Source organism: Streptomyces sp. NPDC058195 (assembly GCF_042883525.1).
Lineage (GTDB): Bacteria > Actinomycetota > Actinomycetes > Streptomycetales > Streptomycetaceae > Streptomyces.
Genome location: NZ_JBHVVM010000027.1, coordinates 1 through 56,298 on the forward strand (window position 1 = coordinate 1; position 56,298 = coordinate 56,298).

The window sequence follows — 56,298 nt, forward strand, 5'->3', positions numbered from 1 at the left end:
TCGTTTGGATCATGCCGGGCTCGCGGGGGCCGGCACGCACATCTGCCGCGTTGTCGTCAGTCACCGACGCTCCGCGTCGGCTCCTTCCTCCGCCTCGCAGCTGCACGCACCAGCCCCCGCTCCCTGATCCAGCCTGATCCAAACGAAAGACCCTAGTTGCCGCCGGTGAAGTAGTTGTGCAGCCCGGGAACCGTGAGGGTGCCGCCGAACTGGCCGGCCTGCGTCACCTTCACCTTGGTGAAGACGGCGAAGGGCACGTTCAGCGGGGGCGGCGCCTGGGGACTGAACGTCACCGGGATGAGACCGAAGAGATTGCCCTTCAGCTCCTCGGTGTACATCGTCACCTCACCGTCGCGGATGGTGGACTTGGAGCCCTTCCGCGCCTCCACATGGGCCGTCGTCCCGGCCGGGCCGACGGTCTTCTGGTGGAGGTTGTCGATGTCGATGGAGCTGGCGGTGAACTTCAGCACCTTCTTCACGGTGCCGTTGTACGTCTTCACCTCGACGATGCCCTTGTAGTCGAGTCCGCTGAGGGTGAGCGCCGAACTCTCCAGGATCCACGGGTCGTCCGGGACGAGCGGGACGCCCGTGTCCAGGTCGGCCGCGGCCAGCGCCTCGGCGTCGAGGGTCGGGCAGGGGAAGGGCTGCTTGGCGCCGTCCGGGACGTCCGCGTCCTTCTTGGCGTCGGTTCCCCTGGCGCTGTCGTCGAGCTCCTCGACCGTCCTGCCCGCCTTGCCCGCGGCCTCGCGGATGGCGGCGGCGGTCTTGTCGGCCGTCTCCTTCTCGGCGTCCGCGGCCCTCCCGGCCGGCGTGCCGGCGGGCACGTCCGCGTCCGTGTCCTTGGACGCCTCGGGCTGCGGGGCCTCGGTGCTCGCCTCGGGAGACGGGCTCCCGGCCTCCGGGTCGGGGATGCCGAAGAAGTCCCGCAGCGCGTCGCCGACGCCCAGCGGGTCGAGCGGGTTCTTCGGCTTCTCCGGGGCGGGCGTGCTGCCCGGCCCGGCGGTGTCGGCCCCGGCGGACTCCGCCCCGGGCTTCACCGCGTCCCCGGCGGACTTCGCCTCGGGCTTCACGGCGTCCCCGGCGGACGGGGTCTCGGACGGCTTCGGGGCCGTCGTCGTGTCGTCCTTCTTCCCGTCGCCGGACTCGGTGGCGGACGGGGACGGCGAGGTGGTCTTCGAGGCGGACGGCGAGGGTGACTCGACCGGCTCGTCGGAGCGGGTGACACAGGGGCCGGGCGCGAACGGGATGTCCGGGTTGTCGTCGGCCAGCGCGAGCTTGGGGGTGAGTCCCATGCCCACGAAGACGGCCGTCGGCATCGCGGCGAGCGCGAAGGCCTTGCCCGCCGGGATGTGCAGCTTCGTCAGCAACGACTTCCGGGGAGCCGCGTGGCGCGGCCCGCTCCTGGCACCGAGGCGTTCCCCGGTTGAGTTCAGCTGCGTCTCGTCACCCCGCACGGTGCCTCCCGCCATCGGCCTCGACTGTCGTGTCGTACTGCTCCGGCTGCTGCGGCACCGCCGCCGCGCTGTGGAACTCGGGTCCGGGCTCCTGCGTCCCGGCGCCGGTCACCCCGGCCTTCTCCGCCGCCGCGTCCTGGGGAGCGGGCTCGCCCGGCGCCCAGGAGATGGAGAGCGCGCCGCCCAGCATGGAGAACAGGAAACCGACCAGGAAGCCGCCGATGTTGGCGACCGGAATCGAGATCAGCGCCAGCAGGATCGCGGCGACGCCCGCGAACACCCTCACGATGTGGTGGAACCACATGGTGAGCCCCAGCGTTATCAACAGGACCCCGATGATCAGGGATCCGGCACCGGCGGTCGTGGACATGGCCAGCGTGACGTTGCCGAGGTGCATGTTGGCGTACGGGAAATACGCGATGGGAAGGCCACCCACCATGGTGAACAGGCCCGCCCAGAACGGCCGATTACCCCGCCAGGTGCGGAATACGCGCTGGAAGGCGCGGAGGTAATGCTCGTTCTGCCCTGTGGACTCGGGGCTCATGAAGAACAGCTCCCTGGAACCGGTACTGCTGTGAGAAGTGAAAGGGTGGGTGGCCGAAGGCCCCTCGGGGACGCTCCGGCCACCCGGCGGGTGCTTAGTAGCACTCCTTGACGCCACTGTGCAGGCGCAGGCTCAGGTTGCTGAGCTTGAACGTACCGGCCGTGGTCGCCCACGCCGTCTGCCTCACGTTCTTCAGCGTCGCCCTCTCGGCGCGCTGCGCGAAACCGTTCGGGTTGACCTTCTTCTCGGTGCCGGACTGGATGCCGGGCTTGCCGACCTCACCGGCGGCGACACCGATGTCGATGTTCTTGAAGGTCGCGTCGGCGTCGAGCTCGGCGACATCGAGGTACAGGTTGGTCGCCCTGACCGGCTTGGCCGGGTCCGTACCCGCGTTCAGCTGCAGCGTGACGTTGCCGAGGCCGAACGGCAGGTTCGGCGTGACCACCGACTGGCACATGTTGGTGATCGTGGCCTTGCTGAAGCCGGACACGGCCACGGCGTGCGCGGCGTCCTCGCCCTTGAGGTCCTTGCCGGTAGCGACGCTGCCGTACTGGACGAAGTCCTCACCGACGAGCTTGTCCGCACGCACCTTGAAGCTCTGGCCGGACACGCTGAAGGACGCCGCGAGGGCACCCTGCGCGAGACCGACACCCACCGCCGCGGTCGCGACGACGCTCGGCACCATGACCAGAGCGAAACGCTTCCATCTGGTGCCGCCACGAACCTGGGAACTCATTATTTTCCTCCTTCTCGGACGTACATCTCCGGTCCGGGCCTCGGCCCGTCCTGGGATGGGAGAAGTGCTACGTCCTCGGCAAGGAGAGCGCCCGCGCACGGAGGCAGGAACCGCGTCCGAATCACCGGCGATCACCCCCGAGCGACAACCACCGGCCGCGCGTGCGCGCGGCCTGTTTCGGACAGGCCCTGCCGGACGACAGGAACCCCCCTGCCCGGAGCCGACATCACTGCCGTCGGCCCACTCGGTGGGGAACCAACGGGGCCGCCCGCGCCGACTGGCAGCCGGGCTGGCGTCATTGGACCGAGCGTGGCCGATCGTGGTGCATTCCCGCCCGTGGCACAAGGGGGTTCGTTACTCGCTAGTAACGGCCCGATAACCCTTGCTCGACCGCCTGATACCGCCCAGCCACACAGGGTGGCACCGGGGCGAAGGACAAAAGGGGGCAAGGGTGCGGCGACGCGGACAGATCTCCGTAGGCGATTTACTGCGAGTAACAGGCCGCGACTTTATCAAGATTTGGTAAAGCGGAGGCGTCTCTTATCGTCCGGGCGCGAAAACGGCCGCGGTTCCCGTGCGGGTTCCGCGGCCGCTTGTCACATCAGAACAAGACCCGGGCCAAAGCCGTCCGCGCGGCCATGACCCGCGGGTCGTCGGGGCCGATCACCTCGAACAGTTCCAGCAGCCGCAGCCGCGCCGCGTCCCGGTCGTCGCCGAAGGTGCGCCGCACCGTCTCGACGAGGCGGCCGAAGGCGTCCTCGACATGCCCCCCGACCAGATCCAGGTCGGCCGCGGCGAGCTGGGCCCGCACGTCGGCCGGGTCCGCGGCGGCCGACTCGCGGACCTGCTGCGCGTCCATCTCCTTGACCCGGGAGAGGAGTTCGGCCTGGGCGAGGCCGAGCTTGGCCTCCATATTGGCCGGATCGTCGGACAGGACGCTCCGGTACGCCTGGACGGCACCGGCGAAGTCGTCCGCGTCCAGCGCCTGCACGGCCGAGGCCAGCAGGTCGTCGTACGGACCGGCGGGGGCCTCGGCGGGCTCCGGGGCGTCGGCGGCGGCGTCCTGGTCGACCGCGATGCCGGTGAGGCCGAAGCGCTCCTCGCCGACCTGGATCAGCTGATCCAGCGTCTGGCGGATCTGGGCCTCGGGGGCCGCGCCCTGGAAGAGCGGGAGGGCCTGCCCGGCGACGACGGCGAAGACCGCCGGGATGCCCTGGACGCCGAACTGCTGCATCAGCATCTGGTTGGCGTCGACATCGATCTTGGCCAGCAGGAAGCGGCCGTTGTACTCGTGGGCCAGGCGCTCCAGGAGCGGGCCCAGCTGCTTGCACGGCTCGCACCACTCGGCCCAGAAGTCGATGACGACCGGGACCTCGGCGGAGCGCTGGAGGACATCGCGCTCGAAGCCCGCCTCATCGACATCGATCACCAGGGCGGAGGGCGGCACGGCACCGCCACCCCCCTGCCGGGCGGTCTCGGCGCGGGCCTGCTCCGCCTTCACCTTGGCCTCGCCGGCCGCCTTCACCGCGGCGAGGTCGACGACGCCGCTCATGGACATGTTCCTAGGCTGCATACGTACATCCTCCCCCCTCGGTGCACCGATCCGGAAAGCGATACCGGAACCAGGCCTGTCCGTTGCCCTCGCCGGCGTGCGGGGCGTGCGGACAGACACGGCCCGGGGGCCCCTGAAAGGCCCGAGCGGCACCGGATCCCCATCCGGCGCCTGTGGCTGTCAATCGGTTGCGGCGTTCACGACGGCACGGCCGTCGTCCTTACGCTACGACCCGTAGCGTAACTGCCGCATCCCGTTCACGCACAGGCGCGACCGGTGATCTGTCTCACGGCACCGGGGGCCGGTCCGTTCTCCCTACTGACCGGTATGGTCGCGGCATGCCGAGCCGCGACCATCCCAAACCCCCACGAACAGGACGCCCGCGCAGCGCCGCCGCCGATGAGGCGATCCTGGAGGCGACCCGCGCGTCCCTGGTCGATCTCGGCTGGTCGAAACTGACCATGGGGGACGTGGCGACGCGGGCCGGGGTCGCCAAGACGACCCTGTACCGGCGCTGGGCGGGCAAGAACGAGCTGGTCGTGGACGCGGTCGCGGTCCTCTTCGACGAGCTGGAACTGCCGGATCTGGGCAGCCTGTCGGCCGATGTGCAGGCGGTGGTGCTCCAGTTCGCCGCGCTGCTGGAGCGGCCGGAGACGCGGACCGCGCTGATGGCGGTGGTCGCGGAGTCGACCCGGGACGAGGCACTGCGCACCAGGATCCGTGACTCGATCGTGAACCGGCAGAAGCGGCTGGTGCTCCAGGGACGCCAACGGGCCCAGCGGCGCGGGGAGTTGCCCGTCGAGCCGGATGAGGGGGCCGCCGCGACCGCCGACCTGGTCTTCGACGTGATCGCGGGCGCGGTGGTGCACCGGGCGCTGGTGAGCGCCGAACCCGTCGACGAGGACTGGGCCCGGCGCTTCACCGTGCTGCTGCTGGCGGGGCTCCCGGCGGCCTCCTCCGCGTAACGCGCGGGCCGCCGGGAAAGGCACCGGTCAGAAGCCGGGCGGCTCGGTGTAGGTGCCCCACTCGTCGCGCAGCACCCCGCAGATCTCCCCGAGGGTGGCCTCGGCGCGCACCGCGTCGAGCATCGGGGCGATCATGTTGGAGCCGTCGCGGGCGGCGGCCAGCATGGCGTCCAGCGCGGCCCGCACCCGGGCGTCGTCACGGGCGCCCTTGCGGCCGGCGAGGACCCGGACCTGCTCGCGCTCGACCTCGTGGCTGACCCGCAGGATCTCCAGGTCGCCGGTGACCGAGCCGTGGTGGACGTTGACGCCGACGACCCGCTTGTCGCCCTTCTCCAGCGCCTGCTGGTAGCGGAAGGCGGACTCGGCGATCTCGCCGGTGAACCAGCCGTCCTCGATACCGCGCAGGATGCCGGAGGTGATGGGCCCGATCGGGTGCTGCCCGTCCGGGTGGGCCCGGGTGCCGCGCTCCTTGATCTGGTCGAAGATCTTCTCGGCGTCGGCCTCGATGCGGTCGGTGAGCTGCTCGACGTACCAGGAACCGCCCAGCGGGTCGGCCACGTTGGCGACGCCGGTCTCCTCCATGAGCACCTGCTGGGTGCGCAGGGCGATCTCGGCGGCCTGCTCGGAGGGGAGCGCGAGGGTCTCGTCGAGGGCGTTGGTGTGCAGCGAGTTGGTGCCGCCGAGGACGGCGGAGAGGGCTTCCACGGCCGTGCGCACGACGTTGTTGTACGGCTGCTGGGCGGTGAGCGAGACCCCGGCCGTCTGGGTGTGGAAGCGGAGCCACTGGGCCTTGTCGGTCTTCGCCCCGTAGGTCTCCTTCATCCAGCGGGCCCAGATCCGGCGGGCGGCGCGGAACTTGGCGATCTCCTCGAAGAAGTCGAGGTGCGCGTCGAAGAAGAAGGAGAGACCGGGCGCGAAGGTGTCGACGTCGAGCCCGCGGGAGAGGCCGAGCTCCACGTAGCCGAAGCCGTCGGCGAGGGTGTACGCGAGCTCCTGCGCGGCCGTCGCCCCGGCCTCGCGGATGTGGTAGCCGGAGACCGAGAGCGGCTTGTACGCGGGGATGCCCCGGGCGCAGTGCTCCATCAGGTCGCCGATGAGGCGCAGGTGCGGCTCGGGCTGGAAGAGCCACTCCTTCTGCGCGATGTACTCCTTGAAGATGTCGGTCTGGAGCGTGCCGTTGAGCACCGCCGGATCGACGCCCTGGCGCTCGGCCGCGACCAGGTACATGCAGAAGACCGGGACGGCCGGTCCGCTGATCGTCATGGACGTGGTGACATCGCCGAGCGGGATGTCCTTGAAGAGGACCTCCATGTCGGCGGCGGAGTCGATGGCCACACCGCAGTGGCCGACCTCGCCGAGCGAGCGGGGGTCGTCGGAGTCGCGGCCCATCAGCGTCGGCATGTCGAAGGCGACGCTGAGGCCGCCGCCGCCCGCCGCCAGGATCATCTTGTACCGCTCGTTGGTCTGCTCGGCGTTGCCGAACCCGGCGAACTGGCGGATGGTCCAGGTCCGGCCGCGGTAGCCGGTGGCGTGGAGCCCTCGCGTGAAGGGGTACTCACCGGGCCAGCCGATCCGCTCGAACCCGTCGTACGTGTCCCCGGGGCGGGGGCCGTAGACGGGCTCGACCGGATCCCCGGAGAGCGTGGTGAAGTCCGCGTCACGCTTGCGGGCCTTGTCGTAACGGGCCTGCCAGCGGAGGCGGCCTTCCTCGATCGCTTCAGCGTCCATACGATCGAATTTACTAGGACGTCCTACTAAATGTCGATGGGAAACCGCCCGGCGCTTCGCACGGGGCGGTTTCGGTGGTGCGGACGGGCGCGGGCCGGGCCCGCGCCGGTCAGGCCCTGGCGGTCGCCTGGGCCGCGTCGGTGATCAGCGGCTCGACCTCGCGGACGACCTTGCGCTCGACGAAGAACGCGGCCGTCGGGATCGTGCCGGAGATCAGCACCCAGAGCAGCTTGCCCATCGGCCACTTCGCCTTGGAACCGAGGTCGAAGGCGAAGATCAGGTAGATGATGTAGAGGACCCCGTGGATCTGGGAGACGACGAGCGTCAGGCCCTCTCCGGTCTCGAAGCCGTACTTGAAGACCATGCAGGTGCAGAGCACCAGCAACATGACGGCGGTGACGTAGGCCATCACCCGGTACCGGGTCAGCACACTGCGTTTCATGGCATCGAGCCTAACCGGACGCCCGGGGCGATCTTGCGGCGGGCCGGTCTCTCGAAACGCCGTTCTACGCCCCGTGATTCCCCGGCTACGCCGCCCCGCCGCGGCGGCTACGCCTCTTCGAAATCGCGCGCCGCCACCCGCAGCGGGCGCAGCAGCGCGAAGATCTCCGCGCACTCCTCGGCGTCGTACGCCCCGAGGCCGAACTCCATGGCGACCAGGTCCGCGGTGGCCGCCTCGACGACCTCGCGGCCCTTGTCGGTGATGGAGGCGAGCGTGCCGCGGCCGTCGTTGGGGTTGGGGCGCTTGCCGACCAGGCCGGAGCGGACCAGCCGGTCCACCGTGTTGGTGACGGAGGTGGGGTGCACCATCAGCCGCTCGCCGATCTTGGACATCGGCAGTTCACCGGCTTTGGAGAAGGTGAGCAGCACCAGCGCCTCGTAGCGGGCGAAGGTCAGTCCGTACGGCTTGACGACCGCGTCGACCTCGGCGAGCAGGATCTGCTGGGCACGCATGATCGAGGTGATCGCGCCCATCGAGGGCACCGGACCCCAGCGCTGCTGCCAGAGTTCGTCGGCGCGGGCGATGGGGTCGAAGGGGAGACTGAGCGGCTTCGGCACGGCACCGACCTTACCCACTGGTCATATGCTGGTCAGCTCTGTCTCGAACTTCGGTCCGAATGCGACGGGATCACCCCGACGGCACCGGAACGGGACCGCCGCACATGCGGACGAGCCCCGGCAAAGGGGGCTCGTCAGGGAGTTCGGACGCGGAATACCGGTCCGTGCGCGCGGGTCAGGGCGTTTCAGCCCCTGCGTCGAAGGCGTCCGGATACCGGTCCGTGCGCGCGGGGGTCAGGCGCTGACCACGCCCTCGCGGCGAGCGCGGGCCGCGATGACGCCGTCGGCCTCGTAGCGCTTGAGCTGCTTGTCGCCGTACAGCCCGCCGAACGGGACCACCGCGAGCAGGAAGAAGAACGCGACGCGCTTCAGCGGCCACTTGGTCTTCGACCAGACGTCGAGCAGCAGGACGGCGTAGATCACGAAGAGCACGCCGTGCAGGATGCCGAGCGGCATCATCAGGAAGTCGATGTCCGAGACCCGGCTGAGGACCGAGCCGAAGATGATCAGGGCCGGGAAGGAGAGCGCCTCGGGAACCGAGATGAGGCGCAGCCGGTGCAGGGCGGTAGCGGTCTTGACGTCCACGGGGGCACCTTCGGTGGGAGAACGGTGACGGCTTGCGAAGAGACGGCTTGTGAATCAAGGCACAAGCTCGCCCCATTGTGGCATCGGTGCGACGGCTTCCCGCCCCCGGGGCGGTGTGTACCGGCTCACGTGCCGCCGGAGCCGTACGTCCCGGTTGCGTACGGATCCTGTCCCGGACGCGTATCAGGGGCGGTGCGGGGCGGGTGCCGCGCCTTCGGGCCCTGTTCTGTCCGGGAGCCTGCCGCTAACGTCGGCCCGTGGCAATGTTCCGACTCCAAGGCAGCAGAACGCTCGCCGTCGACCTGACCGGGGACGCCGTCAAGGCGAAGAACGGCTCGATGGTCGCCTACGACGGCCGGATGACGTTCAAGAAGATGACCGGTGGCGGCGACGGGCTGCGCGGCGTGGTGACCCGCAGACTGACCGGCGAGCAGATGGTCGTGATGCAGGTGACCGGCCAGGGCACCTGCTATTTCGCGGACCGGGCGAGCGAGATCAACCTGGTCTCGCTGCACAACGACAAGCTGTACGTCGAGGCCAGCAACCTGCTGTGCACCGACGCCGGGCTGCGCACCGGCACCACCTTCACCGGCCTGCGCGGCGGGGCGAGCGGCAACGGCCTGTTCACCACCACCGTCGAGGGCACCGGGCAGGTGGCGATCATGTCGGACGGCGCGGCGGTGGCGCTGCGGGTCTCGGCGCAGTACCCGCTCTTCGTGGACCCGGGCGCCTACATCGCCCATCAGGGCAGCCTCCAGCAGCACCTCCAGTCCGGGGTGAACTTCCGGACCCTGATCGGCGAGGGGTCCGGGGAGGCCTTCCAGATCCGCTTCGAGGGCGAGGGCGTCGTCTACGTCCAGCCCAGCGAGCGGAACACCCTCGGAGGCGATGTCTGATGCCGTTCCGCGAGATCAACGCGAAGATGGTCGAGGCGACGGTGGTGCCCGGCCAGAAGCTGTTCAGCCAGCGGGGCGCGATGCTCGCCTACCGCGGCGAGGTGTCGTTCACCCCGAACATCCAGGGCGGCCAGGGCGGCGTGATGTCGATGATCGGCCGCCGGGTGGCGGGCGAGGCGACGCCGCTGATGACGGTCGAGGGCAGCGGCACGGTGCTGTTCGGCCACGGCGGCCACCACATCCAGGTGATCAGCCTGTCCGGCGACACCCTGTACGTGGAGGCCGACCGGCTGCTCGCCTTCGACGGGACGCTCCAGCAGTCCACGATGTTCATGGGGTCGCAGGGCGGCGTGATGGGCATGGTGCGCGGCCAGGTGACCGGCCAGGGCCTGTTCACCACCACGCTCACGGGGCACGGCGCGGTCGCGGTGATGGCCCACGGCGGGGTGATCGAGCTGCCGGTCACGCCCGGCCGCGAGGTGCACGTGGACCCGCAGGCGTACGTGGCGCACCACGGCGACGTACGGAACAAGCTGTCGACCGCGCTCGGCTGGCGCGACATGGTGGGGCGCGGCTCCGGCGAGGCGTTCCAGCTGGAGCTGAGCGGGAGCGGCGCGGTGTACGTCCAGGCCTCGGAGGAGAAGCTGTGAGCACGCCCGTGGTCTTCGACCCGATGACGCTGCCGTGCGACGACAACGTCAACGCGTACACCTTCTGCGTGGAGCTCAAGGGGAGCCAGTGGTTCCTGCAGAAGGGCAAGATGATCGCCTACTACGGGCGGATCGACTTCAACGGCATCGGCCACGGCCGCTTCGAGCGGCTGATCCGTACGAGCTTCCACTCACCGCTGCACGCGAGTGACTGGGTGGTGGCCGAGGGCAGCGGCAAGATGCTGCTGGCGGACCGGGCCTTCGACGTGAACTCCTACGACCTGGACGAGGGGAACCTGACGATCCGGTCCGGCAATCTGCTCGCCTACCAGCCGTCGCTGGCACTCAAGCAGTCGATCGTGCCGGGATTTCTGACCCTGATCGGCACGGGGAAGTTCGTGGCCGCCTCCAACGGTCCGGTGGTCTTCATGGAGCCGCCGCTGCGGGTCGATCCGCAGGCCCTGGTGGGCTGGGCGGACTGCCCCTCGCCGTGCCACCACTACGACCACGGGTACCTGACCGGGGTGCTGGGCGGGCTGCGGTCGCTGACCGGCATCGGGGGCACCTCGGGCGAGGAGCACCAGTTCGAGTTCGTCGGCGCGGGCACGGTGCTGCTCCAGTCGACGGAGATGCTGATGCCCGAGCAGCCGACGGGCGCGGTGCCGGACCAGACCGGGGTGCCGGGGCGCGGGGGTCAACCTGGCGCCAGCCCCCGGATGCCCGGTCAGCTCGGGGACCTCCAGCGCCGCTTCGGTTGGTGAACGGTAGTCTGCGGAGTGTGACGCCGCACGTCCGAGCCCCGCGTCCGCACCCGCTCCCGGACGGGTGCCGACTGTCACACTCCCACTTCGTCCAGCTTTCAACTTCTTAGGTAGAATCCATATATGGAGACCGAGACGGCCACTCGCTGGCTGAACGACGCGGAGCAGTGCGCCTGGCGCACCCATCTGGATGTCAGCAGGCTGCTGATGCACCAGCTGGAGAAGGATCTCCAGCCGTTCGGCCTGACCAACAACGACTACGAGATCCTGGTCAACCTCTCGGAGTCGGACGACCAGCGGATGCGGATGAGCGACCTCGCCGCCGCGACGCTGCAGTCCAAGAGCAGGCTCTCGCACCAGATCACCCGCATGGAGAACGCCGGGCTGGTCCGCCGGGAGAACTGCGAGTCCGACCGGCGCGGTCTGTACGCGGTCCTCACCGAGCAGGGCGCCGAGACCATGCGCCGGGTGGCGCCGCACCACGTGGCCTCGGTGCGCAAGCACTTCATGGACCTGCTGACCCCGGAGGCGCTGGAGAACCTGCACGCGGCGCTGGCCCCGGTCGCCGATCACCTCCGGGGACGGCGCGGCCGGATCTGACGGCCCGGCGCGGGCGGCCTCAGCCGGCTCCGGGCAGCCGGAGCTCGAAGCGGGCGCCGCCCTCCGGCGCGTCGCCGACCGTCAGCCCGCCGCCGTGCCGGACGGCGACGTCCCGGGCGATGGCCAGGCCCAGCCCCGCGCCGCCCTCGTCCCGGCTGCGGGCGTCGTCGAGCCGTACGAAGCGCTCGAAGATCCGCTCCCGCTGGTCCGGGGGAACCCCCGCCCCGTCGTCGCTGACGGACACGCTCACGGCGCCCCGCGGCGCCGCCCGCACCTCGACCGTCACCGCGCCGCGCGCGTGGCGCTCCGCGTTGTCCAGCAGATTGCCGAGCACCCTCGCCAGCTGCCCGCGCGAACCGGTCACTTCGAACCGCCCGCCCCGCGGTCCCTCCTCCGGCACGGACACCGTCACCGCGATCCGGTCCCCGGTACGCCGGGCCACCTCCTCCCGTGCCAGCCGCCCCAGGTCCACCCGCGTACCGCCGGGCCGCTCCCCCGCGTCCAGCCGGGCCAGCAGCAGCAGATCGGCGGCCAGCGTCTGGAGCCGTACGGTGTCGGCGACCGCGCCCGGCAGGTCCAGCAGCTCCGGATGGGCGGCGGCCACCTCCAGCTGGGTGCGCAGGGAGGCGATCGGGCTGCGCAGCTCGTGCGAGGCGTCGGCGACGAAGCGCCGCTGCCGTTCCACCGAGGACTCCAGGGCCTCCAGGGTCTCGTTGGTGGTCCGGGCCAGCCGGGCGACCTCGTCGCGCGAGTCCGGCTCGGGCACCCGCCTGCCCAGGTCCTCGGAGGCGGTGATCGCGGCCATCTCCCGCCGGATGCCCTCGACCGGGCGCAGCGCCCGCCGGGTCACCAGCCAGGTCACCCCGCCGACGACGACCAGCAGCACCGGCAGGCCCACCAGCATCGAGTCGCGCACGGTGCCCACGGCCTGCTGCTCGGCGGCGAGCGGGGCGCCCGCGTGGACGGTCAGGGTCTCCCCGGCGGGGGTGGTGGCCCGGACGGAGGCGAAGCGGTAGTCGGCGCGCTCGCCGTCGACGGTGGCGGTGCCGTTGCCGAAATCCGGTTCGTCGGAGTCGACCTCGCCCCGGCCGGGAGCGGCGGAGACGTCGTCGTCATCGCCGTCGTCGTCGCCCCGGCCCCCAGAGCCGCCCGTGCCGCCGGTCACGGGGGGCGGGAGCGGGGTGACCCGGTCCGTGCCCGTGCCGGTGATCGCCTGGAGGTCCTTGGAGACGGCGACCACCCGCCCCTCGTCGTCGGTCACCTGGACCGGGTGGTCCTCCTCGTCGCGCGTCTCCAGGCCGGCGTAGGGCACGCCGAGGGCCAGCTGCCCGGCCACCTCCCGGGCCACCACCTCGGCCTGGAGCCCCGCCTGGCCGGTGAGGTTGGCGCGCAGGACGAACAGGACGCCGAGCCCGGCGCCGATCAGCGCGAGGGCGACGACCACGGTGGCGCCGAGCGCGGCCCTGGCCCGTACCGACCTCACCGTGCCTCCAGCCGGTATCCGGCGCCGCGCACCGTGCGGATGGTCTCCGCGCCGAGCTTGCGGCGCAGGGTGCTCACGTACACCTCGACGATGTTCGGGTCGCCGTCGTAGGCGAAGTCCCAGACGTGCTCCAGGATGTCCGCCTTGCTCACCACCTCGCCGGGGCGCAGCGCGAGCTGTTCCAGTACCGCGAACTCCTTGGCGGTGAGGGTGATCTCGGCGCCGTCGAGATGGACCCGGCGGGCCGCGGTGTCCATCCGCAGGGCGCCGACGGTGAGCACCGGGGAGCCGGAGCCGCCCCCGCGGCGCCGCAGCAGCGCCCTGATCCTGGCCAGCAGCACGACGTACGAGAACGGCTTGGTCAGGTAGTCGTCGGCACCGGTGTCCAGGCCCTCGGCCTCGTCGTACTCGCCGTCCTTCGCCGTCAGCATCAGGATCGGGGTCTCGTCCCCGGCGGCACGCAGGGCGGCGCAGACCCGGTAGCCGTTCATCCCGGGCAGCATGATGTCGAGGACCACCAGGTCGTAGCCGCCCCCGGTGGCCCGGTGCAGCCCTTCGAGGCCGTCGTGGACCACGTCCACGGCGAAGCCCTCGGCGGTGAGCCCCGCGGCCAGGGCCGTCGCGAGCCGCTTCTCGTCCTCCACGATCAACAGGCGCATACCCCACAGGTTCGCAAACCGGAGCTGAAGACGGCTTCAGGCGGCTTCAGGCTGCGTTCAGCGTGGCCCCGGCAGAGTGGTTCCCGTCGAGAACCAGCGCACCCGATCAGGAGGAACCCCCATGAAGCGCAAGATCGTCATCGCCGCCGTCACGGCCGCCGTACTGGCGGGCGGCGGAGCCGCCACCGCGGTCGCCTTCGCGGACGACAACGGCCACGACCGCGAGGCCAGGAGCAGCGTGGCGGACGACGGCACCGCCCGGGTGGACGTGAAGGACGCGGTGGCGGCGGCCCTGCGGGCGGTCCCCGGCACGGCCACCGAGGCGGAGCTGGACGACGAGGACGGCGGGCTCGTCTGGGAGGTCGACGTGTACGGCTCCGACAAGGCCCGGCACGACGTGACGGTGGACGCGGGCAACGGCAAGGTGCTCGGCCAGCACACCGACGAGGACGACGGCGACGACCGCGGCCAGAAGGCGTCGGGTCCGGCCCGGGTCTCTCTGGACGCGGCCGTCGACGCCGCGCTGAAGTCGAGCCCGGGGACGGTGACCTCGGTGGACCTGGACCACGACCGCGACGGCCGGGCGCAGCACTGGGAGGTCGAGGTCAGGGCCAAGGACGGCAAGGAGCACGAGCTGAAGGTCGACGCGGCCACCGGCAAGGTGTCGGCCAGCCCCGTGGACGACGACCACGACGGCGACGACGACTGAGGCTGAGGCGGAGTCGGCGGCGGAGAACGGTTCTAGGGCGCGTTGCCCGAGAGGACCGTGCCGTCGGCGAAGCTCATGAACAGGACGTCGCCCTGGGCGATCAGCGAGACCGTGGCCGGGTCCAGCGGATCGCCCGGCGGCGCGGGCCAGCCCGTGTACTGCTTGTAGCCCGAGCTCTCCGCGCTCCCCGTGCCGGGCGCCTTCAGTCCGAGCGCCCGCGTGCCGTATCCGGCGACGAGGACGGCCCGGTCCCCGGCCAGGGCGGGGGCGCCCTCGGTCTCCAGGCCCTCGGACTCCTCCCGGGTCGCCCAGACCAGCTGGCCGTCGGAGAGCCGGAGCGCGTACACCTGTTTCCTGTCGCTGATCACGATCGTGCCGTCTCGTGAAACGGCGGGCCGGTAGGCGATGTCCACGCCGGGGGCGTACGAGCGGCGGCGGTCCGGGGCCGTCACGTCGATGACGGTCAGCCCCTTCGGGCCTGAGCAGAGCAGGTCGGCGCCCTTCAGGACGGGGGTGCGGCAGGTGACCTCACCGGCGGCGACGGTGGCCAGCGGGGTGCCGTCCGTGGCCTTCAGTACGGTGATCCCGTCGCCGACCGCGACGAGGCGGCCGTCGGCGAGGGCCAGTTCCGCCGTGTCGGCCCGGTCGTTCCACGGCTTGTCCCAGACGGCCCGGTGGCTGCCGGTGAGCCGGTGGGCCACGAGCCGGGAGGTGCCCGTGCCGGTGGCCCGGGTCGCGTAGTGGAGCACGCCGCCCGACTGCACGGAGGCGGTCACCCGGGTGCCGGAGGGCAGCGGCTCCCGCCATCGCCCGGCGCCGTCGGCGAGGCCGCGCGCCACCAGGGCGCCTTTCTCGAAGGCGTAGACGGTGGTGCCGAGGACGGCGGCCACCGACGCCGGTCCGGTGCCCGCGGCGGACTGCCAGCGCCGCTCGCCGCTCGCCGCGTCCAGCGCGGTGACACCCCGCGGGCCGCCGCAGACCAGCGAGGCCCCCGCCTGGGCGCAGGCCACCGGACCGTTCCCGATCCGGGTCTTCCAGGCCCGCCAGCCCGCCGGTTTCCGGGTGATGTCCGCGGCGGCCGTGCCGAAGTCCCCGGTGTGCCCCGCGTCGGCACCCGGGATCACGACGGGCCCGCCCTTCGTCCCTGCCGCGTCCGAGGCGGAGGCGGAGGGCCCGGCCGCCCGGTCCCCGCCGCTGCCGCCCTCGCCGGCGAAGAACCGCGGCAGCAGCACCGCCCCCAGCACCACGCACACCACCGCGGCCGCGGCGGCCAGCGCGGTCCGCGGGCCCCGGCCGCCCCGCCGCCCCGGCCGGTCCGGGACCGTCACCGGTGCCGGGACCGGCGCGGGAGCGGCTCCCCCGGGGCCCGGGGCCCCGGTCGGCGCCGGTGGTACGGCGGCGGACGGCGCCGCCGCCAGCGCGGCGGCGTGCGCCCCCGCCGCATGGGCGTCGAGCTGGGTCCGTACCGCCTGCGGCCAGGGGAACGGTCCGCCGGACGCGCCCCGCGGCAGCAGCAGCCCGGCCAGTTCCCCGGGGGTCGGCCGGGCCGCGGGATCGCCGCGCAGGCACTCCTCGATCACCGCGCGCAGCCGGGGCGGCACCCCGGAGAGTTCGGCCTCGCCCCGGGCGATCCGGAAGATCACGGCGGCCATGTCGGAGTCGTCGAACGGCCCCCGCCCGGTCGCCGCGAAGGCGAGCACCGCGCCCAGGCAGAACACGTCGGAGGCGGGGACGAGCGCCCGGGAGCCGTTGACGTGCTCGGGCGAGATGTAGCCGGGGCTGCCCACGACCACCCCGGTCCGGGTGAGCTGGGTGGCGTCGAAGGCCTGGGCGATCCCGAAGTCGATGACCTTCGGCCCGTCGGCGCCGAGCAGGACGTTGCCCGGCTTGAGGTCGCGGTGGAGCACGCGGACCGCGTGCATGGCGGCGAGCGCGCGGGCCAGACCAGCGCCCGCCGCGCGGACCACCGGCTCGGGCAGCGGTCCGCCCCGGATCACCGCCTCCGCGAGGGAGGGGCCAGGAACGTACTCGGTCGCCAGCCAGGGCAGCCGCCCGTCCGCGTCACCTCCGACGAGCGCCGCGGTGTGCGGGCTGCGCACCGCGCCCGCCGCGCTGATCTCGCGCCGGAAGCGGATCCGGAAGCCGTCGTCGAGGTCGAGGTCGGCGCGTACGGTCTTCAGCGCGACCAGCCCCGCGTACGGGTCCGGCGCACCGGCCGGGCGGGCCAGGTAGACCTCGCCCATGCCTCCGGCGCCCAGCAGCCCGAGGAGCTGGTAGGGGCCGATCAGCCGGGCTCTGCCGGGCGGGAGCGGCTCGATCACTGCGGGGTCCTCTCACGCCTTCAGCCGGGCAGCGGTACGGAGAGCGTGGTGCCGTCGTCGTACACGATCTGCACCACGCCGCCGACCGGCAGCACCTGCGGGTCGTTCAGTTCCTTGTCCAGCTGAACGCCGTCCGCCATGTCGTACCGGGGCGTGCGGCTCGGGCCCGGGGCGCCCGCGAGGCGGGTCCTCACCAGGTCGCCGAGGGTGCCGTCGGGGCGGACCGGAAGGGAGTACAGCGCCGTGCTGTCCGCCCAGAGGATGGTGTCGGCGACGATCAGGGCGTCGGAGACCGGGTTGCTCATCCCCTCGCCGGTCTTCACCGCGAGCGGGAACCTGCCGAGCGTGCGCCCCTTGTCCCGGCCGATGACGAGCATCTCGTCGGGCACGTCCGGCGTGTACGCGTAGCCCCGGCGCAGGACCATCACCCGTTCGCCGAGCGCGGTGACGGTGGCCTGTGCGACGAGTCCGGAGTCCAGCGGCACCCGCCCCTGTTCCCTGAGCGTGGCCGCGTCGAGCCGCAGCACGCTGGTGTCGGTGCCGAAGCCGGTGGCGTCCTGGTTGCCGGTGTAGACCGGGCAGTAGGCAAACGCGCCCCACAGCCGCAGTTCCCCGCAGGACGCGCTGTCGCCGCCCGCCGAGCCGAGCGGCGTGCCGTCCTTCGCGCGGAAGGCCTTCGGACCCTGCGAGCTGATCGCGTACACCGCCTCGCCATCCGTGGCGACCGGCCAGAAATTGCGCCGCGCGCCCTTGGCCACCACCTCGGGGGCCAGCGGCCGGTGCCACTTCCGGGCGCCGTCGCGCAGGTCGTACGCGGCGAGCTCGGCGCCCTCGGACGACCAGGAGGTGGCGGCGAGGACCAGGCCGCCGGCCACCATCGGGGCGCTGTCCGTGTCGTGCGCGCCGCCGCCCCGGACCTCCCAGCGGACCGTACCGGTCCGGGCGTCCAGCGCCTGGAGGCGTTCGCCCGCGGCGAGCAGCACGGTGTCGTCGTGCACCGTGGGGAGGGTGGCACCGGCCGGCATGAAGAACTGGCCGGTGGGCCCCCAGCCCGCCGAGCGCGAGGTCTCCCCCGTGTCCAGCGTCCACATCCGGTGCCCGTCCGCCGCCGACAGCGCCTCGTACGTGCCGTCCGTCTTCCGGCAGACCAGTACGTCGCGCCCGGCGGAGCAGCCGATCGGCGAGCCGCTGAACTTCCCCTTCCAGGACTTCGTCCACCCCGCGGGGCGGGCGTCGCGGCCGTACGGGACGGTGCCCGAGGCGTCCGGGCCGCCGTCCTCGCCCACGCCCGCGACGATCCTGGCGTGCCGGGCCCGCTCTCCCGCGCGGTGGTCCGCTCCGGTGCCGCCCCGGCCGTCGCGCCAGGCCAGGTAGCCCCCGGAGGCCGCGCCCGCCGCGATCAGCGCGGCCAGCGCGAGGGCCAGGGGGCGCCGGGAGCGGCGCGGAGCGGGGGCACGCGTGGTGCCCGCGGGGAGCCCGGGGCCCTGGGTGGGCGCGCCGTGCGGCCCGGCGGCCCCGGCCGGGGCGGGGCCCTGGGTGGGCAGCTGGTGGAGCGAGGGGCGGCTGTCGGGGGTCACCTCGGTCGGGGTGTAGCCGGGCAGCAGGGGGCCGGGCAGGGCGGCGACCCGGGCCAGTTCGCGCGCGTACTCGGCGATGTGGTCCGTCACCGCCCCCGGCCACCGTCCGGCCGCGCCGGGGCCTAGCAGACCGGCGAGCGCGGCGGCGTCCGGGCGGGCGGCCGGGTCGGCGGCCAGGCAGCGCTCCAGGACGGCGCGGAGCGCGTCCGGCACCCCGTCGAGGTCGGCCTCGACGTACTTGACCCGGTAGAGCACGGCGGCCACCGGCCCGTCTCCGAAGGGGTCGCGTCCGGTGACGGCGAAGCAGAGCACCGAGGCCAGGCAGAACACGTCCGAGGCGGGCACCACGCGCCCGCTGCCCGCCACGTGCTCCGGGGACATGAAGGAGGGGCTGCCGACCATGCGGCTGGTGGTGGTGAGCGGGGTGGCCCCGGATTTCCGGGCGATCCCGAAGTCGATCAGGCGCGGCCCGTCCGCCGCGAGCATCACGTTGCCGGGCTTCATGTCGCGGTGGACGATCCCGGCCGCGTGGACGGCGGCCAGGGCGCGGGCCAGGGCGGCGCCGAGCATCCGTACCCCGGCCTCGTCCATCGCCCCGGCCCGGCGCACGGCGGCGGAGAGGGTGGGCCCGGCCACGTAGCCGGTGGCGAGCCAGGGCACCTCGGCGTCGGCGTCGCCGTCGAGCAGGGGGGCGAGGTGGGGACCGGTGACGGAGCGGGCGACGGCGATCTCGCGGCGGAAGCGGGTGCGGAAGCCGGGGTCCTTGGCCACGTCGCGGCGGACGGTCTTGACCGCGACCGGCTCACCACCGCCGTCCCTCAGGCCGAGGAAGACCTCCCCCATGCCGCCCGCACCGAGCCTGGCCCGTATCGCGTACGGCCCGATCCGTCTCGGCGAGTCCTCCCGCAGCGGACCCAGCATGCGCCACTCCCCCCGTCGTACGCAGGGACCGGCGGGCACCGCGTACAGGGGTGCCGGTCCGGTCCGGCGGTCATCCTGCCACGGACACGTCATGCGGGGCGGCGCCGGAGGAGCGCGGGGCGCGAGGGCCGGGGCACGCGGGACGCACCGGGGCGGGGGCGGCCCGCACGCCGTCCCCGCCCCGGTGCCGTCCGGCCGGGTCAGGACCCGTCGGTGAGCCCCGCGACCAGTTCGTCGGCGGCGGCGTACGGGTCGAGGCCACCGGCCACGATGCGCTCGGCGAGCGCGTCGAGGTGGCGGTCGCCGTGCAGGTCGCCGATGCGCTCGCGCAGCCTCGTGACGGCGATGGTCTCGACCTCGCGTGCGGCACGGGCCCGGCGCCTCTCGGCGAGCACGCCGTGCTCCTCCATCCAGGCCCGGTGCTTCTCCAGCGCCTCGACGACCTCGTCGATGCCCTCGCCCCGGGCGGCGACCGTCCTGACGATGGGCGGCCGCCAGTCGCCGGGGCCGCGGGCCTCGCCCAGGCCCAGCATGTGGTTGAGCTCGCGGGCGGTGGCGTCCGCGCCGTCCCGGTCGGCCTTGTTGACCACGTACACGTCGCCGATCTCCAGGATTCCGGCCTTCGCCGCCTGGATGCCGTCGCCCATGCCGGGCGCCAGCAGGACGACGGAGGTGTCGGCCTGGGAGGCGATCTCCACCTCCGACTGGCCGACCCCGACCGTCTCCACCAGGATCACCTCGCAGCCCGCCGCGTCCAGCACCCGGATGGCCTGCGGTGCCGACCAGGCGAGCCCGCCCAGATGGCCGCGGGTGGCCATGGAGCGGATGTAGACGCCCGGATCGGAGGCGTGCTCCGACATCCGGACCCGGTCGCCGAGCAGCGCCCCGCCGGAGAACGGCGAGGAGGGGTCGACGGCGAGGACGCCGACCCGCTTCCCGGCCCGCCGGTACGCCGAGACGAGCGCCGACGTCGAGGTCGACTTGCCGACCCCCGGCGATCCGGTCAGGCCGACCACGTAGGCGTTGCCGGTCAGCGGCGCCAGCGCCGCCATCACCTCGCGCAGTTGGGGGGACGCCCCCTCCACCAGGGAGATGAGCCGGGCCACAGCCCGCGGCCGGCCCGCACGTGCCTGCTCCACCAGGGTGGGGACGTCCACCATCACCGCTCCGTTCACTCGTTGCGTACCGCTGCTTGTCTACTTGCCCGGGACGCGGACGATCAGCGCGTCGCCCTGGCCGCCGCCGCCGCACAGCGCCGCCGCGCCGACACCGCCGCCGCGCCGCTTCAGCTCCAGCGCCAGGTGCAGGACGACCCGGGCGCCGGACATGCCGATCGGGTGGCCGAGCGCGATGGCGCCGCCGTTGACGTTGACCTTCTCCGGGGTGACGCCCAGGTCCTTCATGGACTGGACGGCCACGGCCGCGAAGGCCTCGTTGATCTCGATCAGGTCCAGGTCGGCGACCTCCAGGCCCTCCTTCTTCAGGGCGTGCAGGATCGCGTGGGACGGCTGCGACTGGAGCGAGTTGTCCGGACCGGCCACGTTGCCGTGGGCGCCGATCTCGGCGATCCAGTCCAGGCCCAGCTCCTGGGCCTTGGCCTTGCTCATGACGACGACCGCGGCCGCGCCGTCGGAGATCTGCGAGGAGGTGCCCGCGGTGATCGTGCCGTCCTTGGCGAAGGCCGGCCGCAGCTTGCCCAGGGACTCCGCGGTGGTCTCCGGGCGGATGCCCTCGTCCTTGGAGAAGAGGACCGGGTCGCCCTTGCGCTGCGGGATCTCGACCGGGGTGATCTCGGCCTCGAAGACCCCGTTCTTCTGGGCGGCGGCGGCGCGCTGGTGGGAGAGCGCGGCGATCTCGTCCTGGTCGGCGCGGGTCAGCCCGAGGCGGGTGTTGTGCTTCTCGGTGGACTCGCCCATCGCGATGTTCTCGAAGGCGTCGGTCAGCCCGTCGTGCGCCATCGAGTCGAGCATCTCGATCGCCCCGTACTTGTGGCCCTCGCGGGACTTCGGGAGCAGGTGCGGGGCGTTGGTCATGGACTCCTGTCCGCCCGCGACGACCACCTCGAACTCGCCCGCGCGGATCAGCTGGTCGGCCAGGGCGATGGCGTCGAGCCCGGACAGGCAGACCTTGTTCACGGTGAGCGCGGGGACGTTCATCGGGATGCCCGCCTTGACCGCGGCCTGGCGGGCCGGGATCTGGCCCGCACCGGCCTGGAGCACCTGCCCCATGATCACGTACTCGACCTGGTCTCCGCCGATACCGGCCCGGTCCAGCGCGGCCTTGATGGCGATGCCGCCGAGATCGGCCCCGGAGAAGCTCTTCAGCGAGCCGAGGAGGCGGCCCATGGGCGTACGCGCGCCCGCGACGATCACAGAGGTGGTGTCGGTCGTTCCAGACATGAGGAGCGCCCCTTGGGTGAGAAGTGAACGAGGGTTTACTTGAATGTACTGAGCGGTCCCCCGCCCGTCATCCGGCAGCGGGTGTGACGGCGCGCACGTTGCGTAACCATGCGGACGGCGCTGCACTGGTTCCATGCTGACGCGCATCGATCACATCGGAATCGCCTGTTTCGACCTGGACCGGACGGTCGAGTTCTACCGCTCGACGTACGGGTTCGAGGTCTTCCACTCCGAGATCAACGAGGAGCAGGGCGTACGGGAAGCCATGCTCAAGATCAACGATACGTCCGACGGGGGCGCCTCCTACCTCCAGCTCCTGGAGCCGACCCGGGAGGACTCCGCCGTGGGCAAATGGCTGGCGAAGAACGGCGAGGGGGTCCACCACATCGCCTTCGGCACCGCCGACGTGGACGGGGATTCCGCGGCGATCCGGGACAAGGGCGTCCGGGTGCTGTACGACGAGCCCCGGACCGGTTCGATGGGCTCCAGGATCACCTTCCTGCACCCCAAGGACTGCCACGGAGTCCTCACCGAACTGGTCACGTCCGCAGCGGAGCACTGACCTCCGGATACCTGGCCCGGTAGAGTGGGCTGTTCCGGGCCGGGGCCGGGCCGGGGCCGCACCACGTCCCCAGCCGTTGATCTGTCACCATTCCCCGGGGGGCCGTTCGCCGGTGAACGGTACTCGTTGGAGAGTTGCGACCAGGGTTGGGGTCTCCCCTGCTCGAACGAAGTTGAGAGCTCGGGGAAGGATGGGACCGCGCAGTGCGGGGCTACGAACGCCAGGAGAGCCACCGAGCTGAAGACGACCATCTCTCGCGGTTCGAGGCCGAGATGGACCGGCTGAAGACCGACCGTGAGAAGGCCGTCCAGCACGCCGAGGACCTCGGTTACCAGGTCGAGGTCTTGCGCGCCAAGCTGCACGAGGCTCGGCGCAATCTCGCCAGCCGTCCTGCGTACGACAGTGCGGACCTCGGCTACCAGGCCGAGCAGATGCTCCGCAACGCGCAGGTCCAGGCGGACCAGCTGCGGACCGACGCCGAGCGGGAGCTGCGCGAGGTCCGGGCACAGACACAGCGCATCCTCCAGGAGCACGCCGAGCACCAGGCGCGGCTCCAGGCCGAGCTGCACAACGAGGCCGTGCAGCGGCGCCAGCAGCTCGACCAGGAGCTCGCGGAGCGCCGCCAGACCGTCGAGTCGCACGTCAACGAGAACGTCGCCTGGGCCGAGCAGCTGCGCGCCCGTACGGAGTCCCAGGCCCGCCGGCTGCTGGAGGAGTCCCGAGCGGAGGCCGAGCAGTCCCTGACAGCGGCCCGCACCGAGGCGGCCCGGCTCGCGGAGGAGACCCGGCAGCGGGCCGGCTCCGAGGCCCAGACGGCCCGCGCCGAAGCCGAGACGATCCTGCTGCGCGCCCGCAAGGAGGCCGAGCGGCTCCTGGACACGGCCTCCGCCCAGGCGCGCGAGGCCACCAGCCACGCGGAACAGCTGCGTACGTCGACGTCGGCCGAGACCGAGCAGACCCGGCAGCGGACCGCCGAGCTGAGCCGGGCGGCCGAGCAGCGCATGCAGGAGGCCGAGACCCAGCTGCGCGAGGCCCGGCTGGCGGCCGAGAAGGTCTCCGCCGAGGCGAAGGAGGCCGCGGTCAAGCGGCTGGCCGCCGCCGAATCGGAGAACGACCAGCGCACCCGTACCGCCAGGTCGGAGATCGCCCGGCTGGTCGGCGAGGCCACCAAGGAGGCCGAGAAGCTGAAGGCGGAGGCCGAGCAGGCGCTCGCCGACGCCCGCGGCGAGGCCGACCGGCTGAAGTCCGAGGCCGCCGAGAAGGCCCGCACCGCCGCCGCCGAGGACGCCGCGGCCCAGCTCACCAAGGCCGCCCGGAGCGCCGAGGAGGTGCTGACCAAGGCGTCCGAGGACGCGCGGTCCACCACCCGCGCGGCGGGCGAGGAGGCCGAGCGCATCCGCCGCGAGGCGGAGGCGGAGGCGGACCGGCTGCGCGGCGAGGCCGCCGAGCAGGCCGACCAGCTCAAGGGCGCCGCCAAGGACGACACCAAGGAGTACCGGGCCAAGACGGTCGAGCTCCAGGAGGAGGCGCGGCGGCTGCGCGGCGAGGCCGAGCAGCTGCGCTCCGAGGCGGTCGCCGAGGGCGAGCGCATCCGCGGCGAGGCACGCCGCGAGGCCCTCCAGCAGATCGAGGAGGGCGCGAAGACCGCCGAGGAGCTGCTGGCCAAGGCGAAGGCCGACGCGGAGGAGCTGCGCGGTACCGCGAGCACCGAGAGCGAGCGGGTCCGCACCGAGGCGGCCGAGCGCGCCGGGACGCTGCGCAGGCAGGCCGAGGAGGCCCTGGAGCGCTCCCGCGCCGAGGCCGATGAGCTGCGCACGGAGGCCGAGGAGCAGGCGTCCTCCACCACCACCGCGGCCGAGGAGGCGGCGGCCCGGCTGCGCGAGGAGACCGAACGCGCGGTCGCGGCCCGGCAGTCGGAGGCCGCCGAGGAGCTGGCCCGGCTGCGCACCGAGGCGGAGACCAAGGTCGCCACGGCCGAGCAGACGCTCACCGACACCCGCGCCGAGGCGGAGCGCCTCCGGCGCGAGACCGGCGAGGAGTCCGAGCGGCTGCGCACCGAGGCCGCCGAGCGCGCCCGTGCGCTGCGCGAGCAGGCCGAGGCGGAGGCCGAACGGCTGCGCGACGAGGCCGCTTCGGACGCCTCGCAGGCGCGGGCGGAGGGCGAGTCCGTCGCCGTACGGCTGCGCACCGAGGCCGCGACGGAGGCCGAGCGGCTCAAGTCCGAGGCCCAGGAGGCGGCGGACCGGCTGCGCGCCGAGGCTGCCGCCGCCGCGGAGCGGGTGGGCACCGAGGCGGCCGAGGCACTGGCCGCCGCGCAGGAGGAGGCGAACCGGCGCCGCCGGGAGTCCTCCGAGACCCTCGACGCGGCGCGTACCGAGGCGAACCAGGAGCGCGAGCGGGCCCGCGAGCAGAGCGAGGAGCTGCTGGCCTCGGCCCGTAAGCGGGTCGAGGAGGCGCAGGCCGAGTCGCAGCGGCTGGTCGAGGAGGCGGACACCCGGGCGACCGAGCTGGTCACCTCGGCGGAGCAGACCGCCCAGCAGGTGCGGGATTCGGTCAGCGGGCTCCAGGAGCAGGCCGAGGCCGAGATCACCGGGCTGCGTTCGGCCGCCGAGCACGCCGCGGAGCGGACGAAGTCCGAGGCGCAGGAGGAGGCGGACCGGGTCCGCGCCGACGCGCACGCCGAACGGGAGCGGGCCGGTCAGGACGCGGCCCGGGTCCGTGAGGAGGCGCGGGAGGAGGCCGAGGCCGCGAAGGCCATGGCCGAGCGGACCGTCGCCGATTCGATCGCCGAGGCGGAGCGGCTGCGGGCGGACACCGCCGAGTACAGCCAGCGGATGCGTACCGAGGCGTCCGACGCCCTGGCCTCGGCCGAGCAGGACGCCGCGCGGAGCCGTGCCGAGGCCCGCGAGGACGCCAACCGGATGCGGTCCGACGCCGCGACCCAGGCCGACCGGCTGGTCGGCGAGGCGACGAGCGAGTCCACCCGGCTCGTCGGCGAGGCGACAGGCGAGTCCACCCGGCTCGTCGAGGAGGCCACGCAGCAGGCGGCCGGACTGGTCGAGGAGGCCACCCAGCAGGCGGCCCGGCTGTCGGGCGAGGCCGCGGACGAGGCCGAGCGGCTGCGGGCGGAGGCGGCGGCCACCGTCGGCTCGGCCCAGGAGCACGCGGCCCGCACCCGCGAGGAGGCGGAGCGGGTCCGTACCGAGGCGGAGGCGGCGGCCGAGCATCTGCGCGCCGAGGCCCGCGAGGAGGCGGACCGGCTGCTCGACGAGGCGCGGGAGGCCGCGGCGAAGCGCCGTGCCGACGCGGCGGAGCAGGCGGACCAGCTCGTCGAGAAGGCCCGCGAGGAGGCGCTGCGCGCCGCCACCGAGGCCGAGAAGCAGGCCGACACCATGGTCGGCGCGGCCCGCAAGGAGGCCGTGCGGATCACGTCGGAGGCGACCGTCGAGGGCAACTCCCTGGTGGAGCGGGCCCGTACGGACGCGGACGAGCTGCTGGTCGGCGCGCGCCGGGACGCGACCGCGATCCGGGAGCGGGCCGAGGAGCTGCGGGCCCGCCTGGAGGGCGAGATCGAGGAGCTGCACGACCGGGCCCGGCGGGAGACCGCCGAGCAGATGAAGACGGCGGGCGAGCGCGTCGACAACCTGATGAAGGCGGCCACGGAGCAGCGCGAGGAGGCCGACGCCAAGGCGAAGGAGCTGCTGGCGAACGCCAATTCGGAGGCGAGCAAGGTCCGGATCGCCGCGGTGAAGCGGGCCGAGTCGCTGCTGAAGGAAGCCGAGCAGAAGAAGTCCACGCTGGTCCGCGAGGCCGAGAAGCTGCACGCCGACGCCGAGGCCGAGGCGAAGCGGACGGTCGAGGAGGGGCAGCGCGAGCTCGATCTGCTGGTGCGTCGCCGCGCGGACATCAACACCGAGATCTCCCGTGTCCAGGACGTGCTGGAGGCCCTGGAGTCCTTCGAGACGCCGGGGGGCGGCGGCAAGGGAGCGGGCAGTTCCTCCGGCGGGGTCAAGGCCGGGGCCAGCTCCGGCACTCGATCAGGTGGAAAGTCCTCGGAGAGCTAGATCCGTTCACATGTTCCGACCGGACCGCCGCGCACCCGGGTGGCAAGGGATGCGCGGGTCGGCCACTCAAAAGAGGTGTCATTCTCCAGATCAAAAAGGCATCCACTCGATGACACGCCGTTTCGGCCCCTAGGATTCCCCCTATAACACCTCACCGGTCTCATCCGACAGGAACCCCATGAGCGACCCTTCCTCCCCCTTCGGCTTCGAACTCGTGCGACGTGGATACGACCGCGGTCAGGTGGATGACCGCATTACCAAGCTCGTCGCCGACCGTGATAGTGCCCTGACCCGCATCACGTCTCTGGAAAAGCGCATCGAGGAGCTTCACCTCGAGACGCAGAACGCCCAGGCCCAGGTGAGCGACGCGGAGCCGTCGTACGCCGGTCTCGGGGCTCGCGTAGAGAAGATCCTCCGGCTGGCCGAGGAGGAGGCGAAGGACCTGCGTGAGGAGGCCCGTCGCGGCGCCGAGCAGCACCGCGAGCTCGCCGAGTCCGCCGCCCAGCAGGTGCGCAACGACGCCGAGACGTTCGCCTCCGAGCGCAAGGCGAAGGCGGAGGACGAGGGCGTACGGATCGTCGAGAAGGCCAAGGGTGAGGCCGGCTCGCTGCGTGCCGAGGCCCAGAAGGACGCCTCGCAGAAGCGCGAGGAGGCGGACGCCCTCTTCGAGGAGACCCGCGCCAAGGCCGCCCAGGCCGCCGCGGACTTCGAGACCAACCTGGCCAAGCGCCGCGACCAGTCGGAGCGCGACCTCGCGTCCCGTCAGGCCAAGGCCGAGAAGCGCCTCGCCGAGATCGAGCACCGCGCCGAGCAGCTCCGCCTGGAGGCCGAGAAGCTCCGTACGGACGCCGAGCGCCGGGCCCGTCAGACGGTGGAGACCGCGCAGCGCCAGTCCGAGGACATCGTGGCGGACGCGAACGCCAAGGCCGACCGCATCCGCAGCGAATCCGAGCGCGAGCTGGCGGCGCTCACCAACCGCCGCGACTCGATCAACGCGCAGCTGACCAACGTCCGCGAGATGCTGGCCACGCTGACCGGTGCCGCGGTCGCCGCCGCCGGTACGCCCGCCGACGACGAGCCGGTCACCCGTGGTGTCCCGGCCCAGCAGGGTCGCTGACCCCTCGGCAGGACGCCTTCCGCGCGCCCGGTTCCGCCCTTGTGGTGGCGCCGGGCGCGCGGCCGTTCTAGCGTGAACGCATGATCGAGCTCGATGGCCTCACCAAGCGCTTCGGCAACAAGGTTGCCGTCGACCGACTGTCCTTCCGGGTGAAACCCGGAATGGTGACGGGTTTTCTGGGCCCCAACGGGGCGGGCAAGTCCACGACCATGCGCATGATGCTCGACCTCGACAACCCGACCAGCGGTTCGGTGCGGATCGACGGCAAGCCCTACCACCGGCTCGACGAGCCCCTGAAGCACATCGGGGCGCTGCTGGACGCCAAGTCGATGCACGGCGGGCGCAGCGCGTACAACAATCTGCTCTGTCTCGCGCAGAGCAACCGCATCCCGGAGAGCCGGGTCGCGGAGGTCCTGGACACCGTGGGGCTGACCGCGGTGGCGAAGAAGAAGTCGAAGGGCTTCTCGCTCGGCATGGGCCAGCGGCTCGGGATCGCGGCGGCGCTGCTCGGCGACCCGCAGGTGCTGCTCTTCGACGAACCGGTCAACGGCCTGGACCCCGAGGGCATCCACTGGATCCGCAATCTGATGAAGGCGCTCGCCGCGGAAGGCCGGACGATCTTCGTCTCCAGCCATCTGATGAGCGAAATGGCCCTCACCGCCGACCACTTGATCGTGATCGGCCAGGGCAAGCTGCTCGCCGACACATCGATGGCCGACTTCATCCACCAGAACTCCCGCAGCTACGTACGGCTGCGCTCGCCGCAGCCGGAGCGGCTGCGCGACGTACTGCACGGGGAGGGCCTGATCGTGGTCGAGACGAGCGGCGGCATGCTGGAGGTCGACGGAGCCACGACCGAGGCGCTGGGCGAGCTCGCCGCGCGGCACCGGATCACGCTGCACGAGCTGAGCGGCCAGCGGGCGTCGCTGGAGGACGCGTTCATGCAGATGACGGCGGGCTCCGTGGAGTACCACGCGCACTCGGACCACGCCACGGCGCCGCCGCCCGCGGGACCGCAGTGGGGCGACCAGTGGAACGCGCGGACCGGCGACAGCCCGGCCGGCGACGGCAAGGAGGCGTGACGACGATGGCATCGGTACCCGCGGTCCTGACCTCCGAGTGGACCAAGATCCGTACGGTCTCCTCGACCGTCTGGACGCTGATCTCGGCGTTCTTCGTCACCATCGCGATGAGCGCGGCGCTCTGCGCCCTGATGAACGCCCAGTTCGGCGACCTCCCGGAGATGGAGCGCGCCACCTTCGACCCGACCCTGATCAGTTTCTCCGGCATGACCCTCGGCCAGCTCGCCATGGTCGTCTTCGGGGTGCTGGTGGTCGGTACGGAGTACAGCTCGGGCATGATCCGTACGTCACTGGCGGCCGTGCCCCGGCGCGGTGCGTTCCTGTTCAGCAAGGTCGCGGTGGCCGGGGCGCTGGCGCTGGTGGTGGGGCTCGCGACCAGCTTCGTCTCGTTCTTCCTCGGGCAGGCGCTGCTCGGCGACCACCGCACGGACATCGGCGCGGAGCACGTGCTGCGCGCGGTGATCGGCGGCGGCCTCTACATGGGCCTGATCGGGATCTTCTCCATGGGCGTGGCGACGATGCTGCGCAGCTCCATGCTGTCCCTGGGCATCCTGATGCCGTTCTTCTTCCTGGTGTCCCAGATCCTCTCGGTGGTGCCGGGGGCGAAGAAGGTCGCCCGCTACTTCCCGGACCAGGCGGGATCCAAGATCATGCAGGTGGTGCCCGACGCCATGGGCAGCGACCCGGCTCCGTACGGGCCGTGGGGCGGGTTCGCCATCCTGCTCGCCTGGGTCGTGGCCGCGCTGATCGGCGGCTACCTGGTGCTGCGGAAGCGGGACGCCTGAGTCCGTCCCGGAACGATGTGCGTCCGTAACAGCTTGGCCGGAACCGTCAGCGGCTCGATATCCTCTTAACTCTTACGGGGGCGTGCGGCCACTCGGCCCTGCCCCGACGACAGAGTTTGAGTCGATGGGGCTGAAGCATGATCGAGGCAGTCGGCCTGACGAAGCGCTATGGCGCCAAGACGGCCGTGCACAACCTTTCCTTCCAGGTGCGGCCGGGTGCCGTCACCGGATTCCTCGGTCCCAACGGGTCGGGCAAGTCCACCACGATGCGCATGATCCTCGGCCTGGACCAGCCGACGTCGGGCAGCGTGACGATCGGCGGGCACCCGTACCGCACCCTGCCGAACGCGCCGCGCCAGGTGGGCGCGCTGCTGGACGCGAAGGCGGTGCACGGCGGGCGCAGCGCCCGCAGCCATCTGCTCTCGCTCGCCCAGCTCGCCGGCATCCCGGCCGCCCGGGTCGATGAGGTGCTCGGTGTCGTCGGGCTCCAGGACGTGGCACGCAGGCGTTCCAAGGGCTTCTCGCTCGGCATGGGGCAGCGGCTCGGGATCGCGGCGGCGCTGCTCGGCGACCCGCAGGTGCTGCTCTTCGACGAACCGGTCAACGGCCTGGACCCCGAGGGCATCCTCTGGGTCCGCAACCTGATGAAGATGCTGGCGTCCGAGGGCCGTACGGTCTTCGTCTCCAGCCATCTGATGAGCGAGATGGCCCTCACCGCCGACCACCTCATCGTGATCGGCCGGGGCCAGCTCCTCGCCGACATGAACGTCACCGAGTTCATCTCCGCGAACTCCGCCGACTTCGCCCGCGTCCGGGTCGCCGACGGCCCCGCCGAGGAGCGCGAGAAGCTCACCGCCTCGCTCATCGAGGCGGGCGGGCAGGTGCTGTCCGAGCCGGACGGCGGGCTGCGGGTCACCGGGCTGCCGCTGCCGCGGATCAGCGACGTGGCGCACGAGAGCGACGTCCGGCTGTGGGAGCTCTCGCCGCACCAGGCCTCGCTGGAGGAGGCGTACATGCGGATGACCCAGGGGGCCGTCGACTACCGCTCGACGACGGACCAGAAGGCCATGCTCCAGCCGCAGCCGCAGCACGGCTACGGGCAGCCGGGGTACGGACAGCCTCCGGCCCCCGAGGCGCCGCAGCAGAACTGGTACGCCCCTCCGCCGCCCGGACAGAACCCGTACGCGGCGCCCCCGGCCGCGGCCACCGCAGACCTGACCAAGCACGACACCAGCGAGGACGCCCGATGACCACGCCGCCGACACCGCAGGCACCGTCCCCGCAGGCACCCTCCCCGCAGTACGCCGCGCAGCCCGTCTACACCTCGCCGATCCCGGTGCGCGCGGCCACCCTCGGCGACGCGATCGCCTCCGAGTGGACCAAGATCCGTTCGGTCCGCTCCACGATGTGGACACTCGGCGTGATGATCGTGCTGCTGGTCGGGATCGGGGTGCTGGCCGCCGTCGCGATCGACGCCACCGGCTCCGACGTCGGCTCGACCCCGGTGCTCAGCTTCGGCTTCTTCGGGGTGCTGCTGGGCTCGCTCTGCGTGATCACGCTCGGGGTGCTGACCATCTCGTCGGAGTACGGAACGGGCATGATCCGCACGACGCTGACCGCCTGCCCCAGCCGCGGCCGGGTGCTCACCGCGAAGGCGGTCGTCTTCTTCCTGCTGACCTTCGTGATCACGACCGTGACGACCGCGGTGGTCGCGATGCTGCAGACCGCGATTATCGGCGGCGAAGCCGCCGGCGCCGCCGCGTGGCTGCGCGCGACGGTCGGGGTCGGCCTCTACATCGCCACGCTGGGGCTGCTCTCGCTCGCGGTCGGCGCCCTCATCCGGCACTCCGCCGGGGCGATCACCATCATGATCGGCGTGGTGCTGCTGCCGCTGGTGATGGCCATGTTCATGCTCGCGCAGTCGCTCGAAGACCTGCGGATGTGGCTCTTCGAGTACTCGATCCCCAACCAGCTCAGCGTCTTCTACGAGACGTCGGCCATCGATTCCGGGCCGTCCGGCTGGGAGCCGCTCTGGATCATGCTGGGCCTCACGGTGGTGGCCCTGTTCGGTGCGTTCCTCTCCCTGGACCGCCGGGACGTGTGACCCCGGGGGTACCGGACACACGGCCGCGACGCCGCGGCCGGCACCAAAGGCCCCTCAGTACCGAGGCGCGTTCCTGGACCGCTGCACCTGTGTGGTGCGGCGGTCCTTCGCGTTCCAGCAGGCCTTGTGCCAGTGCCTGCGGTCATCGATCCCCGCGTACGCGGACCAGGCCACCAGGTGCGGCGTACCGGGCGGGATCTCCTGGTCACAGCCGGGACAGCGGTAGCGCTTCCCGGCCGCGCTCGCGCCGCTGACCGGGCGGACCGACCACTCCTCGCCCCGCCACTCCTCGGCGTGTCCGCCGCCCCCGTACCGGCCCCCCGGCTCCGCGGTGCTGTCGTGAGGACTCTCGCCGCCTCGGGGGCGGTTGCGGCGCGGGGACACGTGTACACCTCTCAGGGCAGTCCGGACGGTTCCCGTCCAGCGTAGGGCCATTCGGCGGACCCGAGGCCCGGTGCCGCACGGGCGGACCCGTCAAAGAGGGTGAGTTACCGGAAAATCGCAACAACTTGCCCCAGGCCCGTGCCCTTGGCACGTGTCGGACGTTGTTGCTCTACAGGGGAGAGCCGCGTCGGCCACAAGGAGGCAATTGGCGATGCGCGTGGGAACGTTCGTACTGGCGGCCCAGTTTCCGGGGCAGGGGGCGGCGGAGGCGCTGCACCGCGCGATCCGGTCCACCGAGGTCGCGGAGGAGTCCGGGCTGGACTCGGTCTGGCTGGCGGAGCACCACTTCGTGCCGTACGGGGCCTGCCCGTCCGCCGTCACGCTGGCCGGGCTGCTCCTCGGCCGCACCCGCAGAATCCGGGTGGGCACGGCGGTGAGCGTGCTGCCGACCCAGCATCCGGTGACGCTGGGCGAGCAGGCCGCCCTGCTCCACCTCACCAGCGGCGGCCGGTTCAGCCTCGGCGTCGGCCGGGGCGGGCCCTGGGTGGACCTGGAGGTGTTCGGCGGGGGCCTGGAGGCGTACGAGAAGGGCTTCCCGGATTCCCTGGGGCTGCTGCTCGACTGGCTGCGCGAGCCCCGGGTGGCCGGACGCGGCGAGCGGTACGCCTTCCGCGAGGTCGCCGTGGTCCCCCGCGCCGACGAGCTGCTGACGGACGACGGGGAGGGCGTCCCCGGTCCCGAGGTGGTCGTCGCGTGCACCTCGCCGGGGACGGTGCGGCTCGCCGCGGAGCAGGGGCTGCCGATGCTGCTCGGGATGCACTGCGGGGACCAGGAGAAGGCGGACATGGTGGCGCTCTGGCGCTCCACCGCGCTGGCCGCGGGCCACCCACCGGAGCGCGTCCGGGCGGCCGGACACGTCTCCGCCGGGGTGGCCCAGATCGCCGACCGCCCCGAGGACGCGGTGGAGACGCTGGTGAAGGCGATGCCGGGCTGGCTCCGCCAGGGGCTGGGGGCCCATGTGACGGTCGACGGCCGCCACCGGGTGATGCGCGACCCGGTCGCGTACACGGAGCTGTTGTGCGGCCTGCATCCGGTCGGCCCGCCGCGACGTGCCGCCGACCGGCTCGCCGCCACCGCCGAGCGCACCGGCATCACCCGCTTCGCGCTGCTGGTGGAGGGGTCGGGAGAGCTCGCGGGCACGGAGGAGAACGTGACGCGGCTGGGCACCGAGGTGCTCCCGCTGCTCACCTGACACTCCCTTGGAGGCATGGGGCGCCTCCCCCGGGACCAGGGATCCGCCGGAGGTACGGAGCTGCCGCCCCGGAACCGGTCGCGCCACCGCGGCCCGGAACGGCAGCCGCCGTCAGCAGTCCCGCAGCACCGGCGACTGGTTGAGCAACTGGCCCCGCACCGAGGTGAATCGGGCCAGCCGGTCGTCGGCCGAGGCGTCCAGCGGGAACACCGCCACGCGGTGGCAGTTCTGGAATGCCAGACGCACCCCGAAGTGCCGCTGGAGCGCACCGCGGATCGCGTCGCTCGCAAGGGCGCGCAGCAACTGGCCGCGCGCCTGCTCGTTGGGCGGCGGCGTCTGGTTGTCGGCGAACTCCCCGCCGTCCACCTTCAGCTGAGCCACCAACGAACTGATCATCTCCCATGCGTAGGGCAGGGAGGTCCGGACGCAGTCGACGAAGTCGGCTTCGTCGACCTCGCCTCGCTCGGCCTGTTCCAACAGCGCCGGTGAGACGTCGAGCGACATGGGGTTCTCCTCTCGCGGCCCCGGCGCCGGGCCGGGGCCTTACGGGCTGGGAAGGAGAGCGGCGACGCACCGTACACGCGCGACGACCTCCTGCTTCCACGGTAAGGGTGCAGTCCGGCCCGCACCAGGAGATTGGGAACACAACCGGCCAATAACGAAGGCACGCAAAGAGGGGCAAGCCCGAACCGTGCTGCGCGGCAGTGGCCGAGGAGACGGGTGTGACGGGGGAGAATCGCGTGGAGCCCCTCCCGTCGAGTAGCGTTGCCGACCATGCGTCTCGTCATCGCCCGCTGTTCCGTGGACTACGCCGGCCGGCTCACGGCCCACCTGCCCTCCGCTCCTCGCCTGATCCTCGTGAAGGCCGACGGGAGTGTGTCGATCCACGCCGACGACAGGGCGTACAAACCACTCAACTGGATGTCACCTCCCTGCACCCTCAAGGAAGGCACCGGCGACAGCACGGGTGTCTGGACCGTGGTGAACAAGGCGGGCGAGAAACTGATCATCACGATGGAGGAGATCCTCCACGACTCGTCCCACGAGCTGGGAGTGGACCCGGGCCTCATCAAGGACGGCGTCGAGGCACACCTCCAGGAACTGCTCGCCGACCGGATCGAGACCCTCGGCGAGGGCTACACCCTGATCCGCCGGGAGTACTTCACCGCCATCGGCCCGGTCGACATCCTGTGCCGGGACTCCGACGGCCAGACCGTCGCGGTGGAGCTGAAGCGGCGTGGCGACATCGACGGCGTGGAGCAGCTGACCCGCTATCTGGAGCTGCTCAACCGCGATCCCCATCTCGCCCCGGTGCGCGGCATCTTCGCGGCACAGGAGATCAAGCCCCAGGCGCGGGTGCTGGCGACGGACCGCGGGATCGGCTGCGTCGTACTCGACTACGACGCACTGCGCGGCATCGAGGACGACAAGCTGCGCCTGTTCTGAGTCCCTGAGACCTCCGGCATGATCCACGCCCGCTCCCGTCGAGGGGCGGGCGTGGTTCATGATGCCCGGATGGACTCTCGATTCCTCGGCATACCCGAGCTGGACCACACCCCGTCCGTGGCGGTCGTCGTCGATGTCATGCGCGCGTACACGGTGGCCGCCTGGGCCTTCGCCCGGGGGGCCGAGAAGATCGTGCTCGCCGGGTCGCTGGAGGACGCACGGGCGCTCAAGGCCCGCCATCCGCAGTGGGCGGCGCTCAAGGACGGCCCGCCCGCGCCCGGGTTCGACCTGGTCAACTCACCGGGGCTGCTGCGCTCTGCCGACCTCGACGGGCGCACCGTCGTGCAGAAGACCACGGCGGGGACGGTCGGCGCCCTCGCGGTGCGGGACGCGTCGCTGGTGCTGTGCGCCGGTTTCGTGGTGGCGGAGGCCACGGCCCGGGTGCTGCGGGAGCGCGGCGGCGACAGCGTCACGTACGTGGTCACGGGCGAGGACGGGCGGGCCGACGAAGACCTGGCCTGCGCCCAGTACATCGCCCGCAGGGCCGCCGGGGCCGCGACGGACCCGGCCGGATACCTCCGACGCGGCGCCACGTCGCGCGCCGCCGCCGAGCTGACGGGGGGCGTACGCCGGGGCGCCCACCCCGACGACGTCGCCCTCTGCCTCGAACTCGACCGGTTCTCCTTCGCGATGGTGGCGACCGCGGAGGACGCGCTGATGGTCCTCCGCCCGTACGCCGTGCCGGAGGCGGCCCCGGAGGCTTCCTAGGCGATCTCCGGTTCCCCGTCCGCGTCGGCCGGTGCCGATGCCGAGGAGGGGCCGCTCGCCGCGTCGGAGATGTCCGGCGAGGACGGGTCCGGCTCGGTGGCCGTGTCCGTGGGGGTCGGGGACTCCGACTCCGTCTCCGTGGGGGTCGGGCTGGGCGGCTTCGGCGACGAGGGCGACGTCGTCGTGCTCTGCGGCCCGGACGGCTTGTGCGAGGACGGCGGGGTGCTGGAGGGGGTGTCCGACGACGGGGAGCCGCTCGGTCCGGTGGGGCTGGTGGACGGGTCGGCGCTGCCGCTGGGCGTGGTGCCGCTGCCGGACGGGCCGGGGGTGACGCTGCCGTCGGAGGCCGGGCCGCCGGACGTGGAGCCGTCCGCCGGGCTGTCGTCCGGGGCCTCCTCCTCGCCGTCCTCCTGGCTCTGCGTCTGCTCGGTCGTGACGTCCTGGTTGCCCTGGCCATCGTCACCGGAGGTCAGCCCGAGGGCCACCACGGTGCCGAGCACCCCGGTCAGCAGGATGCCCGCGACGGTGGCGACCAGATTGCGGCGGGCCCCGGCGAGCAGCGCGAAGCGGCCCTTCCCCGGTCCGGCCGGGGCCTTGGGGGCGTTCCGCCGCGGCATGGCCCCGCCGGTCCCGTACGGCCGGGCCGGGGTCTGCCCCACGACGGGCGTCACACGGGTGGCCGGCTCCCCGGCGTGGGACGCCACGGCGGGCAGCGGGGCCGTGACGGCGGCCGGGAGCTCCCCTTCCGGCGGGGTGAGGATCACCGGCAGCGGGCCGCCGGCGCGGTCCGCGACCAGGGCGAGGGCCCGCCGCCCGGCGACCGCGCCGGACTTGTCGGCGAGCGCCCCGCGCATGCCGATCGAGGTCTCCAGCTCGGCCCTGGCCCGGTCGGGGTTCCCGGTGAGGAGCGCGAGCACGCCCAGCTCGTGGTGGAAGTACGCCTCCTCGGCGACCTCCCCGGCGATCCTGGCCGCCTCCTGGCCGATCCGCAGCGCCCGCTCCCAGGTTCCCCAGTGCAGCCCCGCCGCGAAGGCCGGGGCGGCGCTGCGGGCCAGCAGCACGGCCACGCTGGTCTGTCCGGCCCCGTCCCCGGGCACCAGCTGGGCCATCGCCGCGAGGACCGCGTCCGCCTCGGCCGTCACCCGCTCGGGGGTGACCGAGGGGTGCCCGGCCCACCAGGCGTAGTGCTGGGCCACGGTCCGCGCGCGCTCGGCAGCGCCGTCGCCGTACCCGGCGGCCTCCAGCTGGGTCACCACTCCGGCGGCCAGCCGGTAGCGGGGCCCGGCCGGGGAGAGCAGCCCGCAGCCGGCCAGCTCGCCGAGCGCGGCGTCCGCGTGGGTGTCCCCGGTCAGGGCCGGAAGGTGGGCCTGGTGCGGCACCTCGCCGCCGAGCGCCACCGCGAAGCGCAGGGTGTCGCGGGCGGTCCCGCTGAGCCGGGAGGCGAGCAGGGCGGCCGGTGCCGCACCCTCCCCGAGGCTGGGCAGCGGTATGTGGACGCCGTCGACGTCCGGGTCGTGCCCGAACGGGACGTCCTGCGGCGGGCCGTCCTGGCCGCACGGCTCGGGGTCGGCGCGCAGCAGGTCGCGCTGGCGCAGCAGGGCCCCGGCCTGGACGAAGCGCAGCGGCAGGCCCTCGGACTCGAACCAGAGGTCGCCCGCCCAGTTCCGCTCGTCCTCGGTGAGCGGGCGCTCGACGGCCCGCTCCAGCAGCTCGACGGCGGCTCCGCGGCCGAGGCCCGCCAGGAAGACCTCTTCGAGCTGGGAGTCCGTGGTGGGCGCGGCGACATCGGGCACCGTCGCGAACAGGAAGGCGCACTCCGGGGTGGCGTCGAGGAGCTCTTCCAGCGCGGTGCCGCCGAACTCCAGGTCGTCCAGGAGCACGACGGCGCCGATGCGGCGGACCGCGTCCAGCAGCTGGGCCCGGTCGGGGCGGTGATCCGGTGCGTCGTGGACCGCGTCGTAGAGGGCGTACAGGAGGTCGGTGGCGGTGCGCTTGCAGCCGCTGAGGCGTACGACGCCGTCGGGGGCCAGGTCGGCGCAGTCGGCGGCGACGGCGTCCAGCAGCGCCGTACGGCCGGAGCCCCCCGGTCCGGTGAGCCGCACCGAGCGGCCCTGGGTGAGCAGGCGCACCAGCCGCTCGCGCTCCCCCGCACGCTCCAGGAGGGGCAGCTGCGGGGAGGGCGGGCCCGGGGGCACGGGCGGTGCGGCGGCGCGTTCACGGCCGGTGCGCCCGGCCTCGGTGCGCCGGGCGGGCGGGCCGGGGCGCTCCCCGGGCGGGCAGGCTTCGATCTCGCTGCCGTCGACCGGGTTGACGGTGAGGAGGCAGTCACCCGATATGAGCCGGACGACACGGGCCTGCGGCGGAGTCGGCCGTCCGGGGTCCGGGCTCAGCTGGCCGCGTACCGGTCTCCTGGGCCCGGGGCCCGTCCCGGCGCCTTCGTTGTCCCGGCCGTACTGTTCCGGTCCCCGGTGTGTCGGGTCCATCGACAAAGCCCCCAGACGCGTCGCGCACGATTGCCCCTCCCGGCCTCGCACGCCCCGCAGTCGCTTCTGGTCCGGTGCCCGCCCGGTGGGTTCCCGTCAATCGGCGGACGGCCGAACCCTAGACCGTCGCACGGTGTCCCCGCACAGTCGGGGGGCCGCGCCGCCCGAAGCGCGCTGTCTCGTACGGATTGCGCGGGTGTGTCCGTGGCGCGTCGGCAAGGGCTTCGGCTGGCTGGAACCGCTCAGACCCGGGGCAGCGAGTCGGCGGCGATTCCGCCCTCGATGGCCAGAATACGATGCAGCCGGGTCGCCACCAGGAGGCGCTGCATCTGCGGCGGCACTCCGCGGAGCACCAGCCGCCGCCCCGCCCGCCCGGCCCGGCGGTGGGCACCCATGATGACGCCGAGTCCGGTGGCGTCCCAGGAGTCCAGCTCGGTCAGGTCGAGCACCAGATCGCCGGCGCCGTCATCGAGGGCGGAGTGCAGGGCCGTACGGGCGTCCGCCGCGCTTCGGACGTCGAGGCGGCCCCCGACGACCAGTTCGGCGTGGTCGCCCCTGATGTGCATATGCGCTCCCCTGGAATGCTCCGTAGCAAGGTTCGTCTGTCTGTTCTGTCTCTGCCACAACTGACTCCGGCAGAGACAGGGAAGTTTCCGTCTGTAAGCGAACCGATACCGAATTCACCCCGTGGAGTGACCGAGGTGCGGCGAAAGCCGGATCGGGTCCACCGTTCCCGGGGCTTCTTCCCCGGCCCTGAGGGGGCTGGCCGACGGCGGGTCAGCCCCCTCAGGACCGGAAACGATCAGTACGTGTAGAAGCCCTGCCCGCTCTTGCGGCCGATGTCACCTGCGTCCACCATCCGGCGCATCAGCTCCGGAGCGGCGAACTTCTCGTCCTGCGACTCGGTGTAGATGTTGCCCGTGGCGTGCAGCAGGATGTCGACACCGGTCAGGTCCGCGGTGGCGAGCGGGCCCATGGCGTGGCCGAAACCGAGCTTGCAGGCGATGTCGATGTCCTCGGCCGAGGCGACGCCCGACTCGTACAGCTTGGCCGCCTCGACGACCAGCGCCGAGATCAGCCGGGTGGTGACGAAACCGGCCACGTCGCGGTTGACGACGATGCAGGTCTTGCCGACGGACTCGGCGAACTCCCGTGCGGTGGCGAGGGTTTCGTCGCTGGTCTTGTAGCCGCGTACCAGCTCGCAGAGCTGCATCATCGGGACCGGCGAGAAGAAGTGCACGCCGACGACGCGCTCGGGACGCTCCGTCACGGCCGCGATCTTGGTGATCGGGATGGCGGAGGTGTTGGAGGCGAGGACGGTGTCGTCCCGGACGATCTTGTCGAGGGAGCGGAAGATCTCGTGCTTGACCTCCAGCTTCTCGAAGACGGCCTCGACGACGATGTCCGCGTCAGCGACCGCGTCGAGGTCGGTGGTGGCCGTGATGCGGGCCAGCGCGGCCTCGGCGTCGGCGGCGTCCAGCTTGCCCTTGGAGACGAACTTGTCGTACGACGCCTTGATGCCGTCGCGGCCGCGGGCCAGGGCCTCGTCCGTGACATCGCGCAGCACCACGTCCCAGCCTGCCTGGGCGGAGACCTGCGCGATGCCCGACCCCATGAGTCCGGCTCCGATGACGGCGAGCTTCCTGGCCACGTCTGCACCCCTTGGTTTCGTGTCCGCCTCTGCAGCTGGTCTCTGCACGGCGCGTCCTCACGCTTTTTCACATACTCTCCGGCGGAGATTAGTACCCGTGAGGGACACTGGGGCCCTGAAGAGATGCGCGTCACGTCTCACATGACGGACATCACACCGGCAGGGGTCATCCGGCGGCGCACCGGGCGTAGTTACGCTGACGGCATGGTCAATCTGACACGTATCTACACCCGCACCGGCGACCAGGGCACCACCGCGCTGGGCGACATGAGCCGCACCGCCAAGACCGATCTGCGGATCTCCGCGTACGCCGACACCAACGAGGCCAATGCCGTCATCGGGACCGCGATCGCGCTCGGGCAGCTCCCCGGGGATGTGGTGCAGGTCCTCGTCCGCGTGCAGAACGACCTGTTCGACGTGGGCGCCGACCTGTCGACCCCGGTCGTCGAGGACCCGAAGTACCCGCCGCTGCGGGTGGAACAGAGCTATGTCGACAAACTGGAGGAGGACTGCGACCTCTTCCTGGCGGAGCTGGAGAAGCTGCGCAGCTTCATCCTGCCGGGCGGTACGCCCGGGGCGGCGCTGCTGCACCAGGCGTGCACGGTGGTCCGGCGCGCGGAGCGCTCCACGTGGGCGGCGCTGGAGGTGCACGGTGACGTGATGAACGCGCTGACCGCCACGTACCTCAACCGCCTCTCCGACCTGCTGTTCATCCTCGCGAGGACGGCGAACAAGGAGGTCGGGGACGTGCTGTGGGTGCCGGGCGGTGAGCGGTAGCGGGAGCGGCGGCCGGACGGGCCCGTACCCCCGCGACGGGCCCGTCCGATGTCAGGGGGCGGCCTTCGGCTCCTGCTTCGGGAACACCGTGTAGCCCACGGCGATGACCAGATTGATCCCGATGAGCCACAGCATCTTCTCCTGCCACATCCGCAGCGAGGACACGTCCCCGTCCCCGCCCACGTACCAGACGGCCGCCTGGAGCAGCGCCAGCGCGGTCACCGCCGCGGCCGTCCAGCGCCCGGCGACCCGCCACTCGTGCACCGCGCGCGCCATGCCGTACTTCGGCGGCTTCACCGGTGGCGGACCGCCCGCGTAGCGGTGGGCGACCCGGGCGTCGGCCCAGCGGATCGTGGAGTGGCCGAGTCCCACCGTGAAGCCGATGTAGACCGCGGCGAGACCGTGCTTCCAGTCGGGCTGCGCCCCGTTCTTCAGGTCGATGGCGGTCACCACCAGCAGGACGATCTCCAGCAGCGGCTCGCACAGCAGTACGGCCGCCCCGAGCCTCGGCCGCTTCGCCCAGTACCGCAGGGCCAGCCCGGCCACCAGCAGCACCCAGAAGGCGACCTCGCAGAGCACGATCAGCGTGACGATCACAGTGCCTCTCCTTTCTTCCCCTGGCCCCCAGCTTTCCGGCTGTCCGGGGCGGGTTCGTCGTCGGCGATGACGAACCCGCACTGCATCCTTCGATGTACTGACACCTCCCCCCGGGACACGAGGCCGGGGCCGCGGTCACCGTGTTGGATGGAAGGGTGTTCACCCTTTCGCGCCCGCACCGCCACGATGTGCTCCTGGCCGTACTCGGCCTGGCCGGCGGTGTGCTCCTGTGGCTCCTCGGCCTGCACCTCCAGAGCGACCGCGCCTTCATGGCCCCCTGGGTCTGCCTGGTGCCGCTCGCCGTGGTCTCCGGGCTCGAACTGCTCCGCAGGACCGCCCCGCAGACGGCCTTGGTCATCGGTACGTTCGCCCTGGTCGCGGACCAGTTCACGGTCGGGAACCTGGCGACGGTCCTGATGTTCACGGACCTGGTCTACGCGGCCGTGCTGTACGGAACGCCGTCCGCCGCCCGCCGCATCCCGGTGACCACGTTCCTGATCATGGTCGCGGTCACGGTCGGCTTCCTGGCCTGGTTCCGCAATCCGCAGGCACTGCTCATCGGCGTCGTCACCGGCATGATCTCGTTCGGCCCCGCCCTCACCGCGGTGAGCGTCCGCAACCACCGGGACGCCGCCACGACGGCCCGGCTGCACGCCGAGCAGACCGCGCTGCTCGCGGAGATGGACCGGACCCAGGCGGTGACCGCGGAGCGCACCCGGATGGCCCGTGAACTCCACGACATGGTGGCCAACCACCTCTCCGCGATCGCCATCCACTCCACCGCCGCCCTCTCCATCGACGACCCGGAGACCTCGCGCCAGGCGCTCGGGGTCATCCGGGAGAACAGCGTCGACGGCCTCGCGGAGATGCGCCGGCTCATCGGGCTGCTGCGCACCGGGGACACCGCCGCGCAGCCCGCCCCCTCCCCCACCCTCGCCTCGCTGGACGCGCTGGTCGAGCAGGCCCGTACCAACGCCGCGTCCAGCGGCCTGAGCTGCGCCTTCGAGGACACCCGGGAGGAGCGGGGCCCGCTGGCGGCCCCGGTCGAGCTGGCCGCGTACCGGATCGTCCAGGAGTCCCTGACGAACGCGCTCAAGCACGCCGCGCCGGGCCCGGTCACGGTGCGGCTCGGGCAGAGCGGGCAGTCGCTCACGGTGGAGGTGAGCAGTGCGCTCGGGGAGCGCCGCGGGCCGCGGGCGCCGGGTTCGGGGGCCGGTCTGGTGGGGATGCGGGAGCGGGTGGCACTGCTGGGCGGCACGATCGACGCGGGCCCGTCGACGGCCGTCGGCGGCAGGGGGATCTGGCGGGTACGGGCGGAACTGCCCGTGGAGGAAGGAGTGTCCGGACGATGACGATCCGGGTTGTGGTCGCCGAGGACCAGTCGGCCGTGCGGGCGGGGCTGGTGCTCATCCTGCGCAGCGCGCCCGACATCGAGGTGGCGGGCGAGGCCGGGGACGGCGAGGAGGCGGTGCGGCTGGCCCGTGAACTCCGGCCGGATCTGGTGCTGATGGACGTACAGATGCCGCGGCTCGACGGAGTGTCGGCGACCGCGCGGGTGGTGGCCGAGCGGCTCGCGGACGTCCTGGTGCTCACCACGTTCGATCTGGACGAGTACGTCTTCGGGGCGCTGCGGGCGGGGGCCGCGGGTTTCCTGCTGAAGAACACCAACGCGCACGATCTGCTCGACGCCGTCCGCACCGTGGCGAGGGGCGAGGGGCTGATCGCCCCGGCCGTGACGCGTCGGCTGATCGCCGAGTTCGCCGGGACGGCTCCGGTGCCCCCGCCGAACGCCCCCGATCCAGGAATGCTCGACGCCCTCACGCGGCGGGAGCGGGAAGTGCTGGGATGCCTCGGTGAGGGGCTGTCGAACGCGGAAATCGCGGTCCGGCTCTCGATGGCGGAAGCCACCGTGAAAACCCATGTGAGCAGGCTGTTGGGGAAGCTGGGGCTGCGCAGCCGGGTTCAGGCGGCGGTCCTGGCACAGGAGTTGGGCATCTGAGGCGATGAACTGATCTTTGGTCCAGACCTCTTGACGATTGGTCCAGACCTTCCTAATCTCACCGAACACACTGCGGTGAGCACGCCATGACAAGGCGCGCTCTGGGCGGCGCAGGGTTGCAGTCCACGGACCACCCCCGATTGTCCGGACCTCACCCGAGGAGCACCGTTGAGCACTCAAAACCCCCTACGCCGGACCCGATTCAGACTCGGGACCGGCAGAGCCACCAGAAGCAAGGCGGTCGCGGGCCTCACCGCGCTGCTGCTTCCACTCGCCGCGATGGTCGGCCTGGCCGCCCCGGCCGAGGCCGCCGGTTCGGCGACCGCCTCCTTCGTCAAGAAGTCCGACTGGGGCAGCGGCTTCGAAGGCCAGTGGACGGTGAAGAACACCGGCACCACCGCGCTGTCCTCCTGGACCATCGAGTGGGACTTCCCCTCCGGCACCGCGGTCGGCTCCGCCTGGGACGCCACCGTCACCAGCTCCGGCACCCACTGGACCGCGAAGAACCTCGGCTGGAACGGTACGGTCGCCCCCGGCGCCTCCGTCAGCTTCGGCTTCAACGGCACCGGCACCGGCGCCCCCGCCGGGTGCAAGCTGAACGGCGCCTCCTGCGACGGCGGCAGTGTCCCGGGCGACAACGCCCCCTCCGCCCCCGGCGCCCCCACCGCGAGCGGCATCACCGACACCTCGGTCAAGCTGAGCTGGACCGCCGCCACCGATGACAACGGCATCAAGAACTACGACGTCCTGCGGGACGGCGCGGTCGTGTCGACGGTCACCGGTACGACGTACACCGACTCCGGCCTCAAGGCCGGTACGGACTACTCGTACACCGTGCAGGCCCGTGACACCGCCAACCAGACCGGCCCGGTCAGCGGCGCGGTCAAGGTGCACACCACCGGCGGCGGCGGCAACCCCGACCCGGGCACCGGCGGCAAGGTCAACCTCGGCTACTTCACCGACTGGGGCGTCTACGGGCGCAACTACCACGTCAAGAACCTGGACACCTCCGGTTCCGCCGCGAAGATCACGCACATCAACTACGCCTTCGGCAACGTCCAGGGCGGCAAGTGCACGATCGGCGACTCGTACGCCGACTACGACATGGCGTACACCGCCGACAAGTCGGTCGACGGCGTCGCCGACACCTGGGACCAGCCGCTGCGAGGCAGCTTCAACCAGCTGCGCAAGCTCAAGGCGAAGTACCCGCACATCAAGGTCCTGTGGTCGTTCGGCGGCTGGACCTGGTCCGGCGGCTTCGGTGAGGCCGCCAAGAACCCGGCCGCGTTCGCCGATTCCTGCTACAAGCTGGTGGAGGACCCCCGCTGGGCCGATGTCTTCGACGGCATCGACATCGACTGGGAGTACCCCAACGCCTGCGGCCTGACCTGCGACACCAGCGGCCCAGCCGCCCTGAAGGGCCTCACCACGGCACTGCGCACCAAGTTCGGCGGCAACAACCTGGTCACCGCCGCCATCACCGCCGACGGCTCCGACGGCGGCAAGATCGACCTCACCGACTACGCCGGCGCCGCCCAGTCCCTGGACTGGTACAACGTGATGACGTACGACTTCTTCGGCGCCTGGGACGCCAAGGGCCCCACCGCCCCGCACTCCCCGCTCACCTCGTACAACGGCATCCCGCAGGCCGGCTTCAGCTCCGCCGACGCCATCGCCAAGCTGAAGACCCAGGGCGTCCCCGCCTCCAAGCTGCTCCTCGGCATCGGCTTCTACGGCCGCGGCTGGACCGGCGTCACCCAGGACGCCCCCGGCGGCACCGCCACCGGAGCCGCCCCCGGCACCTACGAGGCCGGCATCGAGGACTACAAGGTCCTCAAGAACAGCTGCCCCTCCACCGGCACCGTCGCCGGAACCGCCTACGCCCACTGCGGAACGAACTGGTGGAGCTACGACACCCCCGCCACCATCACCTCCAAGATGACCTGGGCCAAGAGCCAGGGCCTCGGCGGCGCGTTCTTCTGGGAATTCAGCGGTGACACCACCAACGGCGAACTCGTCAGCGCCATCAACAGCGGCCTGAAGTAGCCCCCCGCGCGGTCCGAGCAACCCCCCACCGGCACCGCACAGCACCACCCCGCAAAGCAGCCGGGGAGACAGGTCCGCCCCCTGTCTCCCCGGCTTTTCGTCTTGTCACGGCCGGGCCCCGGGCCCCGCCGGCGGCACTCAGGCCACGTTCACCCGCTGGCCGGGCGGCGCCGCCTCCAGCCAGGCGAGGAAACCGGTCAGCGCGTCCTCGCTCATGGCCAGCTCCAGGCGGGTCTCCTCATGGAGACAGCCGAGCACCACCGCGTCGGACAGGAGCGCCAGCTCCTCCTCGCCCTCGGGCAGCCGCCGGGCGACCACCTCGATCGAGGCGCGCTCCAGGACACGGCGCGGACGGGGCGCGTACGAGAAGACCCGGAACCAGTCGATCCGATCCTCGCTGTACCGGGCGACGCCGTACACCCAGCCCTTGCCGGAGAGATCGGGCTCCTCCGGAACATCCCACCGCAGGCTGCAGTCGAAGGTCCCGCCGGAACGCTGGATCAGCCGTCGGCGCAGGCCGAAGACGAAGAGCCCCACCAGAACCAGGGCGACGACCAGGCCGCCCACCCACAGCGCGAGGAACATCTCCACCGACCTCCTCGCGTCGTCGAGTAACGAATACCACCCGGACCTGCCCACCCGCACCTGCATCGCCTCAGCCGCGGCCCGGTCTGGAGGGGTACTCCAGCTCAGGCCGCGGCTGAGGGTAAAGCTACGTGGTCGCGGTGCGCTAGCGCACCGCCACCGCGCGCAGTCGCACTTCGGCGCGCCGCTCGGAAGCAGCGTCCGTGTCCGACTTCGCACGCTCCAGCGCACGCTCGGCGCGCTGGACATCGATCTCGTCCGCAAGCTCGGCAATCTCCGCGAGCAGCGAGAGCTTGTCGTCAGCGAACGAGATGAATCCGCCGTGCACAGCGGCGACCACGGTGCCGCCGTCGCTCGTACGGATGGTCACCGGGCCCGATTCCAGCACACCCAGAAGCGGCTGGTGACCGGGCATGACGCCGATGTCGCCGGACGTGGTGCGCGCGACGACCAGGGTGGCCTCGCCGGACCAGACACTGCGGTCCGCGGCGACCAGCTCGACGTGCAGCTCAGCAGCCAAGGGTGGCTCCTCGGGTCACCACCCGGCCGTTCCGCCGGGTGTTGGGTCAATTCTAAGGGGCGTGGTGAGGGGGACGGGACACACCCGTCCCCCTCGGTGAGCCATGGGCTCAGGAGACGCCGAGCTCCTTGGCGTTGGCCTTCAGGTCCTCGATGCCACCGCACATGAAGAACGCCTGCTCGGGGAAGTGGTCGTACTCACCGTCGCAGATCGCGTTGAACGCGGCGATCGACTCGTCCAGCGGCACGTCCGAACCGTCCACGCCGGTGAACTGCTTGGCGACGTGGGTGTTCTGCGACAGGAAGCGCTCGACACGGCGGGCACGCTGGACGACCAGCTTGTCCTCCTCGCCCAGCTCGTCCATACCGAGGATGGCGATGATGTCCTGGAGGTCCTTGTACTTCTGGAGGATCCCCTTGACGCGCATGGCGGCGTCGTAGTGGTCCTGCGCGATGTAACGCGGGTCCAGGATGCGGGACGTGGAGTCCAGCGGGTCCACGGCCGGGTAGATGCCCTTCTCGGAGATCGGACGGGAGAGAACCGTCGTCGCGTCGAGGTGGGCGAACGTGGTGGCCGGGGCCGGGTCGGTCAGGTCGTCCGCGGGGACGTAGATCGCCTGCATCGAGGTGATCGAGTGACCACGGGTCGACGTGATGCGCTCCTGCAGCAGACCCATCTCGTCGGCCAGGTTCGGCTGGTAACCCACCGCGGACGGCATACGGCCGAGCAGGGTGGACACCTCGGAACCGGCCTGGGTGTACCGGAAGATGTTGTCGATGAAGAAGAGCACGTCCTGCTTCTGCACATCGCGGAAGTACTCCGCCATGGTCAGACCGGCCAGCGCCACACGCAGACGCGTGCCCGGCGGCTCGTCCATCTGGCCGAAGACGAGCGCCGTCTTGTCGATGACGCCCGAGTCGGCCATTTCCTCGATGAGGTCGTTGCCCTCACGGGTGCGCTCACCGACACCGGCGAACACCGACACACCGTCGTGGTTGTTGGCCACGCGGTAGATCATTTCCTGGATCAGCACGGTCTTGCCGACACCGGCACCACCGAACAGACCGATCTTTCCACCCTTGACGTACGGGGTGAGAAGGTCGATGACCTTGACGCCGGTCTCGAACATCTCGGTCTTGGACTCGAGCTGGTCGAAGTTGGGCGCCTTGCGGTGGATCGACCAGCGCTCGGTGACCTCCGCGTTGGCCTCGGGCTTGTTCAGGATCTCGCCGAGGGTGTTGAACACCTTGCCCTTGGTGATGTCACCGACGGGGACCATGATGCCCTCGCCCGTGTCGGTCACCGGGGCCTGGCGGACCAGGCCGTCGGTGGGCTGCATCGAGATCGCGCGGACCACACCGTCGCCGAGGTGCTGGGCGACTTCCAGGGTCAGCGTCTTGAGCTTGCCGTCCTCGGCCGGGTCGGCCACCTGGACGGTCAGCGCGTTGTAGATGTCCGGCATCGCGTCGACGGGGAACTCCACGTCGACGACCGGGCCGATGACCCGGGCGACGCGGCCCGTGGCAACGGCCGTCTCAACTGTCGTCGTCATTACTTGTCACTCCCCGCGGTCGCGTCGGCCAGCGCACTGGCACCACCGACGATCTCGCTGATTTCCTGGGTGATTTCGGCCTGGCGGGCCGCGTTGGCAAGCCGGGAGAGCGTCTTGATGAGCTCACCGGCATTGTCGGTGGCGGACTTCATCGCGCGGCGGCGGGCGGCGTGCTCGGAAGCAGCGGCCTGCAGCAGCGCGTTGTAGATCCGGCTCTCGACGTACCGCGGAAGCAGGGCGTCGAGGACGTCCTCCGCCGACGGCTCGAACTCGAACAGCGGCAGGATCTCGCCCTTGCCGTCCTCGTCCTTCGTCGCATCGAGACTGAGCGGCAGCATCCGGTCGTCGATGGCGTTCTGCGTCATCATCGACACGAACTCCGTGAAGACGATGTGCAGCTCGTCGACACCGCCGTCGGCGGTCTCCTGGGTGACCGCCTCGATCAGCGGCGCCGCGGCCCGCTTGGCGTCCGCGTACGTCGGGGCATCGGTGAAGCCGGTCCACGAGTCCGCGATCTTGCGCTCACGGAAGCCGTAGTAGGCGACGCCCTTGCGGCCGATCACGTAGGTGACGACCTCCTTGCCCTCGCCCCGAAGCCGCTCGGTCAGTCGGTCCGCGGCCTTGATGGCGTTGGAGGAGTAACCGCCGGCCAGACCGCGGTCGCTCGTGATGAGCAGGATCGCGGCCCGGACCGGAGTGTCGGCCTCGGTCGTCAGCGGGTGCTTGGTGGTGGAGCCGGTCGCCACCGCGGTCACCGCACGGGTGAGCTCGGTCGCGTACGGCGTAGATGCCGCCACCTGGCGCTGCGCCTTGACGATGCGCGAGGCGGCGATCATCTCCATCGCCTTGGTGATCTTCTTCGTGGCGGAGACGGAGCGGATGCGGCGCTTGTAAACGCGAAGCTGAGCGCCCATCGATCAGCCCTCGCCCAGCAGCTTGCCGTCCGAGGTCTCGAACTGCTGCTTGAAGGAGGCAACGGCGTCGGCCAGGGCCTGCAGCGTGTCGTCGGACATCTTCGCGCCCTCGCGGATGCTGGTCAGGAGGTCCTTGCGCTCGCGGCGCAGGTGCTCCAGCAGCTCCGACTCGAAGCGGCGGATGTCCTGGACCGGGACGTCGTCCATCTTGCCGTTGGTGCCGGCCCAGATGGAGACGACCTGCTCCTCGACCGGGAACGGGGCGTACTGCGGCTGCTTCAGCAGCTCGACCATGCGCTTACCGCGCTCCAGCGACGCCTTCGAGGCCGCGTCCAGGTCGGAACCGAAGGCGGCGAACGCCTCCAGCTCACGGTACTGGGCGAGGTCGACACGGAGGCGGCCGGAGACCTGGCGCATCGCCTTGTGCTGGGCGGAGCCACCGACGCGGGAGACCGAGATACCGACGTTCAGGGCCGGACGCTGACCGGCGTTGAACAGGTCGGACTCCAGGAAGCACTGGCCGTCGGTGATGGAGATGACGTTGGTCGGGATGAACGCCGACACGTCGTTCGCCTTCGTCTCGACGATCGGGAGACCCGTCATCGAACCGGCGCCCATGTCGTCGGAGAGCTTGGCGCAGCGCTCCAGCAGACGCGAGTGGAGGTAGAAGACGTCGCCCGGGTAGGCCTCGCGGCCCGGCGGACGGCGCAGCAGAAGCGACACGGCGCGGTAGGCGTCGGCCTGCTTCGAGAGGTCATCGAAGATGATCAGGACGTGCTTGCCCTGGTACATCCAGTGCTGGCCGATGGCCGAACCGGTGTACGGCGCCAGGTACTTGAAGCCGGCCGGGTCGGACGCGGGGGCGGCGACGATGGTCGTGTACTCCAGCGCACCGGCCTCTTCGAGGGCACCGCGCACGGAGGCGATGGTGGAGCCCTTCTGACCGATGGCGACGTAGATGCAGCGGACCTGCTTGTTCACGTCGCCCGAGCGCCAGTTGTCGCGCTGGTTGATGATCGTGTCGACGGCCAGAGCGGTCTTACCCGTCTGACGGTCACCAATGATCAGCTGACGCTGGCCGCGGCCGATCGGCACCATCGCGTCGACGGCCTTGTAGCCGGTCTGCATCGGCTCGTGCACCGACTTGCGGACCATGACGCCAGGGGCCTGCAGCTCAAGGGCGCGGCGGCTGTCGGTCGCGATCTCGCCGAGACCGTCGATCGGGTTGCCGAGCGGGTCGACGACGCGGCCGAGGTAACCCTCGCCGACGCCGACGGAGAGCACCTCACCGGTGCGCTGCACCGGCTGGCCCTCCTCGATACCGCTGAACTCGCCGAGGACGATCGCACCGATCTCGCGCTCCTCAAGGTTGAGGGCGAGACCGAGGGTGCCGTCCTCGAACTTCAGCAGCTCGTTCGCCATGGCCGAGGGAAGACCCTCGACCTTCGCGATGCCGTCGCCGGCAACGCTGACCGTACCGACCTCCTCGCGCGAGGCCGCGTCCGGCTTGTACGACTGGACAAAGTTCTCCAGCGCGTCCCGGATCTCCTCCGGCCGGATCGTGAGCTCCGCCATCTGGGTTCCCTGCTCTCCTTGTTGGGCCCGAAGTTTCTTAAGGGGGTCTGGGGGCCGACCCCCAGGAATCTTCTGCAATTTCTGCACGGCCCAACCGGGCCGCTGGTCTTGCTCTGTTCTGTTGCTGCGCGGTGTCGGTCAGCCGGCCATGCGACGGGACGCCTCGTCGAGGCGGTCCGCGATGGTGCCGTTGATGACCTCGTCGCCGACCCGCACCGCGATCCCGCCGAGGACCGTGGGGTCCACGTCGAGGTTCAGGTGCATCGGGCGTCCGTAGATCTTCGCCAGCGCGGCGCCGAGGCGCTGCTTCTGCTGATCGCTCAGCGGGACTGCCGAGGTCACGACCGCGACCATGCGCTCCCGGCGCTCCGCGGCGAGCTTGGAAAGGGACTCCAGTCCCTCTTCCAGGCTACGTCCGCGCGGCTGGGTGACAAGCCGCGTGATGACGCTCTCGGTGGCGGTCCTGGCCTTGCCGCCGAGCAGGCTGTGCAGCAGCTGCCCCTTGGCGGAGGCGGACGCCGACCGGTCGGTCAGCGCGGCACGCAGCGGCTTGTCGGCGGCGACGATCCGGCCGAACCGGAACAGCTCGTCCTCGACGTCGTCGAGGTCTCCGCTGCGCTGGGCGGCGGTGAGGTCGGCGGTGTTCGCCAGTTCCTCGACCACGTCGACCAGGTCGCGCGACTGGGACCAGCGGGAGCGGACCATGCCGGAGATCAGATCGACGGTCTCGCCGCCCACCTGACCGCGCAGCAGCCGTCCGGCCAGCTCCGCCCTGGCCTCGCCGGGCTGCGACGGGTCGGTCAGGACCCGTCGCAGTGAGACCTCGCGGTGGAGCAGCGCCGTCACGGCCGCCAGCTCCTCGGCGAGCTTCGCCGCGTCGACCGACGTGTTGTCGGTCAGCGCGTCGAGGGACTCACGTGCGGCAGCCAGTGCCTCGCGGCTCGCTCCGTTCATCGGACAGCCTCGGCCTTCGCCTCGAGCTCGTCGAGGAAACGGTCGACGGTGCCGCTCTGCCGGGCGTAGTCCTCCAGGGACTCACCGACGAGCTTGCCGGCCAGGTCGGTGGCGAGCTTGCCCACGTCCTGACGCAGCGCGGAGGCCGCGGTCTTGCGGTCGGCCTCGATCTGGGCGTGACCGGCAGCGATGATCTCCTCACGCTGCCGCTGGCCCTCGGCCCGCATCTCCTGCAGGATCACGGCACCCTGCTCCTGCGCCTCCTGGCGCAGGCGCGCGGCCTCGTGACGGGCCTCGGCGAGCTGAGCCTTGTACTGCTCAAGGACGCTCTGGGCCTCGGTCTGGGCCGCATCGGCCTTTTCGATACCGCCTTCGATGGCCTCGCGGCGCTCTTCCAGAACCTTGTTGATGTTCGGGAGGAGCTTCTTGGCAAGGAAGCCGAAGACGATGAGGAAGGCGATGAGGCCGATGACGAGTTCGGGGACCGGCGGAACGAGAGGGTTCTCCATCTCGGCCTCGGCCGCGATCGTAAGCAACTGGCTCACGTCATTGCCTTTCGTCTAGTGGGCTGGTCTGTGATCCGTGGATCAGGAGCCGTAGACGAACGGCATGACCAGACCGATGAGGGCGAGCGCCTCACAGAAGGCGAAGCCGAGGATCTGGTTGGCACGGATGAGACCGGCAGCCTCGGGCTGACGGGCGAGCGCCTGGGTGCCGTTACCGAAGATGATGCCGACGCCGACGCCGGGGCCGATGGCGGCGAGGCCGTAACCGATGGAGCCGAGAGCCTTCAGGTCGCCGGTGACAGCGGCAAGGGTCTGGGACATGCCAGTTCTTCCTTCTCTTTCAAGAACCGGTGGGGGTTGGCCACCGGACGTTTAAGGACCGAGCGCGGGGGCGCTCAGTGGTGCTCGGCGAGCGCGCCCTGGATGTAGGTGCAGGTCAGGAGCACGAAGACGTAGGCCTGAAGCGCCTGGACGAAGAGCTCGAAGGCGGTCATCACGATCGTCATCACGAAGGAGACGCCCGCGTAGGCGATGCCGACGCCGTTGAGCAGATACCAGCTGGCGATGGTGAAGAGCAGCAGCAGGGTGTGACCGGCGAACATGTTCGCGAAGAGTCGCACCGCGTGGGTGAAGGGCCGCACCAGCAGGTTCGAGAAGAGCTCGATGACCGCGGCGAGATAGGCCACCGGGCCGAGCGACTTGTCGTAGCCGGTGAAGTTCTTGAAGGCGCCGACGAAGCCGTGACGCTTGAACGTCAGGCTGACCCACACGATGTAGACGATCAGCGCCAGCACGATGGGGTAGGCGATGATCGACGTCACCGGGAACTGGGCGACCGGGACGATCGACCAGAGGTTCATCATCCAGACGAAGAAGAACAGCGAGACCACGAGCGGAACGTACTTCTCGCCCTCGCGCTTGCCGATCGTCTCGTAGACGATGCCGCGACGGATGAAGTCGTAGCCGGCCTCGGCGACCATCTGCAGCTTGCCGGGAACGACCTTGGGCTTACGGAAAGCCGCCCAGAAGAAGCCGACGACGATGATCGAACCGAGCAGGGCCAGCAGCATCGGCTTGTTGAAGTACAGGTTGCTGTCCGCGTCGCCCCAGAGGGGCTCGAACAGGAACGAGTGCAGGCCGGGTGCCGGGAAACCACAACCGGAGAAGATGTGGCAATCGGTCTCGAAGGCGAGCACCTGTGTCGGGTCAGCACTCACCGCGGGCTCCTTCAGCGTGGCGCATAGGTACGGCAACCTCGTTGTGTCGGCGCGGCGCGCAGCCGCGGTTCGGCACTGGACTGGTGTAACGGATGTGTGAGCGGCAGTCAGGCATTGAGCCTCGCGATCGAGCAGGCGGCAGCTCACATGCCCGCGCCCGCAATGCCGCAGTTGGAACCGGACGATAGCAGGGTCTTGAACCCGCTCTTATCCCGCCCCTACCCTTCACGACTTCGAGCCCGTGTTCTTGGGCTTTTCCGCCTTGTCGGACTCGGGCTCGACGTAAAGGATCTTGGCCTTCATGTGTGCACGCGCCTGCGCGCCGATCCACACGAGGGTCGTCGCCACCAGTGTGATCGCGAAGGCCTTCGGGTTGAACAGCGTTGTGTTCTTGAATGCGGCGACGAAGATGAACAACAGGAGGAGCTGAGCCGTATAAAGCATCAGCCCCATCGCCTGGAAAAGGTGGGGCAGGGACCTCGCGGTCCGCTGCAGGACGAGCAGCCCGATCCCCATGAAGAGGATCACCACGACCGTCGCCACGAGAGCGCCCAGGGCTCCCTTGCCGCCCGCGACACCAGCGCTGACCGCGACGGCGACAGCGCCGGCGGCAGCGGTGGGTACGGCGGCTTGGAGGAGAGTCCGGGCGTCGTTGGACGGCATGGCGGCAGCTCCGCTTGCAGGGGGTGGGCAGTGTGTCGTCATGGACGAGCGTAGGGCCCGGGGAGGGTCGATGGCCTCGGGCTGATGAACCGTTTCTACTTCAGTTCTTCGGCCCCGTCACCGGGCTTCGTGAACGGTATCACAAACTATTTGATGAGGTCTTTACTCGGAAAGTGTGCTTACAGTCACACGTGAGAGTGAAGGTGCGCATGTGAGCAAGACAACTCAGATCACTGTCTGCTATGGCCCATGATGCCCTGATTCTCAGCGTGTGCTTTCAGCCTTGTTTCTGTCCGAAAGACGCGAACGAGGGCCAATGGCGGTCGCTCCGTTGACTCCCGACACCCCCACGACGACCGGGGTGCGCTCCTGCTCCTCGGGGGCCGTGCGCCCCTCGTGACCCGTCCGCCCCTCGGGCCCCTCAGGACTCTCACCGGCGGCCGACGGCGGTTCCGTACCGGACGTCCCTCCCCCGGCGCGACGGTGGCGGTAGCGGGGCGGTACGAAGCGTTCCGCCCAGTACGGCGCCTGGGGGGTGAACCGCGGCATCAGCAGCAGGACGAGCCCGATCGTGCTCATCCCCATGATGACCAGCACGATCCAGAGCGACGTCGAGTGCACCGAGTAGCCGACCGCTCCGAAGGCGATCAGGGCCGACCAGAAGTACATGATCAGCACGGACCGGCTGTGCGAGTGGCCGATCTCCAGCAGCCGGTGGTGCAGATGACCGCGGTCCGCCGCGAACGGCGACTGCCCGTTCCACGTACGGCGCACGATCGCCAGCACCAGGTCCGCGGCCGGGATCGCGATGATCGTCAGCGGCAGCAGCAGCGGGATGAAGACCGGCAGCATCGCGTGGGTGGCCTCGCGCTCACTGCCTGCGAAGAGCTTCATCGTGTCCGGGTCGACCCGGCCGGTGACGGAGATCGCACCGGCCGCCAGCACCAGGCCGATCAGCATCGAGCCCGAGTCGCCCATGAAGATCCGGGCGGGGTGCATGTTGTGCGGCAGGAAGCCCAGGCACATGCCCATCAGGATCACCGAGAAGAGCGTCGCCGGGGCCGCCGCCTCGATCATGTGGCCGTACCAGAGCCGGTACGTGTACAGGAAGAACGCCCCGGCGGCGATGCACACCATGCCCGCCGCGAGTCCGTCGAGACCGTCGACGAAGTTGACCGCGTTGATGGTGATGACCACCAGCGCGACCGTGAGCAGCGTGCCCTGCCACTGGGTGAGCGCGACGGTGCCGACGCCCGGGATCGGCAGCCACAGGATCGTCAGTCCCTGGAGGACCATGACCGCGGCGGCGATCATCTGTCCGCCGAGCTTGATCAGGGCGTCGATCTCGAACTTGTCGTCGAGCACGCCGATCAGCCAGATCAGCGCGGCCCCGGAGAGCAGTGCCCGCGGTTCGGTGGAGAGCTGGAAGACCCAGTCGAGGTTGTGGAGGTGGGCCGCGACGATGAGTCCGGCGCAGAGCCCGCCGAACATCGCGATCCCGCCGAGCCGGGGAGTCGGCTCCCGGTGGACGTCACGCGCACGGATCGCGGGCATCGCCCCGATCGCGATGGCGAACTTACGCACCGGACCGGTCAGCAGATACGTCACCGCGGCCGTGACGCAGAGCGTCAGCAGGTAATCACGCACGGGCTGCCCCACAGATTTCGCCGGCCATCTCAGCCCACACCCTAAACCGTCCGGAGCACCCGGACGGCCGCGCTGCACGGGCCTCATGGCGGAGGACACCGCAGCCGGACCGGACGGTTCCCGGCCGTGACGGTACCGGGCGTGGCCTCCGTGTCACCCCGGGTAGGGCGGGTGCTCCACGGCCAGTTCCCGGATCTCGGCGCGGACGTCGCCCTCCTCACGCACCACCTTCCCCAGCAGCACCGCCAGCCGGGCCATGTCGGTGTCGTCCATGCCCTGGGTGGTGACGGCCGCCGTGCCGAGTCTGATGCCCCGGGTGTCCCCGTACGGCAGGGCGCAGGTGTCCAGCACGACACCGGCCGCCGCCAGCCGGGCCCGTGCGGTGGGCCCGTCGACGCCGAGCGGGGCCGGGTCCGCGACGATCAGATGGGTGTCGGTTCCGCCCGTGGTGACCTCGAAGCCCTCCGCCTCCAGCCCGGCCGCCAGCACCCGGGCGTACGCGACCACCTGATGGGCGTACGCGGCGAACGACGGGGTCGCCGCCTCCCCGAACGCGACGGCCTTCGCCGCGACGGTGTGCATCTGGGCGCCGCCCTGGGTGAACGGGAAGACCGCCCGGTCGATCCGCTCGGCCAGCTCCGCGCCGCACAGCAGCATCCCGCCGCGCGGCCCGCGCAGCACCTTGTGGGTGGTCGCGCAGACCACATCGGCGTACGGCACCGGGCTGGGGGCCGCTCCCCCGGCGATCAGCCCCATCGGATGCGCGGAATCGGCGATGAAGTAGGCGCCCACCTCGTCGGCGATCTCGCGGAACCGCTCGTAGTCGGGGTGGCGGGGGTAGGAGATGGAGCCGCTCACGATCGCCTTGGGGCGGTGGGTGCGTGCCAGGGCGCGCACCTGCTCGTAGTCGATCAGGCCGCTCTCGGAGTCCACCCCGTAGCCGACGAACTCGAACCAGCGGCCGGAGAAGTTGGCGGGCGAGCCATGGGTGAGGTGTCCCCCGTACGGGAGTCCCATGGCGAGCACCGTGTCGCCGGGGCGCAGCAGCGCGGCGTACGCGGCGAGGACCGCGGAGGAGCCGGAGTGCGGCTGGACGTTGGCGTGCTCGGCGCCGAAGAGGGCGGTGGCCCGGCGGCGGGCGGCGCGTTCGGCGGCGTCCGCCTGCTCGCAGCCGCCGTGGTGGCGGGCGCCGGGGTATCCCTCGGCGTACTTGTTGGCGAGCGGGGAGCCCAGGGCGGCGAGGACGGCCGGCGAGGTGAAGTTCTCGGCCGCGGTCAGCTGCAGGGTGCTGGACTGGCGGCGCAGCTCCGCCAGGAGCACGGCGGCGATCTCCGGATCGTCCCGGAGCAGGGCGGCGGGGTCCTGGGGCAGGGCCTGGCCGGAGAGGGGTGCGGCGGGAGTGGTGACCGGCATCGAGGTGCTCCGGGCCTGGAGGGGGTGCGCTGGCGT

Annotated in this window: 52 protein-coding genes; 20 read left to right on the forward strand and 32 right to left on the reverse strand. The window is 71.4% G+C overall.

Going from position 1 to position 56,298, the window contains the following annotated elements:
* Window positions 1–152: 152 nt before the first annotated feature.
* The 4 genes from ACFVWY_RS27545 to ACFVWY_RS27560 form a co-directional block, all read right to left on the reverse strand.
* Window positions 153–1,454: a hypothetical protein gene (locus tag ACFVWY_RS27545; protein ID WP_389877324.1), complete on the reverse strand. Its 1,302-nt coding sequence runs from the start codon at window positions 1,452–1,454 to the stop codon at window positions 153–155.
* Window positions 1,444–1,998, reverse strand: coding sequence for a DUF6114 domain-containing protein (locus ACFVWY_RS27550; RefSeq protein WP_389877179.1), 555 nt, complete (start codon window positions 1,996–1,998; stop codon window positions 1,444–1,446). The genes ACFVWY_RS27545 and ACFVWY_RS27550 overlap by 11 nt, the downstream gene beginning before the upstream one ends.
* 94 nt (window positions 1,999–2,092) lie before the next feature.
* The gene (locus ACFVWY_RS27555; protein WP_389877180.1) at window positions 2,093–2,734 is read right to left on the reverse strand and encodes a DUF6230 family protein; all 642 of its coding nucleotides are present in this window, start codon (window positions 2,732–2,734) and stop codon (window positions 2,093–2,095) included.
* 601 nt (window positions 2,735–3,335) lie between these two features.
* A complete protein-coding gene (locus ACFVWY_RS27560) occupies window positions 3,336–4,307 on the reverse strand; it encodes a tetratricopeptide repeat protein (protein ID WP_389877182.1) in 972 nt (323 codons plus the stop codon).
* Between the two features lie 317 nt (window positions 4,308–4,624).
* Here ACFVWY_RS27560 and ACFVWY_RS27565 point away from each other — a divergent pair, with 317 nt between their 5' ends.
* Window positions 4,625–5,251 (forward strand): TetR/AcrR family transcriptional regulator, encoded by a 627-nt coding sequence (locus tag ACFVWY_RS27565; RefSeq protein ID WP_389877184.1) that lies wholly within the window; start codon window positions 4,625–4,627, stop codon window positions 5,249–5,251.
* 27 nt (window positions 5,252–5,278) lie between these two features.
* On the opposite strand, the gene ACFVWY_RS27570 is transcribed toward ACFVWY_RS27565, so the two are convergent.
* From ACFVWY_RS27570 to ACFVWY_RS27585, 4 genes are all read right to left on the reverse strand, one after another.
* Window positions 5,279–6,979, reverse strand: coding sequence for a methylmalonyl-CoA mutase (locus ACFVWY_RS27570; RefSeq protein ID WP_389877185.1), 1,701 nt, complete (start codon window positions 6,977–6,979; stop codon window positions 5,279–5,281).
* Window positions 6,980–7,088: 109 nt separating this feature from the next.
* Window positions 7,089–7,421, reverse strand: coding sequence for a DUF3817 domain-containing protein (locus ACFVWY_RS27575; RefSeq protein ID WP_389877186.1), 333 nt, complete (start codon window positions 7,419–7,421; stop codon window positions 7,089–7,091).
* A 107-nt stretch (window positions 7,422–7,528) separates the two neighbouring features.
* Window positions 7,529–8,038: a MarR family winged helix-turn-helix transcriptional regulator gene (locus tag ACFVWY_RS27580; RefSeq protein WP_389877188.1), complete on the reverse strand. Its 510-nt coding sequence runs from the start codon at window positions 8,036–8,038 to the stop codon at window positions 7,529–7,531.
* A gap of 234 nt (window positions 8,039–8,272) precedes the next feature.
* A complete protein-coding gene (locus tag ACFVWY_RS27585; RefSeq protein WP_389877190.1) occupies window positions 8,273–8,623 on the reverse strand; it encodes a DUF3817 domain-containing protein in 351 nt (116 codons plus the stop codon).
* Window positions 8,624–8,886: 263 nt separating this feature from the next.
* On the opposite strand from ACFVWY_RS27585, the gene ACFVWY_RS27590 reads away from it, so the two are divergent.
* From ACFVWY_RS27590 to ACFVWY_RS27605, 4 genes are all read left to right on the forward strand, one after another.
* Window positions 8,887–9,519: an AIM24 family protein gene (locus ACFVWY_RS27590; RefSeq protein WP_389877325.1), complete on the forward strand. Its 633-nt coding sequence runs from the start codon at window positions 8,887–8,889 to the stop codon at window positions 9,517–9,519.
* Entirely contained in the window at window positions 9,519–10,169 is a 651-nt protein-coding gene (locus ACFVWY_RS27595; protein ID WP_389877192.1) for an AIM24 family protein, read from the forward strand. The genes ACFVWY_RS27590 and ACFVWY_RS27595 overlap by 1 nt, the downstream gene beginning before the upstream one ends.
* A complete protein-coding gene (locus ACFVWY_RS27600) occupies window positions 10,166–10,930 on the forward strand; it encodes an AIM24 family protein (RefSeq protein WP_389877193.1) in 765 nt (254 codons plus the stop codon). Before ACFVWY_RS27595 ends, ACFVWY_RS27600 begins: the two co-directional genes overlap by 4 nt.
* Before the next feature lie 123 nt (window positions 10,931–11,053).
* On the forward strand, window positions 11,054–11,530 hold the full coding sequence (locus ACFVWY_RS27605) for a MarR family winged helix-turn-helix transcriptional regulator (RefSeq protein ID WP_389877194.1): 477 nt from the start codon (window positions 11,054–11,056) through the stop codon (window positions 11,528–11,530).
* 19 nt (window positions 11,531–11,549) lie between these two features.
* Here ACFVWY_RS27605 and ACFVWY_RS27610 read toward each other — a convergent pair whose 3' ends face one another.
* Complete coding sequence (locus tag ACFVWY_RS27610; protein WP_389877195.1) at window positions 11,550–13,013, reverse strand: sensor histidine kinase; 1,464 nt, start codon at window positions 13,011–13,013, stop codon at window positions 11,550–11,552.
* Window positions 13,010–13,672 (reverse strand): response regulator transcription factor, encoded by a 663-nt coding sequence (locus ACFVWY_RS27615; protein ID WP_389877197.1) that lies wholly within the window; start codon window positions 13,670–13,672, stop codon window positions 13,010–13,012. The genes ACFVWY_RS27610 and ACFVWY_RS27615 overlap by 4 nt, the downstream gene beginning before the upstream one ends.
* 121 nt (window positions 13,673–13,793) lie before the next feature.
* On the opposite strand from ACFVWY_RS27615, the gene ACFVWY_RS27620 reads away from it, so the two are divergent.
* Window positions 13,794–14,381 carry a PepSY domain-containing protein gene (locus tag ACFVWY_RS27620; protein WP_389877198.1) on the forward strand — a complete coding sequence of 196 codons (588 nt, stop codon included), beginning with the start codon at window positions 13,794–13,796 and terminating at the stop codon, window positions 14,379–14,381.
* 32 nt (window positions 14,382–14,413) lie between these two features.
* On the opposite strand, the gene ACFVWY_RS27625 is transcribed toward ACFVWY_RS27620, so the two are convergent.
* The 4 genes from ACFVWY_RS27625 to ACFVWY_RS27640 all read right to left on the reverse strand — a co-directional run bounded on the left by ACFVWY_RS27625 (window position 14,414) and on the right by ACFVWY_RS27640 (window position 21,599).
* Window positions 14,414–16,702 (reverse strand): protein kinase, encoded by a 2,289-nt coding sequence (locus tag ACFVWY_RS27625; RefSeq protein ID WP_389877200.1) that lies wholly within the window; start codon window positions 16,700–16,702, stop codon window positions 14,414–14,416.
* A gap of 20 nt (window positions 16,703–16,722) precedes the next feature.
* Window positions 16,723–19,200: a protein kinase gene (locus ACFVWY_RS27630; protein WP_389877201.1), complete on the reverse strand. Its 2,478-nt coding sequence runs from the start codon at window positions 19,198–19,200 to the stop codon at window positions 16,723–16,725.
* Window positions 19,201–19,400: 200 nt separating this feature from the next.
* Window positions 19,401–20,360 (reverse strand): methylmalonyl Co-A mutase-associated GTPase MeaB, encoded by a 960-nt coding sequence (meaB, locus tag ACFVWY_RS27635; RefSeq protein WP_389877202.1) that lies wholly within the window; start codon window positions 20,358–20,360, stop codon window positions 19,401–19,403.
* 36 nt (window positions 20,361–20,396) lie between these two features.
* Window positions 20,397–21,599, reverse strand: coding sequence for an acetyl-CoA C-acetyltransferase (locus tag ACFVWY_RS27640; protein ID WP_389877204.1), 1,203 nt, complete (start codon window positions 21,597–21,599; stop codon window positions 20,397–20,399).
* Between the two features lie 133 nt (window positions 21,600–21,732).
* On the opposite strand from ACFVWY_RS27640, the gene mce reads away from it, so the two are divergent.
* The 7 genes from mce to ACFVWY_RS27675 all read left to right on the forward strand — a co-directional run bounded on the left by mce (window position 21,733) and on the right by ACFVWY_RS27675 (window position 31,313).
* Window positions 21,733–22,161: a methylmalonyl-CoA epimerase gene (gene mce, locus ACFVWY_RS27645; RefSeq protein WP_389877206.1), complete on the forward strand. Its 429-nt coding sequence runs from the start codon at window positions 21,733–21,735 to the stop codon at window positions 22,159–22,161.
* Window positions 22,162–22,364: 203 nt separating this feature from the next.
* Window positions 22,365–26,225: a polarized growth protein Scy gene (gene scy, locus ACFVWY_RS27650; protein WP_389877207.1), complete on the forward strand. Its 3,861-nt coding sequence runs from the start codon at window positions 22,365–22,367 to the stop codon at window positions 26,223–26,225.
* A gap of 178 nt (window positions 26,226–26,403) precedes the next feature.
* A complete protein-coding gene (locus tag ACFVWY_RS27655; protein ID WP_389877209.1) occupies window positions 26,404–27,342 on the forward strand; it encodes a cellulose-binding protein in 939 nt (312 codons plus the stop codon).
* A gap of 80 nt (window positions 27,343–27,422) precedes the next feature.
* Entirely contained in the window at window positions 27,423–28,424 is a 1,002-nt protein-coding gene (locus ACFVWY_RS27660) for an ABC transporter ATP-binding protein (RefSeq protein WP_389877210.1), read from the forward strand.
* Between the two features lie 5 nt (window positions 28,425–28,429).
* Entirely contained in the window at window positions 28,430–29,209 is a 780-nt protein-coding gene (locus tag ACFVWY_RS27665) for an ABC transporter permease subunit (RefSeq protein ID WP_389877211.1), read from the forward strand.
* 137 nt (window positions 29,210–29,346) lie between these two features.
* Entirely contained in the window at window positions 29,347–30,459 is a 1,113-nt protein-coding gene (locus ACFVWY_RS27670; protein WP_389877213.1) for an ATP-binding cassette domain-containing protein, read from the forward strand.
* On the forward strand, window positions 30,456–31,313 hold the full coding sequence (locus tag ACFVWY_RS27675) for an ABC transporter permease subunit (RefSeq protein WP_389877214.1): 858 nt from the start codon (window positions 30,456–30,458) through the stop codon (window positions 31,311–31,313). Before ACFVWY_RS27670 ends, ACFVWY_RS27675 begins: the two co-directional genes overlap by 4 nt.
* A gap of 54 nt (window positions 31,314–31,367) precedes the next feature.
* Here ACFVWY_RS27675 and ACFVWY_RS27680 read toward each other — a convergent pair whose 3' ends face one another.
* The gene (locus ACFVWY_RS27680) at window positions 31,368–31,697 is read right to left on the reverse strand and encodes an ATP/GTP-binding protein (RefSeq protein WP_389877215.1); all 330 of its coding nucleotides are present in this window, start codon (window positions 31,695–31,697) and stop codon (window positions 31,368–31,370) included.
* Between the two features lie 211 nt (window positions 31,698–31,908).
* Between ACFVWY_RS27680 and ACFVWY_RS27685 the strand changes: the two genes are divergently transcribed.
* Window positions 31,909–32,949 (forward strand): LLM class flavin-dependent oxidoreductase, encoded by a 1,041-nt coding sequence (locus ACFVWY_RS27685; RefSeq protein ID WP_389877216.1) that lies wholly within the window; start codon window positions 31,909–31,911, stop codon window positions 32,947–32,949.
* Between the two features lie 111 nt (window positions 32,950–33,060).
* Here ACFVWY_RS27685 and ACFVWY_RS27690 read toward each other — a convergent pair whose 3' ends face one another.
* Entirely contained in the window at window positions 33,061–33,453 is a 393-nt protein-coding gene (locus ACFVWY_RS27690) for an SCO5389 family protein (protein ID WP_389877217.1), read from the reverse strand.
* Between the two features lie 270 nt (window positions 33,454–33,723).
* Here ACFVWY_RS27690 and nucS point away from each other — a divergent pair, with 270 nt between their 5' ends.
* Together nucS and ACFVWY_RS27700 are read left to right on the forward strand one after the other, a co-directional pair.
* On the forward strand, window positions 33,724–34,395 hold the full coding sequence (gene nucS, locus ACFVWY_RS27695; protein WP_389877218.1) for an endonuclease NucS: 672 nt from the start codon (window positions 33,724–33,726) through the stop codon (window positions 34,393–34,395).
* A 69-nt stretch (window positions 34,396–34,464) separates the two neighbouring features.
* Window positions 34,465–35,163 carry a 2-phosphosulfolactate phosphatase gene (locus tag ACFVWY_RS27700; protein ID WP_389877219.1) on the forward strand — a complete coding sequence of 233 codons (699 nt, stop codon included), beginning with the start codon at window positions 34,465–34,467 and terminating at the stop codon, window positions 35,161–35,163.
* Here the strand turns inward: ACFVWY_RS27700 and ACFVWY_RS27705 are convergent.
* The 3 genes from ACFVWY_RS27705 to ACFVWY_RS27715 form a co-directional block, all read right to left on the reverse strand.
* Window positions 35,160–37,646 carry an ATP-binding protein gene (locus ACFVWY_RS27705; RefSeq protein ID WP_389877220.1) on the reverse strand — a complete coding sequence of 829 codons (2,487 nt, stop codon included), beginning with the start codon at window positions 37,644–37,646 and terminating at the stop codon, window positions 35,160–35,162. The two genes, ACFVWY_RS27700 and ACFVWY_RS27705, sit on opposite strands and share 4 nt — an antisense overlap.
* Window positions 37,647–37,888: 242 nt before the next feature.
* On the reverse strand, window positions 37,889–38,212 hold the full coding sequence (locus ACFVWY_RS27710) for an STAS domain-containing protein (RefSeq protein ID WP_362621836.1): 324 nt from the start codon (window positions 38,210–38,212) through the stop codon (window positions 37,889–37,891).
* A 236-nt stretch (window positions 38,213–38,448) separates the two neighbouring features.
* On the reverse strand, window positions 38,449–39,297 hold the full coding sequence (locus ACFVWY_RS27715; protein ID WP_389877221.1) for a 3-hydroxyacyl-CoA dehydrogenase family protein: 849 nt from the start codon (window positions 39,295–39,297) through the stop codon (window positions 38,449–38,451).
* Between the two features lie 204 nt (window positions 39,298–39,501).
* On the opposite strand from ACFVWY_RS27715, the gene ACFVWY_RS27720 reads away from it, so the two are divergent.
* Window positions 39,502–40,074 (forward strand): cob(I)yrinic acid a,c-diamide adenosyltransferase, encoded by a 573-nt coding sequence (locus ACFVWY_RS27720; protein ID WP_389877223.1) that lies wholly within the window; start codon window positions 39,502–39,504, stop codon window positions 40,072–40,074.
* Between the two features lie 51 nt (window positions 40,075–40,125).
* Here ACFVWY_RS27720 and ACFVWY_RS27725 read toward each other — a convergent pair whose 3' ends face one another.
* A complete protein-coding gene (locus ACFVWY_RS27725; protein WP_389877224.1) occupies window positions 40,126–40,671 on the reverse strand; it encodes a hypothetical protein in 546 nt (181 codons plus the stop codon).
* A gap of 155 nt (window positions 40,672–40,826) precedes the next feature.
* Here ACFVWY_RS27725 and ACFVWY_RS27730 point away from each other — a divergent pair, with 155 nt between their 5' ends.
* The 3 genes from ACFVWY_RS27730 (at window position 40,827) to ACFVWY_RS27740 (ending at window position 44,716) form a co-directional block, all read left to right on the forward strand.
* Entirely contained in the window at window positions 40,827–42,023 is a 1,197-nt protein-coding gene (locus ACFVWY_RS27730) for a sensor histidine kinase (protein ID WP_389877225.1), read from the forward strand.
* Window positions 42,020–42,670 (forward strand): response regulator, encoded by a 651-nt coding sequence (locus ACFVWY_RS27735; protein WP_389877226.1) that lies wholly within the window; start codon window positions 42,020–42,022, stop codon window positions 42,668–42,670. Before ACFVWY_RS27730 ends, ACFVWY_RS27735 begins: the two co-directional genes overlap by 4 nt.
* Before the next feature lie 168 nt (window positions 42,671–42,838).
* On the forward strand, window positions 42,839–44,716 hold the full coding sequence (locus ACFVWY_RS27740) for a glycosyl hydrolase family 18 protein (RefSeq protein WP_389877227.1): 1,878 nt from the start codon (window positions 42,839–42,841) through the stop codon (window positions 44,714–44,716).
* 138 nt (window positions 44,717–44,854) lie between these two features.
* On the opposite strand, the gene ACFVWY_RS27745 is transcribed toward ACFVWY_RS27740, so the two are convergent.
* The 12 genes from ACFVWY_RS27745 to glyA all read right to left on the reverse strand — a co-directional run bounded on the left by ACFVWY_RS27745 (window position 44,855) and on the right by glyA (window position 56,262).
* Complete coding sequence (locus ACFVWY_RS27745; RefSeq protein ID WP_389877326.1) at window positions 44,855–45,301, reverse strand: DUF2550 domain-containing protein; 447 nt, start codon at window positions 45,299–45,301, stop codon at window positions 44,855–44,857.
* 145 nt (window positions 45,302–45,446) lie between these two features.
* Complete coding sequence (locus tag ACFVWY_RS27750) at window positions 45,447–45,821, reverse strand: F0F1 ATP synthase subunit epsilon (protein ID WP_093898532.1); 375 nt, start codon at window positions 45,819–45,821, stop codon at window positions 45,447–45,449.
* Between the two features lie 109 nt (window positions 45,822–45,930).
* Entirely contained in the window at window positions 45,931–47,373 is a 1,443-nt protein-coding gene (gene atpD / locus ACFVWY_RS27755; protein WP_389877229.1) for a F0F1 ATP synthase subunit beta, read from the reverse strand.
* Window positions 47,373–48,287: a F0F1 ATP synthase subunit gamma gene (locus ACFVWY_RS27760; protein WP_389877231.1), complete on the reverse strand. Its 915-nt coding sequence runs from the start codon at window positions 48,285–48,287 to the stop codon at window positions 47,373–47,375. Before ACFVWY_RS27760 ends, atpD begins: the two co-directional genes overlap by 1 nt.
* Before the next feature lie 3 nt (window positions 48,288–48,290).
* Window positions 48,291–49,862: a F0F1 ATP synthase subunit alpha gene (atpA, locus tag ACFVWY_RS27765; protein WP_389877233.1), complete on the reverse strand. Its 1,572-nt coding sequence runs from the start codon at window positions 49,860–49,862 to the stop codon at window positions 48,291–48,293.
* Between the two features lie 138 nt (window positions 49,863–50,000).
* Entirely contained in the window at window positions 50,001–50,816 is an 816-nt protein-coding gene (locus ACFVWY_RS27770; protein WP_389877235.1) for a F0F1 ATP synthase subunit delta, read from the reverse strand.
* Entirely contained in the window at window positions 50,813–51,361 is a 549-nt protein-coding gene (locus tag ACFVWY_RS27775) for a F0F1 ATP synthase subunit B (protein WP_389877237.1), read from the reverse strand. Before ACFVWY_RS27775 ends, ACFVWY_RS27770 begins: the two co-directional genes overlap by 4 nt.
* 42 nt (window positions 51,362–51,403) lie before the next feature.
* Entirely contained in the window at window positions 51,404–51,643 is a 240-nt protein-coding gene (locus ACFVWY_RS27780; RefSeq protein ID WP_005311859.1) for an ATP synthase subunit C, read from the reverse strand.
* A 74-nt stretch (window positions 51,644–51,717) separates the two neighbouring features.
* Window positions 51,718–52,539: a F0F1 ATP synthase subunit A gene (gene atpB, locus ACFVWY_RS27785; protein ID WP_389877239.1), complete on the reverse strand. Its 822-nt coding sequence runs from the start codon at window positions 52,537–52,539 to the stop codon at window positions 51,718–51,720.
* Between the two features lie 225 nt (window positions 52,540–52,764).
* Window positions 52,765–53,202: a hypothetical protein gene (locus tag ACFVWY_RS27790; protein ID WP_389877241.1), complete on the reverse strand. Its 438-nt coding sequence runs from the start codon at window positions 53,200–53,202 to the stop codon at window positions 52,765–52,767.
* Between the two features lie 264 nt (window positions 53,203–53,466).
* Window positions 53,467–54,861, reverse strand: a complete 1,395-nt coding sequence (locus ACFVWY_RS27795; protein WP_389877243.1) for an MraY family glycosyltransferase — start codon at window positions 54,859–54,861, stop codon at window positions 53,467–53,469.
* Between the two features lie 141 nt (window positions 54,862–55,002).
* Window positions 55,003–56,262 carry a serine hydroxymethyltransferase gene (glyA, locus tag ACFVWY_RS27800; protein WP_389877245.1) on the reverse strand — a complete coding sequence of 420 codons (1,260 nt, stop codon included), beginning with the start codon at window positions 56,260–56,262 and terminating at the stop codon, window positions 55,003–55,005.
* Between the last annotated feature and the right edge of the window lie 36 nt (window positions 56,263–56,298).

Excerpts from the sequence above, each read along its gene's own strand:
- ACFVWY_RS27575 (WP_389877186.1), bottom strand. The coding sequence starts at position 7,421 with ATGAAACGCAGTGTGCTGACCCGGTACCGGGTGATGGCCTACGTCACC.
- mce (WP_389877206.1), top strand. The coding sequence starts at position 21,733 with ATGCTGACGCGCATCGATCACATCGGAATCGCCTGTTTCGACCTGGAC.
- ACFVWY_RS27560 (WP_389877182.1), bottom strand. The coding sequence starts at position 4,307 with ATGCAGCCTAGGAACATGTCCATGAGCGGCGTCGTCGACCTCGCCGCG.
- ACFVWY_RS27640 (WP_389877204.1), bottom strand. The coding sequence starts at position 21,599 with ATGTCTGGAACGACCGACACCACCTCTGTGATCGTCGCGGGCGCGCGT.
- ACFVWY_RS27705 (WP_389877220.1), bottom strand. The coding sequence starts at position 37,646 with ATGGACCCGACACACCGGGGACCGGAACAGTACGGCCGGGACAACGAA.
- ACFVWY_RS27590 (WP_389877325.1), top strand. The coding sequence starts at position 8,887 with ATGTTCCGACTCCAAGGCAGCAGAACGCTCGCCGTCGACCTGACCGGG.
- ACFVWY_RS27770 (WP_389877235.1), bottom strand. The coding sequence starts at position 50,816 with ATGAACGGAGCGAGCCGCGAGGCACTGGCTGCCGCACGTGAGTCCCTC.
- ACFVWY_RS27665 (WP_389877211.1), top strand. The coding sequence starts at position 28,430 with ATGGCATCGGTACCCGCGGTCCTGACCTCCGAGTGGACCAAGATCCGT.
- ACFVWY_RS27745 (WP_389877326.1), bottom strand. The coding sequence starts at position 45,301 with ATGTTCCTCGCGCTGTGGGTGGGCGGCCTGGTCGTCGCCCTGGTTCTG.
- ACFVWY_RS27690 (WP_389877217.1), bottom strand. The coding sequence starts at position 33,453 with ATGTCGCTCGACGTCTCACCGGCGCTGTTGGAACAGGCCGAGCGAGGC.
- ACFVWY_RS27570 (WP_389877185.1), bottom strand. The coding sequence starts at position 6,979 with ATGGACGCTGAAGCGATCGAGGAAGGCCGCCTCCGCTGGCAGGCCCGT.
- ACFVWY_RS27655 (WP_389877209.1), top strand. The coding sequence starts at position 26,404 with ATGAGCGACCCTTCCTCCCCCTTCGGCTTCGAACTCGTGCGACGTGGA.
- nucS (WP_389877218.1), top strand. The coding sequence starts at position 33,724 with ATGCGTCTCGTCATCGCCCGCTGTTCCGTGGACTACGCCGGCCGGCTC.
- ACFVWY_RS27790 (WP_389877241.1), bottom strand. The coding sequence starts at position 53,202 with ATGCCGTCCAACGACGCCCGGACTCTCCTCCAAGCCGCCGTACCCACC.
- ACFVWY_RS27550 (WP_389877179.1), bottom strand. The coding sequence starts at position 1,998 with ATGAGCCCCGAGTCCACAGGGCAGAACGAGCATTACCTCCGCGCCTTC.
- ACFVWY_RS27595 (WP_389877192.1), top strand. The coding sequence starts at position 9,519 with ATGCCGTTCCGCGAGATCAACGCGAAGATGGTCGAGGCGACGGTGGTG.
- ACFVWY_RS27615 (WP_389877197.1), bottom strand. The coding sequence starts at position 13,672 with ATGCGCCTGTTGATCGTGGAGGACGAGAAGCGGCTCGCGACGGCCCTG.
- ACFVWY_RS27555 (WP_389877180.1), bottom strand. The coding sequence starts at position 2,734 with ATGAGTTCCCAGGTTCGTGGCGGCACCAGATGGAAGCGTTTCGCTCTG.
- ACFVWY_RS27700 (WP_389877219.1), top strand. The coding sequence starts at position 34,465 with ATGGACTCTCGATTCCTCGGCATACCCGAGCTGGACCACACCCCGTCC.
- ACFVWY_RS27780 (WP_005311859.1), bottom strand. The coding sequence starts at position 51,643 with ATGTCCCAGACCCTTGCCGCTGTCACCGGCGACCTGAAGGCTCTCGGC.
- ACFVWY_RS27685 (WP_389877216.1), top strand. The coding sequence starts at position 31,909 with ATGCGCGTGGGAACGTTCGTACTGGCGGCCCAGTTTCCGGGGCAGGGG.
- ACFVWY_RS27760 (WP_389877231.1), bottom strand. The coding sequence starts at position 48,287 with ATGGGCGCTCAGCTTCGCGTTTACAAGCGCCGCATCCGCTCCGTCTCC.
- ACFVWY_RS27605 (WP_389877194.1), top strand. The coding sequence starts at position 11,054 with ATGGAGACCGAGACGGCCACTCGCTGGCTGAACGACGCGGAGCAGTGC.
- ACFVWY_RS27735 (WP_389877226.1), top strand. The coding sequence starts at position 42,020 with ATGACGATCCGGGTTGTGGTCGCCGAGGACCAGTCGGCCGTGCGGGCG.
- ACFVWY_RS27710 (WP_362621836.1), bottom strand. The coding sequence starts at position 38,212 with ATGCACATCAGGGGCGACCACGCCGAACTGGTCGTCGGGGGCCGCCTC.
- glyA (WP_389877245.1), bottom strand. The coding sequence starts at position 56,262 with ATGCCGGTCACCACTCCCGCCGCACCCCTCTCCGGCCAGGCCCTGCCC.
- ACFVWY_RS27670 (WP_389877213.1), top strand. The coding sequence starts at position 29,347 with ATGATCGAGGCAGTCGGCCTGACGAAGCGCTATGGCGCCAAGACGGCC.
- ACFVWY_RS27630 (WP_389877201.1), bottom strand. The coding sequence starts at position 19,200 with ATGCTGGGTCCGCTGCGGGAGGACTCGCCGAGACGGATCGGGCCGTAC.
- ACFVWY_RS27675 (WP_389877214.1), top strand. The coding sequence starts at position 30,456 with ATGACCACGCCGCCGACACCGCAGGCACCGTCCCCGCAGGCACCCTCC.
- meaB (WP_389877202.1), bottom strand. The coding sequence starts at position 20,360 with ATGGTGGACGTCCCCACCCTGGTGGAGCAGGCACGTGCGGGCCGGCCG.
- atpD (WP_389877229.1), bottom strand. The coding sequence starts at position 47,373 with ATGACGACGACAGTTGAGACGGCCGTTGCCACGGGCCGCGTCGCCCGG.
- ACFVWY_RS27565 (WP_389877184.1), top strand. The coding sequence starts at position 4,625 with ATGCCGAGCCGCGACCATCCCAAACCCCCACGAACAGGACGCCCGCGC.
- atpA (WP_389877233.1), bottom strand. The coding sequence starts at position 49,862 with ATGGCGGAGCTCACGATCCGGCCGGAGGAGATCCGGGACGCGCTGGAG.
- ACFVWY_RS27620 (WP_389877198.1), top strand. The coding sequence starts at position 13,794 with ATGAAGCGCAAGATCGTCATCGCCGCCGTCACGGCCGCCGTACTGGCG.
- ACFVWY_RS27660 (WP_389877210.1), top strand. The coding sequence starts at position 27,423 with ATGATCGAGCTCGATGGCCTCACCAAGCGCTTCGGCAACAAGGTTGCC.
- ACFVWY_RS27720 (WP_389877223.1), top strand. The coding sequence starts at position 39,502 with ATGGTCAATCTGACACGTATCTACACCCGCACCGGCGACCAGGGCACC.